This is a genomic window from Senegalia massiliensis (assembly GCF_900626135.1).
Classification (GTDB): domain Bacteria; phylum Bacillota; class Clostridia; order Tissierellales; family SIT17; genus Anaeromonas; species Anaeromonas massiliensis.
Genome location: NZ_LR130786.1, coordinates 576,713 through 634,383 on the forward strand (window position 1 = coordinate 576,713; position 57,671 = coordinate 634,383).

Below are 57,671 nucleotides of genomic sequence, written 5' to 3' on the forward strand. Positions count from 1 at the left end.
TTCTAGAACTCTTTCTTTTGTGTCCTCTTCTTTTTCTACCATAATCTCTACATCATCTACAGTATCAGTAAGAGTTATAAATAGATTAAGATGTTCATTGAATATTTTAGCTCCTAATGAAACTGCTTCATCAGGTTTAATTGTCCCGTCAGTCCATACTTCAAGTACTAATTTACCATAATCAGTTACTTGACCTACTCTAGTATTTTCAGTACTGAAATTAACTTTTTTAACAGGAGTATAAATAGAATCTATAGGTAATGTTCCTATTGAATCTTCTTCTTTTTTGTTTCTTTCAGCTGGTACATATCCTCTACCTTTTTCCATAACAAGTTCTATATATAACTTGGCATTCTTATCTAAGGTAGCTATGTGTAAATCTTCATTTAAAATCTCTACATCACCACTTACTTGTATGTCACCAGCAGTAACTTCGCCTTCACCTTCAACGTCAATTATTAAAGTTACAGGCTCATCTGTATGCATAATAGCTGCAATATTTTTTACATTGAGTATTATTTCTGTTACATCTTCTACAACTCCAGGTATTGTTGAAAATTCATGCAATACTCCTTGGATTTTTATAGATGAAACAGCTGCACCAGGTAGTGAAGAAAGTAATATTCTTCTTAGGGAATTACCTAAAGTTGTAGCATATCCTCTTTCTAAAGGCTCTACTACAAACTTTCCATAGGTATTATCTTCACTTAATTCAACTACTTCAATTTTTGGCTTTTCTATCTCTATCATTAACTTAACCCTCCCTATCAGTTTTTTATCTATTCTGAGGGCAACCAATTCTATATTTTATTACTTAGAATACCACTCTACGATTAAGTGTTCTTCAATTGGGAGCTCTATATCTTCTCTTGAAGGTTCAGCAACTACTTTACCTTTTAAGTTTTCTGTATCTATATTTAACCATTGTGGCACGCTTCCTTGATGCCCTTCAACTAATTCTTTGAATTTAGCAGATTGTGTACTTTTTGATTTAACTTCTATTTCATCTCCTGTACTAGTTAAATAAGAAGCTATATCAACTTTCTTTCCATTTACTAAGAAATGTCCATGATTTACAAGTTGTCTTGCTTCTGCTCTAGATGACGCAAGTCCTAATCTATAAATTACGTTATCTAATCTAGTTTCTAATATTTTTAAGAAGTTTTCACCTGCAATACCTTCCATTTTATCAGTCATATCAAAGTATTTAGCAAATTGTTTTTCAGATACCCCATAATATCTACGTACTTTTTGCTTTTCTCTTAATTGAACTCCATAGTTTGATAATTTCTTTCTACCCTGTCCGTGTTCACCAGGTGCATAGTTTCTCCTAGTAACTGGACATTTGTCTGTGAAACATTTGTCTCCTTTTAAATAAAGTTTTAACCCTTCTCTACGACATTGTCTACACACAGGTCCTGTATATCTTGCCATATCTTTTGCACCTCCTCTAATCTCTTTCTGTTATACTCTTCTTCTTTTAGGTGGTCTACAACCATTGTGTGGGATTGGAGTGACATCTTTTATTAAGTTCACTTCTAAACCAGTAGCTTGTAATGATCTGATTGCAGCTTCTCTACCTGAACCAGGTCCTTTAACATAAACTTCAACTGTTTTTAATCCATGTACCATAGCAGCTTTAGCTGCTTCTTCTGCTGCCATTTGTGCTGCAAATGGAGTTGACTTTCTTGACCCTCTAAAACCAAGTTGACCAGCACTTGCAAATGAAATTGTATTTCCTTTAGTATCAGTTATAGTAACAATAGTATTGTTAAAAGTAGACTGAATATGTGCTTGACCTCTTTCAATATTTTTACGTTGTCTTTTCTTTACACGACCTCTTTTTACTGCTTTTTTAGCCACTTATAAGTCCCTCCTTTATTTCTTTTTCTTTTTACTTGCTAATTTTTTAGGACCTTTTCTAGTTCTTGCATTATTTTTAGTATGCTGTCCTCTTACTGGTAAACCTCTTCTATGTCTTAAACCTCTATAACTACCAATTTCTTTAAGTCTTTTGATATTCATAGCTGTTTCTCTTCTAAGGTCACCTTCAACCATAATATTATCTATTTCATTTCTAAGTTTACTTACTTCATCTTCAGTTAAATCTTTCACTCTTGTATCTGGATTAATACCAGTTGTTGCTAATATTTCATTTGATTTTGATTTACCTATACCATATATATAAGTTAATCCAATTTCTACTCTTTTATCTCTTGGTAAGTCTATACCCGCGATTCTGGCCATTTAAGCTTACACCTCCTAAACTTATGTTTACGATTATCTATTCATAAAGCAGCCGCGCTCTAATTTTATTAATCAACTAAATATTATACTACAAAATCCTTTATAAAACTAGGGTAAATATTATCCTTGTTTTTGTTTGTGCTTAGGATTTTCGCATATAACCATTACTTTTCCTTTTCTTCTAATAAGTTTGCATTTTTCGCACATCTTTTTTACTGATGGTCTTACTTTCACTGTAATCCCTCCTTGTTACTTCTTTCGCCACGTAATCCTTCCTCTTGATAAGTCATATGGTGACAATTCAACAGTAACTTTATCTCCAGGGAGAATTCTTATGAAATTCATTCTTAATTTGCCTGAAATATGTGCTAATATCTCATGACCATTTTCTAACTCTACTTTAAACATTGCATTTGGTAAAGTTTCTGAAACTGTTCCTTCTACCTCTATAACATCTTTTTTGGACATAAGGTTATATAACCTCCATTTCCTGGCTTTAATTCTCTTTTACTAAAGAAGCCAATAATTTTCTAATATATGCATTGTTGAACTTTTCTTTAGCTTCGATCTTATTTTTTAATTCATCAAAAATTTTATTTGTTTTTTTGATATGTTTAACTTTCTTCTTTTTAGGATTATCTAGCTTTCTTAAACTTCCATCTACTAGTAAAACATAATTTTTATCTATTATATCAACTACGATGAAAAATTTATCACTATCTCTTCCAGCACTAGACTTTACAACTTGACCTAATTCAAGTTCTCCTGTAGTTTCCAAATGCTTCACCTCTAGATTGTTAAAATTTCTGGTTCTCCATCGGTAATAGCTATAGTATTTTCATAATGAGAAGATAATTTACCATCAAGTGTTACCACTGTCCATTCATCTTCCAATACTTTTACTCTAAAGGTACCCTCATTCACCATAGGTTCAATTGCAAGAACCATTCCTCTTTTAAGCCTCGGCCCTTTACCTGGTGGTCCATAATGAGGTATTTGTGGATCTTCGTGCATTGATCTTCCTATTCCATGACCTACATAGTCTCTTACAACTGAAAAGCCATTGCTTTCAACATACTTTTGTATTGCATGAGATATGTCAGATAGCCTGTAACCTTCTTTAGCAAATTTGATTCCTTCAAAAAAACTATCTTTAGTTACATCTATAAGTTTTTTAGCATTTTCACTAATTTTGCCTACACTATGTGTCCTAGCAGCATCTCCATAATAACCATCAACTATAGTACCGATATCTATACTTATAATATCGCCATCTTTTAATTTTTTTAATCCTGGTATACCATGAACTACTTCATTATTTATTGAAGCACAAATGCTACCTGGAAAGCCTTGATACCCTTTAAATGCTGGTACACTACCGTGCTTAGTAATAAATTCATAAGCTGCTTCATCAAGCTCTTTTGTTGTTATTCCAGGTTTGATTAAACCCTTCAAATATTCATGAGTCTTGGATACTAGATTTCCAGCTACTTTTAACTTTTCTATTTCTCTCTTGCTTTTTAAAATAATCATTATTTCTTGCTCCCAAGAGCATCTACTATATCATCAAAAACTTTATCTATATCTTGTGCACCATCTATATTCAATAAAACACCTTGTTTATTGTAATATTCTATAAGTGGTGAGGTCTGATTTTCATAAACTTCAATTCTTTTAGCTACAGTTTCCTCATTATCATCATCTCTTTGATAAAGTTCTCCTCCACACACATCACATTTGCCTGGTATAGTAGGTGGATTAAATTTAATGTGGTAAGTAGCACCACAATCTTTACAAATTCTTCTACCTACAGCTCTTTCTACTAATTCATCTTTTGATACTTTAATGTTAATAACATTATCTAAAGACCAACCTAAATTTTTAAGCTCAGTATCAAGGGCTTCAGCTTGAGCTACTGTTCTTGGAAAACCATCTAATAAAAATCCATTTTCTGTATCATTTTCTGTCAATCTATTTTTTACTAGACCTACAACTAATTCATCAGGAACAAGTAATCCCTTATCCATGTATTCCTTAGCTTGCTTTCCTAAATCAGTACCCTCTTTAATGTTTTTTCTAAATATATCTCCAGTAGATATATGTGGTATATTATATTTATTTATTATACCTGAAGCTTGGGTTCCTTTCCCAGCTCCAGGTGGTCCTAATAATATAAGTCTCAAAATCTCATCTCCTTAGAGAGTTTTCTATTTTAAGAATCCTTTATAATGTCTCATCATCATTTGTGACTCCATTTGCTTAACAGTTTCTAGTGCAACACCAACTACGATTAATAGAGCTGTTCCTCCAAATCCTATTTTTAAATTACCAAATGAAGATAAAATTGTTGGCATAGTAGCAATAAGTGCTAATACTATGGCACCAACCAAAGTAAGTCTTGATATAACCCTATTTAAATACTCCGTTGTAGGTCTTCCAGGTCTAATACCAGGAATAAAACCACCATTTTGCTTTAAGTTATTTGCATATTCAACTGGGTTAAATTGTATTGCAGTATAGAAATAAGTAAAGAATACAATCAATATTACATTTAATATTGAATATATCCATACTCCTGGGCTACCTTGTGGTGATAACCATTTTGATATAAAAGCTGCCCAACTTTCAAAGAAAAATCCTAAAGTTTGTGGGAATGCTAGTAATGATGAAGCAAATATAACCGGAATAACTCCAGCCATTAATACTTTTAATGGTATATGTGTGCTTTGTCCACCATACATTTTTCTTCCTACAACTCGCTTAGCATATTGAACCGGAATTCTTCTTTGTCCTTCTTGTATTGCTACAACACCAGCTATAACAATAACAGCTATTATAGCAAATAAGATTAATTCTATCAAGCTAACAGTTTTAGCATTTAACCAAAGGTTCACTGCATTATATATTCCTACAGGTATCCTTGAGATAATCCCTGCAAAGATTATAAGTGATATACCATTTCCTATACCATTTTCTGTTATCTGCTCACCTAACCACATCAAGAATGCTGTACCTGCCGTAATTGTTATAACTACAACTGCTATAGGAAGTATTCCATCGCCTATTATAGCATTTTGGAATAAGCCTACTGATATACCTATTGCTTGAATTAATGCAAAAACTACTGTTAAATATCTAGTATATTGTGCTATTTTTTTTCTTCCTACTTCGCCTTCTTTAGCTAAAGCTTCTAAAGAAGGTATAACTATAGTTAATAATTGAATTACTATAGATGCGGTAATGTATGGATAAATATTAAGAGCAAAAATAGTCATCTGACCAAATGCTCCACCACTCATTAAGTTAAATAGTTCTAATACTCCTCCACCACTACCTTGAAATAATTCTTCAATAACTTCTTTATTCATAAATGGTACTGGTATATTTGAACCTAATCTAAAAACTGCTAACATTAATAATGTAAATAGTATTTTTTTTCTTAAATCCGGAATTTTCCATGCATTTCTTAGAGTTGATAACACTTTAGATCACCTCTACCTTTCCCCCTGCAGCCTCTATTTTTTCAACAGCTGATTTGCTGAATTTGTGGGCTTTAATAGTTAGTTTTTTGTTTAACTCACCATTTCCGAGTACTTTAACGCCATCTTCTAATTTCTTTATTAGTTTTGATTCCTTTAATAATTCTGGAGTTATTTCTACTCCTTCTTCAAATCTATTTAAATCTTCTACATTTACTATAGCATAGTTTGTAGCGAATACATTAGTAAATCCTCTTTTAGGTAATCTTCTATATATTGGCATTTGTCCACCTTCAAATCCTGGTCTTACTCCTCCACCAGAACGTGATCTTTGGCCATTTTCACCTCTACCAGAAGTTTTACCTTGTCCTGTAGCTGTACCTCTACCAAGTCTTTTACGGCTTTTAGTGCCTCCATTTTCGTTAGGTCTTAACTCATGAAGTTTCATAGTCGCACCTCCTTACTTTAAATTACTCAACTATTTCTACCATATGGTTTACTCTGTTTACCATACCTCTTATTTGTGGATTATCTTCGTGCTCTACCACTTGACCTATTTTTCTAAGGCCTAAAGCTTCAACTGTTTTAATTTGCTTTTCAGTTTTGCCTATTTTACTTCTAATTAATTTCACTTTTATTTTAGCCAAGGTTCTCGCCCCCTAACCTATGATTTCTTCTACTGATTTTCCTCTTAGCTTTGCAACTTCTTCAGAAGTTTTAAGTCTATCCAATCCATCTATAACTGCATTTACCATATTTCTTGGATTACTTGTGCCTAAGGATTTTGTTCTAATATCTCTTACACCTGCAAGTTCTAATACGTCACGAACAGGACCACCTGCTATAACTCCTGTACCTTCTGGAGCTGGTTTCAATAATACATTACCTGCACCAAATCTACCTATTATTTCATGTGGTATAGTAGTACCAACCATTGGTACTTTAACTAAATGCTTTTTAGCATCTTCTATAGCTTTTCTTATAGCATCTGGAATTTCAATAGCCTTGCTCATTCCTACTCCTACATGACCATTTCCATCTCCAACTACAACAAGTGCACTAAATCTAAAGTTTCTACCACCTTTTACAACTTTAGTTATACGATTTATATTAACAACTTTTTCTTGTAAATCTAATTCACTAGCATCTATACGTCCACGCTTCATTTGTTCCCCTCCTTTGTCTAAAAATTAAGGCCAGCTTCTCTTGCTCCTTCAGCTAATTCTTTTACTCTACCATGATAAATATATCCGCCTCTATCAAAAACTACAGATTCAATATTTTCTTTTTTCGCTTTTTCTGCTACAAGCTTTCCTACTTCTCTAGCAGCTTCTTTGTTAGATGTGGATTCTAACTTATCTTTTAAGTCTTTATCAAGAGTGGATGCTTGAACTAAAGTAACGCCGTTAACGTCATCAATTATCTGAGCATATATATGATTCAAACTTCTATAGACATTTAATCTAGGTCTCTCAGGAGTTCCTTGTACTTTGTTTCTCATTCTAGCATGTCTTTTTGATCTTCTCTCATTTTTTCTTACTTTATTAAGCACTCTTGTTCACTCCTTTCTTTCTATTTAGCAGTTTTACCTTCTTTACGTCTTACTCTTTCACCTTCGTATCTTATACCTTTACCTTTATATGGCTCTGGTTTTCTTAATTCTCTTATAACTGCTGCGTAATTTCCTACTTTTTGCTTATCTATTCCCTTAACTATTATCTTAGTGTTTGATGGAACTTCAGTCTCGATTCCTTCTGGATCTTCCATTTCTACTGGATGTGAAAAACCTAAATTCAAGTTTAGTTTTTTACCTTGTTTTTGTGCACGGTAACCTACACCTTGTATTTCTAATCTTTTTTCATATCCCTTAGTAACACCAATAATCATATTATCTATCAGTGTTCTTGTAAGTCCGTGAAGGGATTTATGTCTTTTATTTTCAGTAGGACGACTTACTGTTATTTCATTATCTTTTATTTCTATATTCATATCTTTTTCTAATTGTTGTTCTAATGTTCCTTTTGGTCCCTTAACTACCATGTAGTTTTTATCATCTAATTTAACCTCAACACCTTCAGGTATCTGTATTGGTTTAAGACCTATTCTTGACATAATTGCACCTCCTCATAGATCTAATAATCTATTACCATACGTAGCAGATTACTTCTCCACCTACGTCGTTCTTTTTAGCTTCTTTATCAGTTAATATACCTTTTGAAGTAGAAAGTATTGCTATTCCTAGCCCTCCTAAAACTCTTGGTATTTCATCTTTTTTAGCGTATACTCTAAGTCCTGGTTTTGATATTTTCTTAAGTCCAGTTATTACCTTTTCATTATCTCTGCTGTATTTAAGTTGCACTCTTATTATTCCTTGTTTACCATCTTCGATCACATCATAGCCCTTTACGAAACCTTCATTTAATAATATCTCAGCTATTGCTTTCTTGATGTTAGAAGCAGGAATATCTACTGTATCGTGTTTTTGACGATTAGCATTTCTTATTCTTGTTAACATATCAGCGATTGGATCTGTCATTGCCATTAGAGTTACCTCCTTCCACTCTCGTTTATTCTTACCAACTTGCTTTCTTTACCCCTGGTATTTGTCCTTTATATGCTAGTTCTCTAAAACATATACGACATACACCAAATTTTCTTAAATAACCATGAGGTCTTCCGCAAATTCTGCATCTATTATATTCTTGTGTACTATATTTTGCTTTTTTTTGTTGCTTTAATTTCATAGCTTTCTTTGCCACATAAATCCCTCCTTATTATTTTTTAAAGGGCATTCCCATAAGAGCTAAAAATTCTCTTGCTTGCTCATCATTTTCAGCAGTAGTTACTATAATTATATCCATTCCATTAATTCTATCAACTTTATCATATTCAATTTCAGGGAATATTAACTGTTCTTTTATTCCTAAAGCATAATTTCCTCTTCCATCAAAAGATGTTTTAGAAACACCTCTAAAGTCTCTAACTCTTGGTAAAGCAATATTCATTAATTTATCTAAAAAGTCATACATCCTAGTTCCTCTTAGAGTAACTTTTGCTCCTACTGGCATACCTTCACGAATCTTAAAGTTAGAAACAGACTTTTTCGCTTTAGTTGTTACAGGTTTTTGACCTGTTATAATCTTAAGTTCTTCTATAGCTGTTTCTAAAGCTTTAGGATTATCTTTCGCTAATCCCATACCTATATTAATTACTATCTTTTCTAATTTTGGTACTTCCATTACATTTTTATAATTGAATTTTTCTACAAGTGATGGCACTACATCATTTGTATACTTTTCTTTTAAACGTGATGTCATAACCTATCCTCCTTCCATGAAACTTAGTCGATTACTTCGCCGCTTTTCTTGCTCACTCTTACTTTCTTTCCATTATCTAATGTCTTATATCCTACTCTTACACCTTGATTATCAGATTTACTCCAAAGCATAACATTTGATGCATGAATAGCGCCTTCTTGATGAACTATACCACCTTGTTGCATTTGTTGACTAGGCTTTTGATGTTTAGTTATCATGTTGACACCTTCAACTAATACTCTGTTTTTCTTCGGTATAACTTGTAATACTTTACCTTTTTTACCTTTATCTTTACCTGCTATAACTACAACAGTGTCTCCTTTTTTCACGTGCATTCATTACACCTCCCTTTATAATACTTCAGGTGCTAGTGAGATTATCTTCATGAAGTTTCCGTCTCTTAGTTCTCTTGTTACAGGACCAAAGATACGAGTTCCTGCTGGCTGTTTGTCATCTTTTACAATAACAGCAGCATTTTCATCAAATCTAATATAACTTCCGTCATCTCTTCTTAGACCTTTTGTAGTTCTTACTACTACTGCTTTTACTATGTCACCTTTTTTAACAACACCGCCGGGTGTTGCTGTTTTAACAGAAGCAACTATTATATCTCCAACATTTGCATATTTTCTTCTTGTACCACCTAAAACTTTTATACATAATAACTCTTTTGCACCAGAGTTATCTGCTACTTTTAAGCGAGATTCAACTTGAATCATATATTACCCTCCCTTCAGTTCTGTAAGGATTATTTAACTTTTTCTATAATTTCTACTAATCTCCATCTTTTTTGCTTACTTAATGGTCTAGTTTCCATGATTTTCACCTTATCACCTATGTTACACTCATTATTTTCATCATGGGCTTTAAATTTTGTTGTTTTCTTAACTTGCTTTCCATAAAGTGGGTGAGAAATAAATGTTTCTACTCCAACTACTATTGTTTTATCCATTTTATTGCTCATAACTTTACCTGTTCTTACTTTTCTATTTGCTCTTTCCATTAATTAGCCCTCCTTTCATGGAACTATTAAGCCTTTAATTCTTTTAGTTCGCGTTCTCTTGTTATAGTCTTTACTCTTGCTATATCTTTTCTTACAACTTTTATCCTCATAGGATTATCAAGTTGTCCAGTAGCTAACTGGAATCTTAAGTTGAATAACTCAGACTTTAACTCAGCTAGCTTGTTTTCTAATTCATTTTTTGTCATTTCACGTAGTTCACTAGCTTTCATTAGCTTCACCACCCTCATCACGAGTTACAAATTTACATTTAATAGGTAGTTTATGCATTGCTAATCTCATAGCTTCTCTTGCTAATTCTTCAGATACTCCAGCTATCTCAAACATTATCCTACCTGGTTTTACAACGGCTACCCAGTACTCTGGTGAACCCTTACCTTTACCCATACGAGTTTCAGCAGGTTTCTTAGTTACTGGTTTATCTGGGAAGACTTTTATCCAAATCTTTCCACCTCTTTTTACGTGCCTTGTCATAGCCCTTCTTGCTGCCTCTATTTGATTTGATGTAATCCAACCTGGCTCTAAAGCCTGAATTCCATACTCTCCATAAGTAATAGTATTTCCTCTGGTTGCTTTACCTTTCATTCTTCCTCTATGCTCTTTACGATGCTTTACTCTTTTAGGCATTAACATGACCTATTCCTCCTTCCTTAAGGGATTACTGTTCTTCTTTAACCGGAAGAACTTCTCCTTTATATATCCAAACTTTAACACCAATTTTTCCATAAGTTGTATCAGCTTCTGCAAATCCATAATCAATATCTGCTCTAAGTGTTTGTAGAGGTATAGTACCTTCACTATATCCTTCAGTTCTTGCCATATCTGCACCATTCAATCTACCAGCTACTGAAGTTTTAATACCTTCTACTCCAGTTCTCATTGTTCTTTGAATACTTTGCTTCATAGCACGTCTAAAAGATACTCTTCTTTCAATTTGTGATGCAATATTCTCTGCAACTAATTGAGCATCTTTTTCTGGAACTTTTACTTCCTCAACATTTACAACAACTTTTTTATCAGTCATTTTTTCTAAGTCTTTTCTTAGTGCTTCTACACCTGAACCACCTTTACCTATAACCATACCAGGCTTAGCAGTGTAAACATTAAGTTTTATTCTGTTTGCTGCTCTTTCAATTTCTATTTTAGAGATTCCAGCGATAAACATTTTTTTCTTAACATATTTACGTATCTTATTGTCTTCCACTAAATAATCCGCAAAGTTTTTCTTGTCTGCGTACCATCTTGAATCCCAATCTTTTATTACTCCAACTCTTAAACCATGTGGGTTAACTTTTTGACCCATTCGTATCCCTCCTTTTCTTATTCTCTTTCTTTAACTACTACACCTATATGACTAGTTCTTTTTCTAATTTGAAAAGCTCTACCTTGAGCTCTTGGTCTCCATCTTTTAAGTGTTGGACCTTGATTTGCATAAACTTCTGATATATATAAATTATCTCTATCTAAATCAAAATTATTCTCAGCATTTGCTACTGCTGATTTTAGAACCTTTTCTAATTTATCTGCGCCTTTTCTAGGAGTGAATTTTAATATAGCAAGTGCTTCATCTACATTTTTTCCTCTTACTAAATCAGCAACTATTTGAACTTTTCTAGGTGAAATTCTAACATGTTTAGCTATTGCTTTAGCTTCCATTTTCGTCCCTCCTCACATCAAAATCCTTCTTATATTATCTAAGTGATGTTTTCTTTTCTGTATCTCCATGTCCTCTGAATGTTCTAGTTGGAGCAAACTCACCTAGTTTATGACCAACCATATCTTCAGTAATATATACTGGAACATGCTTTCTTCCGTCATAAACCGCTATAGTGTGTCCTATCATTTGAGGAAATATAGTTGAACGACGTGACCATGTCTTAATTACTTTTTTATCATTCTTCTCATTTAATTCTTCAACCTTTTTCATTAAATGATCATCTACAAAAGGTCCTTTCTTTAATGATCTACCCATTAAAGTGCCTCCTTTCAACTGTTATTATCTATTTGATTAATTACTTTCTTTTTCTTGATCTTACAATATACTTATCAGACTTCTTATTTTTCTTACGAGTTTTATATCCAAGTGTAGGCTTACCCCATGGAGTTACTGGAGATGGTCTACCTATAGGAGTTCTACCTTCACCACCACCGTGTGGATGGTCGTTAGGGTTCATAACACTACCTCTTACAGTAGGTCTAATTCCCATATGTCTCTTTCTACCAGCTTTACCTATAGTAATATTTTCATGATCTATATTACCTACTTGACCTATAGTTGCTCTACATTCAATTCTTACCATTCTTACTTCTCCAGATGGTAATTTAACTTGAGCATAATTACCTTCTTTAGCAGTTAATTGAGCAGAGTTACCTGCTGAACGAACTAATTGTCCACCTTTACCTGCTTTAAGTTCTACATTATGAATTGTTGAACCTACTGGTATAAATTTAAGTGGTAATGCATTACCTATTTTGATATCTACATCTTCACCTGATTCTATAGTATCTCCTACCTTTAATTTATTAGGAGCTAATATATATCTTTTTTCACCATCTGCATAATGAATCAGCGCTATATTCGCTGTTCTATTTGGATCATATTCTATTGTAGCTACCTTACCAGGTACGCCATCTTTATTTCTTTTGAAATCAATTATTCTATATTTTCTTTTTGCTCCGCCACCTCTATGACGTATAGTTATCTTCCCTTGACTATTTCTTCCAGACTTTTTATTTAAAGAAGTTAAAAGTGACTTTTCTGGTTGGTCTGTTGTTATTTCATCAAAAGTAGAAACTGTCATTTGTCTCAAGGCTGGTGAAGTAGGTCTAAATTTTTTAATACCCATTATGTTTCCCTCCTTCTTACTAACTATTTATTACATACCTTCGAAGAATTCAATCGCTTTACTATCTTCAGTTAAAGTTACCACAGCTTTTTTCCAGCTTGGTCTTCTTCCTATATTTCTTCCCATTCTCTTAAGTTTTCCAGTCATATTCATTGTATTGACCTTACTTACTTTAACATCAAATATTTTTTCAACTGCTTTTTTTACTTCAGTTTTATTGGCTCTTTTATCCACTACAAAAGTGTACTTACCTTCAGCCATATCATTCATACTTTGTTCTGTTACTACAGGTCTTCTTATTATATCATGTGGATTACGCATTAAGCATACACCTCCTCCACTTTTTTAACAGCATCTTTAGTTATGATAAAAGCATCATATTTTAATATGTCATATACATTTATTGTATTAACTAATGCAGTTTGCACACCTTCAATATTTCTTGCTGATTTAATTATATTTTCATCTTTTCTATCCATAACTATAAGAGCTTTTTTGTTTGCATTTAAATTTTTCAAGATATTTGCCATTTCTTTTGTTTTAGGTTGATCCATTTTTATTTCATCAACAACAAACAGTTCATTATCTAAAACTTTAGAACTCAAAGCTGATTTCATAGCAAGTCTTCTAACCTTTTTTGGTACACTATATCTATAATCTCTTGGTTTTGGAGCGAATGTTACACCGCCACCTACCCAATGTGGTGCTCTTATACTTCCTTGACGAGCTCTACCTGTACCTTTTTGTCTCCAAGGTTTTCTTCCTCCACCTCTTACTTCAGCTCTAGTTTTAACAGATTGAGTTCCTTGTCTTTTATTAGCTAATTGATTTTTTACTACTTCATATAATACATGCTTATTTACTTCTACTCCGAACACATTATCATTTAATTCTATATCATCGATTTGCTCACCTGATACGTTATATAAAGCTACTTTAGGCATTTCATATCCTCCCTTCTATAGAACTTATTTAGAAGCCTTTACGCTTTCTTTTATTGTTAATAATCCACCCTTAGGTCCAGGTATTGCACCTTTTACAAGTAGTAAATTATTTTCAGTGTCAATTTTAACTATTTCTAAGTTTTGAATTGTTACTTTTCTATGACCCATATGTCCTGGTAATTTTTTACCTTTAAATACTCTTGATGGATCTGATGAAGCTCCCATTGAACCTGGTCTTCTATGATATTTTGAACCATGTGTTTCAGGTCCTCTTGATTGTCCGTGTCTTTTAATAACACCTTGGAACCCCTTACCTTTTGAAACACCACTTACATCAATCATGTCTCCTGCTTCAAATAAGTCAACTTTTAATTCGTCTCCTACATTGAAATTAGATGAATCTTCAACTCTAAATTCAACTAAATGCTTCTTAAGATCAACTTGAGCTTTACTAAAATGTCCCTTTATAGGTTTATTCACTTTCTTTTCTTTTATTTCTGAATATCCTACTTGAATAGCATTATAACCATCAACATCTGTAGTTTTAACTTGCACTACATTCATCGGGCCTGCTTCTACAACTGTTACAGGAACTACTTTTCCTTCTTCAGTAAAGATTTGAGTCATTCCTATTTTCTTTCCTAATATACCTTTCATTCAATACACCTCCTGTTTTCTTACAGCGGATTACCGTTACAGTAATCATTCTAAGTAAGGTGTTAACCATACTTATTCAATTTAACAATTATAATTTAATTTCAATATCAACACCTGCTGGTAAATTAAGTTTCATTAATGAATCAACAGTATTTGGTGTTGGGCTTAAAATGTCGATTAATCTCTTATGAGTCCTTTGTTCAAACTGCTCTCTAGAGTCTTTGTACTTATGCACAGCTCTTAATATTGTGATAACTTGCTTCTCTGTTGGTAACGGTACTGGACCTGAAACCTTAGCACCAGTTCTTTTAGCAGTTTCTACTATTTTTTCAGCAGATGCATCCAAAACATTATGATCATAAGCTTTTAATCTTATTCTTATCTTTTGTTTCCCTTTAGAACTATTAGCCATTTACGATTCCCTCCTTCTATCGCATGTTTATTTACATACGACAAGGTTTTACCGATACACTTATCCGGGTGTTTTCTAATGTAAAAAAGATAAATGTTCAGGCAAAGCCTGCCGCCCAATTAGTAATTGGACATTCTCAGCAAAAATTCCCTGCAAGATGCAGCTACCTCTTGCCTCATCGCATGTCAACCGCATACTTTAATATTTTAACTTAAAAATACACAAATTACAAGGGTTTTTTTCATTTTTTTCATTTTTTTTATTTTTTTTATTAAATTAAAAGAAGGGCTTCCCCTTCTTTTAATTTACTTATATTATTACTCTATTATTTCACTAACTACTCCAGCTCCAACTGTTCTTCCACCTTCACGTATAGCAAATTTAAGTCCTTTTTCCATTGCTATTGGTGTAATAAGTTCAATTGTAAATTGTGCGTTATCTCCTGGCATTACCATTTCTACGCCTTCATCTAATTGAATTGAACCTGTAACATCTGTTGTTCTAAAGTAAAATTGTGGTCTGTATCCGTTAAAGAATGGTGTATGTCTTCCACCCTCTTCTTTGTTTAATACATATACTTCTGATTTGAATTTTGTATGTGGTGTTATTGAACCAGGCTTAGCTAATACTTGACCTCTTTCAATATCATCTCTTTGTACACCTCTTAATAGTGCTCCAATGTTATCTCCTGCTTGTGCTTGGTCTAGTAACTTTCTAAACATTTCTACTCCTGTTACTACCACTTGTCTTGCACTATCTGCTAATCCTACTAATTCTACTGTGTCTTGTACTTTTAGTACTCCTCTTTCTACTCTTCCTGTTGCCACTGTTCCTCTACCTGTAATTGAGAATACATCTTCTACTGGCATTAAGAAGTCTTTGTCTACTTCCCTTTCTGGTGATGGAATTGTTTCATCTACTGCTTCCATTAATTCCATGATCTTATCTCCCCACTCACCACTTGGGTCTTCTAATCCTTTTAGAGCTGATCCTATTATTACTGGAATGTCATCTCCATCAAATTCATATTCTGATAATAATTCTCTTACTTCCATTTCTACTAATTCTATTAATTCTTCATCATCTACCATATCTGCTTTGTTTAAGAATACTACTATTTGTGGTACTCCAACTTGTCTTGATAATAAGATGTGCTCTCTTGTTTGTGGCATTGGTCCATCTGCTGCTGATACTACTAGTATCGCTCCGTCCATTTGTGCTGCTCCTGTTATCATGTTCTTTACATAGTCAGCATGGCCTGGGCAGTCAACGTGTGCATAATGTCTGTTTTCTGTTTCATACTCAACGTGAGCTGATGATATTGTTATTCCTCTTTCTCTTTCTTCTGGAGCTTTATCTATGTTGTCAAATGCTGTTGATTCTCCAAATCCAAGTCTTTCATGTAATACTGCTGTTATTGCTGCTGTTAATGTTGTTTTACCATGGTCAACGTGTCCTATTGTTCCAACGTTAACATGTGGTTTAGTTCTTTCATATTTTGCTTTTCCCATTATTAATCCTCCTCAATTTTTTAAATTATTTTCCCATAATTTCTTCTGCAATACTTTTAGGAACTGCTTCAAAATGATCTAATTCCATAGAATAGTTTCCACGACCTTGAGTATTAGATCTTAAATCTGTTGCATATCCAAACATTTCAGAAAGTGGTACAAAAGCATTTATAGCTTTAATTCCATTTCTATCTTCAAAATTCTCAATTCTACCTCTTCTAGAGTTGATATCTCCCATTACATCTCCCATATATTCATCAGGAATAAGAACTTCAACTTTCATATATGGTTCTAATATAACAGGTTTAGCTTTAGCCATAGCATCTTTAAATGCCATAGAACCAGCTATTTTAAATGCCATTTCTGATGAGTCAACCTCATGATATGATCCATCATATAATGTGATTCTAAAGTCAGATACTGGGTATCCTGCAAGTATACCTGTTTGAGCTGCTTCTTGAATACCTTGATCAACTGCTGGAATATATTCTTTTGGAATAGATCCACCTTTGATTTTGTTTTCAAATTCATAGCCTGAGCCTGGTTCTAATGGCTCCATGATAATCTTAACATGACCATATTGACCTTTACCACCAGACTGCTTAGCATATTTAGACTCAACATCTGCTTTAGTTGTAATTGACTCTTTATAAGCAACTTGAGGGTTACCTACATTCGCCTCTACCTTAAACTCTCTTAAAAGTCTATCTACTATTATTTCCAAATGAAGTTCACCCATACCAGAAATTATAGTTTGACCTGTATCTTCATCAGTATAAGTTCTAAAAGTAGGATCTTCTTCTGCAAGTTTTGCAAGTCCTATACCCATTTTTTCTTGACCAGCTTTAGTTTTTGGTTCTATAGCTACAGAAATAACCGGCTCAGGGAAGATCATTGACTCAAGTATAATTGGATTATCAGGATCACAAAGTGTGTCACCTGTTCCAGTTGATTTAAGTCCTACTGCTGCTCCAATATCTCCAGCATATGCAATATTTATCTCTTCTCTACTATTCGCATGCATCTGTAATATACGACCAATTCTTTCTCTTTTATTCTTAGTTGAATTCAAAACATATGAACCTGACTCCATAGTTCCTGAATAAATTCTAAAGAAAGCAAGCTTACCTACATATGGGTCTGTCATTATTTTAAACGCTAATGCACTAAAAGGCTCATCATCTGATGATGGTCTTTCTGAAGGTTCTTCCGTCTCAGGAAGTATACCTTGAATAGGTGGAACATCTAATGGTGAAGGCATATATTCAACAATTGCATCAATTAATAATTGAACACCTTTGTTTTTATAAGCTGAACCACAAAGAACAGGAACTATTTCATTAGCTATAGTAGCTTTTCTAATTCCTTCTTTCAATTCTTCTTTTGTTATTTCTTCACCTTCTAAATATTTCATCATTAATTCTTCATCAGCTTCAGAAACTTTTTCAACTAAATTTTCTCTAAGTTCTTCTGCTTTTTCTTTTAAGTCTTCAGGGATTTCAGTAACTTCAATTTCTTTCCCTAAATCATCTTTATAGATTTTTGCATCCATTTCTATTAAATCAATTATTCCGCTAAAGTCATCTTCAGCACCAATAGGCATTTGAACAGGTACTGCATTTGCCTTTAATTTTTCTATCATAGTGTCTACAGACATAAAGAAGTCTGCACCCATTTTATCCATTTTATTTACGAAGCACATTCTAGGAACCCCGTATTTATCTGCTTGACGCCAAACTGTTTCTGATTGTGGTTCAACACCACTCTTTGCGTCAAATATAGCAACTGATCCATCAAGTACACGAAGAGATCTTTCAACCTCTACAGTAAAGTCCACATGCCCTGGTGTATCTATGATATTTATTCTATGGTCTTTCCAAAATGCTGTTGTTGCAGCAGAAGTTATAGTAATTCCTCTTTCCTGCTCTTGCTCCATCCAGTCCATTTGAGCGCCACCTTCATGAGTTTCACCTAGTTTATGAACTTTTCCTGTGTAGAATAATATTCTCTCTGTTGCAGTTGTTTTACCTGCATCTATATGAGCCATTATCCCAATGTTTCGTGTTCTCTTTAAAGGATAATCTCTTGCCATAATTGTTTCCTCCTTCCTGCTTCTGTTATATTATTACCATCTATAATGTGCAAATGCTTTATTAGCTTCTGCCATTTTATGTGTATCTTCTTTCTTCTTAACACTTGCTCCAGTATTGTTGTTAGCATCCATTATTTCTTTAGCTAATCTCTCACTCATAGTTTTTTCTCCTCTTTTTCTAGAGTAAGTTGTTAACCATCTAAGTCCTAATGTCTGTCTTCTTCTAGGTCTAACTTCTATTGGTACTTGATAAGTAGCCCCACCAACACGTCTAGCTTTAACTTCTAATACAGGCATTATATTTTCTAACGCATTATGAAATACTTCTAATGGTTCTTCACCTGTTTTTTCAGCTATTATATCAAACGCTCCATAAATTATCTTTTGAGCAACTCCTCTTTTACCATCTAACATAATAGAGTTAATTAGTTTTGTTACTACTTTATCCTTATATATAGGATCTTCCATTATTTCTCTTTTTTGAATATGACCTTTTCTTGGCACGTCTCTTCCCTCCTTAATAATCAAGATTAATTCTTAGGTACTCGATTCCGAAGAATCGTGGTGCACATAATGTATATATTAAGCTATAGGCTCCTGAGGAATCATAGCATTACATTCCGCGCTTTTACCATAATACTATTTTAGTTTTTTGGCTTCTTAGTACCATACTTAGATCTTGCTTGTCTTCTTTCATCAACACCTGATGTATCTAATGTACCTCTTACAATATGATATCTAACTCCAGGTAAGTCTTTTACTCTTCCACCTCTTATAAGAACAACACTATGTTCTTGAAGATTATGGCCTATACCTGGGATATAAGCTGTAACTTCATGTCCATTTGTAAGTCTAACTCTTGCTATTTTTCTTAAAGCTGAGTTAGGTTTTTTAGGTGTAACAGTTTTAACAGCTGTACATACTCCTCTTTTTTGTGGTGAATTTATCTTTGTAGTCTTCTTCTTTAATGAGTTAAATCCATCATTTAAATGTGGAGAGTCAGATTTTTTAGTTACTTTCTTTCTACCTTTTCTTACTAATTGGTTAATAGTTGGCATATGGGCACCTCCTTCCAAATTTACTTAAGTATAGCTACTGTTGCAGCTCTAACATCAATTCCACAGGCTTCCCCTAGCTCTTTCATGCTTTTTATAAAAATGACTTCTACTGATTTTTTATTAGCTTCTTCTAATAAATCACTAGTAACCTTTTTATCTGCATCTTCTGCTACATATAAAAGATTAACACTATCTTTCATTAAAAATCTTTTAGCCTGCTTGGTTCCTACTACTTTGTTCTTATCTTTAATATTAGATAACAAAACAAGTCTCCTCCTTAAAATACCGATAGGATTATGGAATAAACTTATCCCATAATCACTATCAATACTAAAAAGACAATCAAATTTACATACTCAAATATTGTAACATCACATAGAATAACTGTCAAGAATTATAAGTTATATTTCCAAATCTTCTTCTATTATTTTTTTCTCTTCATTGTCTTCTATAATTTGTACATCTTTTGATTGATCTAAGTCCTCTTCTAAAGGTTCTGTTCCATTCACTGCAATAGATTTATATTTTCTCATACCAGTACCAGCAGGTATAAGTTTTCCAATTATAACATTTTCTTTTAATCCTAATAAATGATCTTCTTTTCCTTTTATTGCAGCTTCTGTTAAAACTCTTGTAGTCTCTTGGAAAGAGGCTGCTGAAAGGAATGAATCTGTAGCTAAAGATGCTTTAGTAATTCCTAAAAGAACTCTTTTACCAACTGCTGGATCGCCACCATCAGCTTCAATTCTATCATTTTCAGATTGGAATTCAAATATATTTACAAGACTTCCTGGAAGTAAATCTGTATCTCCAGAATCTTCGATTTTAACTCTATTTAACATTTGTCTAACTATTACCTCAACATGCTTATCGTTAATATCAACACCTTGCATCTTATAAACTCTTTGAACTTCCTTTACAATGTAATTTTGAACTCCAATTACACCTTTAATCTTTAGTATATCATGAGGGTTAACAGATCCTTCTGTTATTTCATCTCCAGGTTCTATTTCTTCGTCTTGTCTTACTTTTATTCTAGAACCATAAGGAATTGTATAAGTTTTAGATTCTTTATCCTCATTTGTAACAACTACTTCTTTTTTCTTTCTGGTTTCATTTATACTTACTTTACCGGCTATTTCAGATATTATAGCAAGTCCTTTAGGTTTTCTAGCTTCAAATAACTCTTCTACCCTTGGAAGACCTTGAGTTATATCTCCACCAGCTACCCCACCAGTATGGAAAGTACGCATTGTAAGCTGTGTACCAGGTTCACCTATAGATTGTGCTGCTATTATACCTACAGATTCACCAACATCTACTTTTCCACCTGTTGCAAGGTTTTTACCATAACATTTAGAACATACACCGTGCTTAGATTCACATGTTAAAGCAGAACGAACATCTAATGAAGTTATTCCAGCATCTATTATTTCTTTTGCTTTATCATCATTTATAAATTCTTGTTTTTCTACTATAACTTCTCCTGTATTAGGATTTTTCAAAGTATCTAAACTGTATCTTCCAACTATTCTATCATATAGTTCCTCTATTACTTCATTACCATCCATAAATGCCTTAACATTTATTCCTTTTTCTGCTCCACAGTCTTCTTCCCTTACAATTACATCCTGACTTACATCAACAAGACGTCTTGTAAGATATCCTGAGTCAGCAGTTCTAAGCGCTGTATCTGCAAGTCCTTTTCTAGCACCATGGGTAGATATAAAGAATTCGAGTACTGATAAACCTTCTCTAAAGTTTGATTTAACTGGTATCTCTACAGTCTTACCAGAAGCATTCGCCATAAGTCCTCTCATACCAGCAAGCTGTCTTATCTGGTTTTTACTACCTCTAGCCCCTGAGTGACTCATAATAAAGATATTATTTAATCTGTCTAGATTCTCCATAAGAGCGTCAGTAACATCTTCTGTTGTTTTAGTCCATACTTCTATAACTTTTTCATATCTTTCTTCATCTGATATAAGTCCTCTTCTAAAAGCTCTCTCATATTTCTCAACCTTTTCTTCTGCTTCTCCTACAAGTATTCGTTTAGCTTCTGGAACAATTATATCACTTACTCCAATTGTTACAGCTCCTATAGAAGAATAATGGAATCCTAGGTTTTTAATGTGATCCAGCATAATAGCAGTAGTAGTATTTCCATGCTTTTTAAAACATTTATCAATTATTACTCCAAGTCCTTTTTTAGTAACAAGTCCTTTATTTTGATCATTACCAGGGTCATCATTTAACCCATCAGTTTCAAGAAAATATTTATCTTTACTTCTATCTATAATTCCTAAATCTTGTGGTATATTTTCATTAAATATAAATCTTCCTACCGTACTTTCCACAAGTTTACCTTTATCATTCTCATCTAATTTAACTAAGACTTTAACTTTAGCATGAAGTCCAACACTTTCATTTTGATAAGCATGTAATAACTCATCATAATCTTTAAATATCATACCTTCACCTTTTTCACCAGGTATGTCGATAGTTAAATAATAAGTTCCAAGTACCATATCCTGAGTTGGAGTGGTTATTGGGCTACCTGCTTGTGGTGCTAATATATTATTTATAGAAAGCATTAAGAATCTTGCTTCAGCTTGTGCCTCAGTAGATAACGGAACGTGAACAGCCATTTGGTCCCCATCAAAGTCTGCATTATATGCAGTACATACTAATGGATGAAGTTTTATAGCTTTACCTTCTACTAATATAGGTTCAAATGCCTGTATTCCTAAACGGTGAAGTGTAGGCGCACGATTAAGTAATACTGTATGATCTTTAATTACTTCTTCTAATACTCCCCATACTTCAGGTTTAATTTTTTCTACCATTCTCTTAGCACTTTTAATATTATGTGCAAATCCATCATTAACAAGTTTCTTCATTACAAATGGTTTGAATAATTCAAGTGCCATTTTTTTAGGTAAACCACATTGATAAAATTTAAGATCAGGACCTACAACAATAACAGATCTACCTGAATAATCTACCCTTTTACCAAGTAAGTTTTGTCTAAATCTACCTTGCTTACCTTTCAACATGTCTGATAGTGATTTTAAAGGTCTATTACCAGGTCCAGTTACAGGTCTTCCTCTTCTACCATTATCAATAAGTGCATCTACTGCTTCTTGTAACATTCTTTTTTCGTTTCGAACAATGATATCTGGTGCACCTAAATCTAATAATCTTTTAAGTCTATTGTTTCTATTTATAACTCTTCTATAAAGGTCATTTAAGTCAGATGTTGCAAATCTACCACCATCTAATTGAACCATAGGACGTAAATCTGGTGGTATAACTGGAACTGCATCTAGTATCATCCACTCAGGTTTATTTCCAGATTGTTTAAAAGCCTCTATTACTTCGAGTCTTCTTATTATTCTAATTTTCTTTTGTCCAGAACTTTCCTTAAGTGCAGCTTTAAGTTCTTTTGACTCACCTATTAAATCTATCCTCTTTAGAAGTTCTTCTACTGCTTCTGCTCCCATTCCAGCAGTAAAACTATTTCCATGTTTATCAATTGCTTCCCTATATTCTTTTTCACTTAATAATTGTTTGCTTGATAGTGAAGTTTCACCTGGATCAATTACAACATAAGAAGCGAAATACAATATTTTTTCAAGTGATCTCGGGCTCATATCAAGTATAAGTCCCATTCTACTTGGTATTCCTTTAAAGTACCAAATGTGAGATACAGGGGCTGCGAGTTCAATATGCCCCATTCTTTCTCTTCTCACTTTAGATTTAGTTACTTCTACTCCACACCTATCACACACTACACCTTTATATCTTACTCTTTTATACTTCCCACAATGACATTCCCAGTCTTTTGTAGGCCCAAAAATCTTTTCACAGAATAAACCTTCTTTTTCAGGCTTTAATGTTCTGTAGTTTATTGTTTCTGGCTTTTTGACTTCTCCTCTAGACCACTGTCTAATTTTTTCTGGAGACGCCAACCCTATTTTTATTGAATCAAAATTGTTAAGTTCAAACAAGGGGCTTTCTCTCCCTTCCTTAAAGTTTTATAAAGAAAATTACTCATTATCATTATCATCTTCTGCTTTAAGTCCTAAATTTAAATCGTTAATCTCATCGTCTACTGATTCTTTAATCTCAATTTCATCATTATTTGTAAGAACCTTTATGTCTAACGATAAACTTTGGAGTTCTTTTATAAGTACTTTAAAAGATTCTGGAACTCCTGGTTCAGGGATATTTTCCCCTTTTACAATAGCTTCATAAGTTTTAACTCTACCAACAACATCATCAGATTTAACTGTTAATATTTCTTGAAGAGTATGAGCTGCACCATATGCTTCAAGTGCCCAAACTTCCATTTCTCCAAATCTTTGTCCTCCAAATTGTGCTTTACCACCAAGTGGTTGTTGAGTAACAAGTGAATAAGGACCTGTTGATCTAGCATGTATTTTATCATCTACTAAATGATGAAGTTTCAGCATATACATATATCCTACAGTAACTGGATTATCAAAATACTTACCAGTTCTTCCATCACGAAGAGAAATCTTTCCTGTTTCAGGAAGTCCCGCTTTTTTCAATGCCTCAAATATATCTTCTTCATTAGCACCATCAAATACAGGAGTAGCTATATGCCAACCTAATTCTTTAGCAGCCATACCCAAATGAACTTCCAATACCTGACCTATATTCATACGTGAAGGAACTCCAAGTGGATTTAATAGTATATCAAGTGGTCTACCATCAGGTAAAAATGGCATATCTTCTTCAGGTAATATTCTAGATATAACACCTTTATTACCATGACGTCCACACATTTTATCTCCAACATTAATCTTTCTTTTAGTACTTATATATACACGAACTAATTCATTAACTCCTGGTGATAATTCATCTCCATTTTCTCTCTTAAATACCTTAACATCAATAATTATACCCGTTTCACCATGAGGTACTCTTAGAGATGTGTCTCTAACTTCTCTTGCTTTTTCTCCAAAAATAGCACGTAAAAGTCTTTCTTCAGCAGTAAGCTCAGTTTCACCTTTCGGTGTAACTTTACCAACTAAAATATCTCCAGGTTTTACTTCAGCACCTATTCTTATTATTCCTCGTTCATCAAGATTTTTCAGAGAGTCTTCTCCAACATTTGGAATATCTCTTGTTATTTCTTCAGGACCTAGTTTAGTATCTCTAGCATCTGCTTCATATTCTTCTATATGAATAGATGTAAGAGCATCTCTTTTAACTAAGTTTTCATTTATTAAAATAGCATCCTCATAGTTATAACCTTCCCAAGTCATATATCCTATAAGCATATTTTTACCTAAAGCTATTTCACCTAAGTCTGTAGATGGACCATCAGCTATAACTTGGCCTTTTTCAATGCGTTCACCTTTTTCCACTATAGGCTTTTGATTTATACAAGTACCTTGGTTTGAACGTTTGAATTTGAGAAGTTTATACCTTTCTAATCCACCATCTTCATCTTTTCTGATTGATATTTCATCAGCAGATACATTTTCTACAACTCCAGAAACTTTAGATACTATAGCAACTCCTGAATCTTTTGCTGCTTTATATTCCATACCTGTACCAACTATAGGTGATTCAGACTTAAGTAATGGCACTGCTTGACGTTGCATGTTTGCTCCCATAAGAGCTCTATTAGCATCATCATTTTCAAGGAAAGGAATCATCGCTGTAGCTACAGAAACTATTTGCTTCGGAGAAACATCCATGTAATCAACCTCTTCACGGCTCACTGCATCATAAGTTCCATCTTCAGCTCTAACTACAACTCTTTTATTTAAAAATTTACCTTCTTCATCTAATGGCTCATTTGCCTGAGCAACAATAAATTTATCTTCTACATCTGCTGTAAGATAATCTATGTCCATTGTCATTCTTATTTTTTCTTTATCTGCTCTTCTATATGGAGCTTCAATAAATCCATATTCATTAATTCTTGCAAAACTTGCAAGTGAGTTTATAAGTCCTATATTTGGACCTTCTGGCGTTTCAATAGGACACATTCTTCCATAGTGAGATGGATGAACGTCACGAACCTCAAATCCAGCTCTATCTCTACTTAGTCCACCAGGACCTAATGCAGACATCCTTCTCTTATGAGTAAGTTCTGCTAATGGGTTGGTTTGATCCATAAATTGTGAAAGTTGAGAGCTGCCAAAAAACTCTTTGATAGAAGCCGCAACTGGACGTATATTAATAAGAGCTTGAGGAGTTGCAATATCAATATCTTGTATTGTCATTCTCTCTCTAACTACTCTTTCCATTCTAGATAAACCAATTCTAAATTGATTTTGTAATAATTCTCCTACTGAACGTACTCTTCTATTACCTAGATGATCTATATCATCAGTTTCTCCTATCCCTTGGAAAAGATTGAATTCATAACTAATAGAAGCTATTATATCAGGAATTATTATATGTTTAGGTAATAATTCTCTAAACCTCTGTTCTACAGCTTCTTTTATATCTTGAGTGTCTGAATATTCATCTAATATTTCTTTAAGTACAGGATAATATACTCTTTCTTTTATTCCTAATTCTTCTAAGGATATAGGCAAATCAAGTGCTTTTACATCTACAAAATGATTACCTATAACTTTTATTATCTTATTTTCCTCTGATAATATATCAACTTTATTTATGCCTGCTGCTTCTATTTCTAAAGCCTTATCTCTAGTGATTTTATCACCTTTAGAAACTATTATTTCTCCAGTTGATTCATTTACAATATTATCAGATGAAATTTTATTAACAATTCTTCCGCTTAAAGCAAGTTTCTTGTTAAATTTATATCTACCTACTTTTGCTAAATCATATCTCTTTGGATCAAAAAACAAAGTATTAATAAGTGATCTTGCACTTTCTACAGCTGGTGGTTCTCCCGGTCTAAGTCTTTTATATATTTCTAAAAGACCTTCTTCTTCATTTGTAGTATTGTCCTTTTCAATACTGTTTAGTAAATGTTCTGATTCACCTAAAAGCTGTAATATTTCTGCATCAGTACCATAACCAAGTGCTCTTAAAAGAACAGTTACAGGTAATTTTCTAGTTCTATCTACTCTTACATATACTATGTCATTTGAATCACTTTCATATTCCAACCATGCCCCTCTATTAGGAATGACCGTAGATGAAAAGAGCTTATCTCCAGTTTTGTCTACTTTTTCAGAATAGTAAACTCCTGGTGATCTAACTAATTGACTAACTATAACCCTTTCTGCACCATTAACTATAAAGGTACCTTTGTCTGTCATGAGATGGAAATCTCCCATAAATACTTCTTGTTCCTTTACTTCTCCAGTTTCTTTGTTAATAAGTCTAACTTTTACTTTTAATGGAGCTGAGTAAGTTGCATCTCTTTCTTTACATTCCTCAATACCATATTTGGGTTCATCCGACACATAATAGTCTACAAATTCTAGGATTAAATTCCCAGTATAATCCTGGATTGGAGAGATATCATCAAACACCTCTTTAAGTCCTTCCTTTACAAACCATTCATATGATGTTTTTTGAACCTCAATCAAATCGGGAAGTTCTAATACTTCATCAATTACTGAATAACTCATTCTAACCCGTTTACCATACGAAACAGGATGCACCATATTATTCACCCCTTATAAAAACTAATTCCAAAAGGTAATGGAACTCCTTTGGTGGAAAATTTTTCATTACATCTATAATACTATTGCCATAAAAATTATTTTTATACAATTTTCATGCCAAATATTCATTATTTTGCATCTTATAATGCTATCACACAACATGCAATATGTCAAGAAAAAGAAATAGCATTAAAAAAGGTACCTTTAAGGTACTTTTTATTAAAATAAATTACTTAAGCTCTACAGTAGCTCCTACTTCTTCTAACTTAGCTTTCATTTCTTCAGCTGCTTCTTTTTCAACGCCTTCTTTAACTGGCGCTGGTGCTCCATCAACTAATCCTTTAGCGTCTTTTAATCCAAGTCCAGTTATTTCTCTTACAACTTTAATAACTTTAATTTTTGAATTTCCAGCGTTTGCAAGGATAACATCAAATTCTGTTTGCTCTTCTTCTGCTGCTCCACCTGCTGCTGCTCCGCCACCTGCTACCATTACTGGTGCTTGTGCACTTACATCAAACTCTTCTTCAAGAGCTTTAACTAAATCTGATAATTCTAATACAGTTAACTCTTTAACTTGATCTATTATGTTTGTGATTTTTTCACTCATTTATAATTCCTCCATTTTTTTATTGTTCGTCTGCGGATTCTTCTCCACTATTTTCTTTATCAACAATTGCTTGTATACCTCTAGCAAACTTACTAATTGGTGCATTTAATGCAATAACAACTTGAGTAAGTAAGTGTTCTTTAGAAGGTAAGTTAGCTATTTCAGTTATTTTATCAAGGCCTAATACATCACCTTCAACTATACCTGCTTTAAGTTCTAATTTCTTATGATCTTTAGCAAAGTCATTAGTTATCTTAGCAGCTATAACTGGATCTTCATTAGATATTGCTATTGCATTTGGTCCAGTTAAGTGATTAGTAAATTCTTCATAACCTTCTTCTTTAAAAGCAAATCTCATCATAGTGTTTTTATAAACTTTATATTCTACACCTGCTTCAGAGTACTTTCTTCTAAGCTCAGTCACTTCATCTACATTTAATCCTCTATAATCAACTAATACTACTGATTTAGCACCTGATATTTTATCTCTTATTTCTTGAACTAGTTGTTGCTTTTGCTCAACTATTTTTTTGTTCATTTTACTTCCACCTCCTCGAATAAGGAATAAATACTCATAAAATTAAAAGGTCTTCCATAGACAAGGAAGACCTTTTATATAATTATATATAAATTAATCATAATCGGTACAACCTAGGTAGGAAATTTAAACCATTTGGTCCCTACTTTCTACGGTTCTTTATTAAATTTTAATCTTTTAATATATTACCACGGTCTACCTATTATGTCAATAAAAATTTTAATTTATCTATCCATTAATTTTTGACCATTAAGTTTGATTCCTGGTCCCATTGTGCTTGAGATAACTACACTCTTAAGATATCTACCTTTAGCTGCTGATGGTTTCGCTTTTATTATAGCTCCCATTAAAGCATCAAAGTTTTCTTTTATTTTTTCTTCTCCAAAAGAAGCTTTACCGATCGGAACGTGAACTATACTAGTTTTATCTACTCTATATTCCACTTTACCTGCTTTAATATCATTCACAGCTTTTGCAACATCAAAAGTAACTGTACCTGATTTAGGATTAGGCATTAATCCTTTTGGTCCAAGAACTCTACCTAGTCTTCCAACTACACCCATCATATCTGGAGTAGCTACTACTACGTCAAAACCAAACCAGTTTTCTTTTTGAATCTTATCTAAATATTCATCAGCTCCAACAAAATCTGCTCCAGCTTCTTCAGCTTCTTTTGCTTTTTCACCTTTTGCAAATACTAAAACTTTTTTAGTTTTACCAGTACCATGTGGAAGTACTATAGCACCTCTTACTTGTTGGTCTGCATGTCTTGGATCAACACCAAGTTTAATTGATAATTCAATTGTTTCATCAAAATTAGCTTTAGCAGTTTTCTCAACTAATTCAATAGCTTCGTCAACATCATAAAGTTTTTCTCTATCAACTAATTTGATACTATTATCATATTTCTTTCCTCTTTTAGCCATTTATATCCTCCTTTGTGGTATTATCGATTTACATCTCCCACTTTTTTCTTTATTCTTCTACTACTATACCCATACTTCTTGCAGTACCTGCCACCATACTCATAGCAGCATCTATATCACTTGCATTTAAATCAGGCATTTTAGTTTCAGCAATTTCTTTAACTTGATCCTTAGAAATTGTTGCTACTTTATTTTTATTAGGTTCTCCAGATGCTGTGTCTAATCCTAAAGCTTTCTTTAGTAAAACAGCAACAGGAGGAGTCTTAGTTATAAATGTAAATGATCTATCTTGATATACTGTAAGAACAACTGGAATTACCATACCAGGTTGATCAGCAGTTTTAGCATTAAATTCTTTACAGAATCCCATTATATTAACACCATGTGGTCCTAAAGCAGTACCTACTGGTGGCGCTGGAGTTGCTTTACCAGCTGGAATTTGTAACTTAACTACAGCTTGAACTTTTTTAGCCATCCCTGTCACACCTCCTTATCTATTTGTGGTTAGTCGGGTTTCCCCTCCCACTTTAGACTTATAAAAGTCTATAAAAAAGAGTAATATACTCTTTATAAGCTTTGTACTTGATCAAAATCAAGTTCTACAAGTGTTTCTCTCCCAAACATAGAAATAAAAACTTTAAGTTTTCTTTTCTCAGTATTTATTTCTTTTACTGTACCCATGAAATTTTCAAATGGCCCAGATATTACTTTTATAGAATCATCTACTTTGATATCAATTTCAGGAAGTGCTTCCTTAACACCCATATTTTTAATTTCTTCAGGGGTTAGAGGTATAGGTTTAGAACCAGGACCTACAAATCCTGTTACACCTCTTGTATTTCTAACAAGATACCATGATTCATCAGTCATTACCATTTTAACAATAACATAGCTCGGGAATTTCTTTCTTTCTTTGACTTTTTTCTTGCCATCTTTCACTTCTACATACTCTTCAGTAGGTACAAGTATTTCATGTACAATGTCTTGCATAGATCTGTTTTCAACTAGTTTTTCTATGTTTGCTTTAACTTTGTTTTCATGACCAGAATAAGTATGAACGACATACCATTTGGCCTTATCCGACATATCTGTCATAGATTTCGGGACTCCAATAGAGTCCTTCCCTCCCTTGCTTTTTATTAGCCAATTATAAATGACAATAAGCCTTTTACTAAAGTATCAAATAACCATATAATAAGTGCTACTATAGTACATAAAGCTATTACTACAGCTGTATGATTTATCAATTCTTTTTTATTAGGCCAATTTACCTTTTTAACCTCTGCCTTCACACCTCTAAAATATGTTTTCATCTTTTTAAAAGCGCCTTTGTTTGAATCAGCTTGAGCTGCCATATAATTTCACATCCTTACTTTTATTAATATCGACTAATTCATTAAAGATTAATCAATTTAGTAAAAGAAATTATTTTGTTTCCTTGTGATTTGTATGAGTTTTACAGAACTTACAATATTTCTTCATTTCCACTCTATCAGGATGTAGTCTTTTGTTTTTAGTTGTTGTATAATTTCTATGCTTACATTCAGTGCAGGCTAAAATTATTTTATCTCTCATTAAAACACACCTCCTACGCCTTAATATCTATAGTATTATATATCTAGGCATAATAATCCAATAATAACTATCAGTACTTATATAAATTATCACAAAATTTATTTTATGTCAATATAAAACGTAAACAAAAAACTAGGCCATTTAAGACCTAGTTTTTAGCCTTTAATATCTAAACTATTCTATTATCTCACTAACTACTCCAGCTCCAACTGTTCTTCCACCTTCACGTATAGCAAATTTAAGTCCTTTTTCCATTGCTATTGGTGTAATAAGTTCAATTGTAAATTGTGCGTTATCTCCCGGCATTACCATTTCTACGCCTTCATCTAATTGAATTGAACCTGTAACATCTGTTGTTCTAAAGTAAAATTGTGGTCTGTATCCGTTAAAGAATGGTGTATGTCTTCCACCCTCTTCTTTGTTTAATACATATACTTCTGATTTGAATTTTGTATGTGGTGTTATTGAACCAGGCTTAGCTAATACTTGACCTCTTTCAATATCATCTCTTTGTACACCTCTTAATAGTGCTCCAATGTTATCTCCTGCTTGTGCTTGGTCTAGTAACTTTCTAAACATTTCTACTCCTGTTACTACCACTTGTCTTGCACTATCTGCTAATCCTACTAATTCTACTGTGTCTTGTACTTTTAGTACTCCTCTTTCTACTCTTCCTGTTGCCACTGTTCCTCTACCTGTAATTGAGAATACATCTTCTACTGGCATTAAGAAGTCTTTGTCTACTTCTCTTTCTGGTGATGGAATTGTTTCATCTACTGCTTCCATTAATTCCATGATCTTATCTCCCCACTCACCACTTGGGTCTTCTAATCCTTTTAGAGCTGATCCTATTATTACTGGAATGTCATCTCCATCAAATTCATATTCTGATAATAATTCTCTTACTTCCATTTCTACTAATTCTATTAATTCTTCATCATCTACCATATCTGCTTTGTTTAAGAATACTACTATTTGTGGTACTCCAACTTGTCTTGATAATAAGATGTGCTCTCTTGTTTGTGGCATTGGTCCATCTGCTGCTGATACTACTAGTATCGCTCCGTCCATTTGTGCTGCTCCTGTTATCATGTTCTTTACATAGTCAGCATGGCCTGGGCAGTCAACGTGTGCATAATGTCTGTTTTCTGTTTCATACTCAACGTGAGCTGATGATATTGTTATTCCTCTTTCTCTTTCTTCTGGAGCTTTATCTATGTTGTCAAATGCTGTTGATTCTCCAAATCCAAGTCTTTCATGTAATACTGCTGTTATTGCTGCTGTTAATGTTGTTTTACCATGATCAACGTGTCCTATTGTTCCAACGTTAACATGTGGTTTAGTTCTTTCATATTTTGCTTTTCCCATTATTAATCCTCCTCAATTTTTTAAATAACGTATCAATAAAAATGGAGCCCACGACCGGGATTGAACCGGTGACCTCTTGCTTACCATGCAAGTACTCTACCTACTGAGCTACATGGGCATTTAAAACTACTGTAAATAATTGTACTATGTTAAATTTTGAATGTCAATAGATTAAATAGGTAAATCTTTTTCTAATTTCCTTTTTACTCTTTGGAGAGCATTATCAATAGACTTTACATGTCTTTCTAAGTTAATTGCTATCTCTTGATAACTTTTACCTTGCAAATAAGATAGTAATACTTCAAGTTCTAACCCACTAAGTGTTTGTCCTATTTTCTCTTCTATTCTAGATAGTTCTTCTTTAGATATCATAAGTTCCTCAGGATCTGTCACTTTTGCCCCTGAAATCATATCCATTAACGTTCTATCTGACTCCTCGTCATATAAAGGCTTATTCAAAGAGACATATGAATTTAAAGGCATATGCTTTTGTCTTGTGGCTGTTTTTATTGCTGTTATAATCTGTCTTGTAATGCAAAGTTCAGCAAATGCTCTAAAAGAAGCTAGTTTAGTTGCATCATAATCTCTAACAGCTTTATACAGTCCTATCATGCCTTCTTGTATTATATCCTCTTTGTCTGCTCCTATTAAAAAATAACTTCTAGCTTTAGCCCGTACAAAATATTTGTACTTTTTAATTAAATATTCTAAAGCTATATTATCCCCCTTTTTTGCTTTTTTAACTATTTCCTCATCACCCATTAATGGGTAAATATCAGTGTATAATTCGTTGATCTTCTTTTGTGCTATGGATTCCACTAATATCTCCTCCAGATATTCCCTGAAATATCAAACTTATATGGTTATTATATATTAGTTACAGTTTGCCAGTCAAGCATTTTAGCTTTTTCTTCGTATTTTTTCGAATTTTTCTAAAATTTCTTTATTTAACCTTTCCCCTAATGAATCCTTTTTATATTTAACTTCTTTTTCCTTTTGCTTTTTTATAGAGCGTTTTACCCTATTTACTTCAATTTCTAATTCTCTTGCAGATATCCTTGTCCCACCTCTACCTAACACCACTTGTTGTTCTGTCCAATCAGAAGTTGCAACTCTAACAATTTTATTTCTTCCCATTTGATCTAGTTTTCTTTCTATATATCTATCTGCTGTTTCATGTTCCTTTGTATAGACAACAGAAAGACCATATATATTTTCTTCTTTAGTATTACTTCCCTTTACTAAATGAGCATCAAATACTATTATTACATTAATACCTGTAAAAGATTGATATTCTGACATTATTTCTATAAGTTCATTCCTTGCAGTATCTAAACTTAAGCGGCTTAATTCTTTAAGTTTAGTCCAACTGTTTATTATGTTATATGCATCTATAAAAAGATACTCTTTTTTATTCTTAGCCATCTCATTTTTTCAATCCTCTTTGTCTGTTTACATCATACATTATAATAGAAGCTGCAACAGAGGCATTTAAAGATGATACTTTTCCTTTTATAGGTATTTTTACTAGATCATCACATTTTTCTTTTACTAATCTTCCAATCCCGCTACCTTCACTACCTATAACTATTCCAATAGGACCTGTCAAGTTCATGTTATAATAATCAGCACTTCCATCCATGTCTGCTCCATATATCCAAACACCTTCTTGTTTTAAAACATCTATTGTATTAGCTATATTAGGCACTTTAACTACTGGCATATACTCTATTGCTCCTGCTGATGTTTTTGCAACTGTAGAAGTAAGTCCTACAGACCTCCTCTTAGGAATTATTATTCCATGAGCCCCTACACATTCTGCTGTTCTCATTATGGAACCTAAGTTATGAGGATCTTTAATTTCATCTAATATAATTATAAAAGGATCTTCATTTCTTCTTTTAGCAAGTGCAAATACATCTTCTATATTTTTATAAGTATGACTTGAAGAAATTGCTATGACCCCTTGATGAGAATTTGTGCTGCTAATTTGATTAAGTTTATTTTTATGAACATATTGAATTATAATCCCACGAGATTTAGCTAATTTCTTAATCTCATTTATGGAACCTGTTTTATTTCCATCTTCTATAAATATTTTCTCTATTTCTCTGCCAGATTTTAATGCTTCTATAACTGGATTTCTTCCTTCTATATAATCATTTGTATTCATATTTCTCACTCCTCATATTAATTTTCTATTATCATATGAAATAACTCTTTAATTCTATCTTGTCTATCTAATAAATATAAATATCCTACTAATGCTTCAAAACCAGTTGCATATCTATAATCTGATACATTGGCATTTTTAGGCACAGTTTGTGATTTAGTATTTCTACCTCTTTTAACAACTCTAATTTCTTCTTCTGTTAAAACGTTCATTAATTCATGCACTATGTCAGATTGTGCTTTTGCTTTTACAAACTCTATAGCTCGTTTATGAAGCTCATTTACGGAAAGTAATTTATCTTCCAATAAAAATCTTCTGATAAACACTTCATAAACTGCATCACCTATATAAGCAAGTTGTAAAGGAGAGAGCATATTAACGTCTCTCTCACTCCATATTTTTTCATATATATTATCTATATTTCCCTTTTCCATTTAGTACCTCTCTTTGTATCTTCTAATATTATACCCTTTTCTTTTAAATCATCTCTTATTTTATCTGCTAAAGCATAATCTTTATTTTTTCTTGCTTCCAGTCTTTTTTCAATTAATAAAGTTATCTCTTCATCTAGAATTTCATTTTCCTTATATAATAACCCTAATATATCACTTAACTGAGTTAGAGCATCATAGCTATATTTTAAAGTACCATAAGAAACATCACTATTTAAATTTGTATTAGTATATTTAATAAGTTCAAATACCTTTGATAAAGCATCAGAAGTATTTAAATCATCTTCCATACTATTGTTAAATTCAACTTTAAATCCATCTATTTTTTCTTTTATTTTACTATCAACATTTGTATCTTGTCTATCAGAAGTATCTAGAAGATCTTTCAATTTGTTTTTTCCATTATAAAGTCTATCGAGACCATTTTTTGATTGCTCAAGTATTTCTCTACTAAAGTTTATTGGACTTCTATAATGACTAGATAAAATAAAATACCTTACTATTTCTAGATCATATTCTTCACTTATGCCTCTCACTGTAAAAAAGTTTAATTTAGACTTACTCATTTTTATATCTTCTACATTTATCATTGCATTGTGAAGCCAATAGTTAGCAAATGGTTTGCCAGTAAGGCTTTCTGATTGAGCTATTTCATTTTCATGATGTGGGAATTCTAAATCATGCCCTCCAGCATGTATATCAATAGTATCTCCTAAATACTTTCTTGCCATGACAGAACATTCAATATGCCATCCTGGTCTTCCTTCGCCCCATGGACTTTTCCAAAAAGGTTCTCCTTCTTTTTTGCTTTTCCAAAGAGCAAAATCTACCGGATTTCTTTTTTCTGTATTTACACCTATTCTAGCCCCTGACTGTAATTCCTCTATATTTTTATTTGATAACTTTCCATAATTATGCCATTTGCTAATATCAAAATATACATCTCCATTTACATTATAAGCAAATCCTTTCTTTTCTAATTCTTCTATAAATTCTATTATCTCATCGATATTTTCTGTAGCTCTAGGATGTATTGTTTCACCTTCTAATATTTGAAGATTATTAGCATCTACAGTATATTCTTGTATAAACTTATCTGCAATTTCTTTTACTGTTTTTCCTTCTTCATTTGCTTTCTCAATCATTTTATCATCTATATCTGTAAAATTAACAAGATAGTCCACTTTATATCCTTTTGTCTTAAGAAACCTCCTTAAGACATCAAAAACTATAAGTGGCCTCGCATTACCTACATGGATATAATTATATACTGTCGGTCCACATACATACATTGTCACCTTATCCTTATTTAAAGGTATAAATTCTTCCTTTTTTCTAGTTAAACTATTATATAATTTCATTTTTATTCCTCCCTTATTAATTTTCTTTCTAATTCTTTTATTCTATTATCCATATCCTTAAATTTATCTGCTATAGGATCAGGAAATTTTGTTTGATCAAGATCTAAATCTGATATAGGTGTAACTTTCTTTCTAAGAACTACTTCACCAGGTATTCCCACTATTGTTGCATACTCTGGTACTTCTTTTAACACAACTGCACCAGCTCCAATTTTAGCAAAATCATTTACCTTAAAAGGACCTAATACCTTTGCTCCACTACTTATTACTACATTATTACCAATAGTAGGATGTCTTTTACCTTCCTCTTTTCCTGTACCACCTAAAGTTACTCCTTGATATATAACTACATCATTACCTATTTCAGTAGTTTCACCTATTACTACTCCCATACCATGATCTATAAATACTCTCTTACCTATTTTAGCACCGGGATGAATTTCTATCCCTGTAAAAGATCTTGATATTTGAGATATAATCCTAGCTAATAAATATATATTTTTATTATATAAATAGTGAGATACTCTATGAAGTATGACCGCATGTAATCCTGGATAACATAATAATATTTCTATGAAATTTTTAGCTGCTGGATCTCTTTTATATATTGCATTTATATCTTCTCTTATACTAGAAAACATAATATATTCCTACTTTCTAACACTAATTTTAATATTAAAAAACCGTCTCTATACATTTGTATAGAGACGGTTTTTCCGTGGTTCCACTCTAATTTAAGCATTTAGCTTATCTCTAATAGTTATAACGTAACAAACGTTTTGTTTTACTTTTTTCAAACAAAAAGTTCAAAGGTGCATTTTCAATCTATACATCCCTTAATCCTTTCAGCCTAGGGACTATTCTCTGTTAGGTAGTATAAATTTACTTTTCCTTATCATTACTTTTTAATTATTTAAAACATTATTTTCTACATATTCTATGCGATTAAGTATATTTTGTTTACCTAAAACTAAAATTATATTTACCATTTCAGGTCCATGAAGTTTCCCTGTAAGCATAGCTCTTATTGGCATAAACAAATTCTTTCCTTTAACTTTAGTTTTCTTTTGAATTTTTTTGATTATTGTTTTTGAAAACTCTTCATCTATTTCATCTATTTGGTCTAACTCTTCTCTAAAAGCATTTAAAAGTAATGGAACTTGTTCTCCTTTTAATGTTTCTAATACTTTTTCATCTTCTAAGTCAATTTCATAATTAAAATATATATTTGCTTTTTCTTTTATTTCAGAAAGATAAGAGAGATCTTCTTTTACAGTAGAAACTAGAGTTTTTATCCAATCATATCTATTTTCCACATCATTATTATCAATATATCCTGCTTCTTTTAAGAAAGGGATTGATAAATCTGTTATTCTTTCTAAACTTTCTTCTCTTATATATTGACCATTTATCCAGTTTAATTTATCTATATCAAATACTCCACCAGTTTTTGATACTCTATCAAATGAAAACTCTTTTTCTAGTTCATTCATTGAAAATATTTCTTTATTTGATTCTGGACTCCAGCCAACTAAAGCCAAATAGTTAACTAATGCTTCAGGAAGATATCCTTTTTCTTTGAAATCTGATACAGATACATCACCTTGTCTTTTAGATAATTTTTTCTTATCTTTATTTAAAACTGTGGGTAAATGCACATATGTTGGAGCTTTCCATCCAAAAGCTTGGAACATAAATACATGCTTAGGTGTTGATGGTAACCATTCTTCACCTCTAACTACATGTGATATATTCATTAAGTGATCATCCACTACTACTGCAAAATGATATGTTGGAAATCCATCTGACTTCATAAGAACTTGATCATCCATATCATTTGTATTAATAGTAACTTTCCCTCTTACTAAATCATCAAATACTATATTTTCATTTTCAGGTAATTTAAGTCGTACCACATAATCTTCGCCATTTGCGATTCTAATTTCAGCTTCTCTTTTATCTAAACTTCTACAATATCCATCATATTTTGGTATTTTACCATCTCTTTTTTGTTCTTCACGTACTTTATCTAATCTTTCTTTTGAACAAAAACAATAATAAGCATACCCTTTTTCTATTAATATATCTATATATTTCTTATAAATATCTAATCTTTTAGATTGAGTATATGGGCCATATTCACCTTTTTCTACGATTTCACCATTTTCTACAAATACACCTTCATCATGTGTTATTCCTGCCCATTCCATAGAATCTATTAAGTTTTCTAAAGCTCCTTCTACAAATCTAGTTCTATCTGTATCTTCTATTCTTAAAATATATTTTCCACCGTTATTTTTAGAAAATAAATAATTATATAGAGCCGTTCTAAGACTCCCTATGTGAACAAATCCTGTAGGACTTGGAGCAAATCTCACTCTAATATTACTCATAAAATACCTCCATAAGTTTAAATTTAAACCTTACTTCATTAATTATTGTTATTTATTATATAATATATACCCCTTAATAGCAAGTTACAACTTAAGTCCTTGCTCATTAAAGGCTTCTTGAACTTTTTCAAATATTTCATTTGAATTTATTTTTATCTTATCTTCTTTTCCTCTTACAGAAAATTCTACAACTGATTCTTTAGCATCTCTACCTACGGTTATTCTTATTGGAATACCTATAAGTTCTGCATCTGTAAACTTAACTCCAGCTCTTTCTTTTCTATCATCAATTAATACTTCTATACCTTTATCCATTAATTGATTATATAATTTTTCACCAAGCTCCATTTGGTCATCTTTTTTAGCATTTACCACTGTTATTATTACATGGTAAGGAGCCACAGATAATGGCCATATTATTCCTTTATCATCATGATATTGTTCTATTATTGCAGCCATTGTTCTAGTTATCCCAATACCATAGGAACCCATCCAGAACTTGGTTGATTTACCGTTCTCATCAAGGAAAGTAGCATCTAAACCATCGCTATACTTTGTGCCAAGTTGGAATATATTACCAACTTCTATTCCTCTCTCTATTAACAACTCGCTACCACATTTAGGACATTCATCATTTTCTTTAACTAATAACAAGTCTTCAACTTCTTCTGCTGAAATATCATCTATGTTTACATTTTTAATATGATAATCTGTTTTGTTTGCACCTATTATAAAGTTTTTCATCTTTTTAACTCTAGAATCCATTAATATTTTAATATCTTGCTTTAAGTCTATAGGTCCTGCAAATCCCACTTCAGCTCCAGTAACATTTCTTACGCCTTCTTCATCTAACATTTCTAATTCATGTTCAGGAACTTTAAAATAATTTACAAGTTTAGTATGGTTTAATTCTCTATCTCCAGGAATAAGTACTGCTATAACCTCATCAGATATACGAACTAAAAGAGTTTTTACAAAATTAGAAGCATCTATACCAAAAAACTCCACTAAATTTTCTATTGTTTTGATACCTGGTGTATGAACTTCCTCAATTTCTAGATTTTCTCCTTTATTATCTATGCTATATATTACTTTTGCTTTTTCATCTGTAGCTGCATAGTCACAATCTTTACAATAAGCTATCTCACTTTCACCTACACTACTCATAGCAGTAAATTCATGAGAATCGCCATCTCCCATAGCTCCAGAGTCACCTTCTACAACCCTAAAGTTCAGATTACATCTAGTAAATGCCTTTTCATATGCTCTCCACATATCCATATAACTTTCATTCATTCCATTTACATCTTTATCAAAACTATATGCATCTTTCATAATGAATTCTCTGGAACGCATGACACCAAAACGTGGTCTTTTTTCATCTCTATATTTAGTTTGTATCTGATAAATATTTAAAGGTAATTGCTTATATGATTTTAATTCATTTCTTATTAGGTCAGTAAATATCTCTTCATGTGTTGGTCCTAAACAAAATTCTCTTTCATTTCTATCTTTAAGTCTAAACATTTCTGGACCAAAATCAGCCCACCTTCCTGATTCTTCCCATAATTCTCTAGGTTGAATAGCAGACATTAACACTTCTTGAGAACCTGCTCTGTCCATCTCTTCTCTCACAATTTTTTCTATTTTCTCTATTACTCTAAAACCTAAAGGTAAATAAGAATATACTCCTGATACTAATTTTCTAATCATACCTGCTCTTAATAATAGTTTATGACTTGGTATTTCAGCATCTGCTGGCACTTCTCTAAGTGTTGGCATATATAACCTTGACATTTTCATATTTAAACCCTCCTATTTTAAAACAAAATAAAAACCGCCCCTAAAAAGGGACGGATATTCCGCGGTACCACCCTAGTTGACCATAAAAAGTCCACTCTAGACTATAACGATATAAAACCGTAAGCAAATATTGCTTAAGCTCGGGAACAGGTTCAATATTTAGCGGAATGAAAACTTTACAGCCTAGAGCTTTCTCTCTTTGAATCATAAATACTTACTATTTTCCTTCAATGCTTTTAAATTATTTAATTTTATTATATATATTACTAAAAAACTAATTTATTGTCAATAAAATATTATTTTTTTATAAGTAAACATACAGATTGAGCTGATATTCCTTCTTTTCTACCTTCAAATCCAAGTTCTTCTGTAGTAGTAGCTTTTATATTTATATTATCTATTGAAGTTTTTAGTGTATCTGATATTACTTTCCTCATATCAATAATATATGGTGCCATTTTAGGCCTCTGAGCTACAATAACAGCATCAATATTACCTATTATATAACCTTTGTCATACATACTATCATATACTTTTTTTAATAAACTTATACTACTTGCATCCTTAAATTCTGAATTAGTATCTGGAAAATGCTTACCAATATCTCCTAAAGATAATGCTCCTAATATACTGTCCATTATAGCATGAGTTAATACATCTGCATCAGAATGTCCTAAGAGCCCTTTTTCATGTTCTATTTTCACTCCCCCCACAATTAAATCTCTATTTTTTACTAACTTATGTACATCATAACCAATTCCTATTTTCATCTATTCGTCTCCTTTTATATTCTATCTAAAAAATTTTCACCCATAACTAAATCTTCTGGAGTGGTAATTTTTATATTCTTATAATTCCCCATTATCATTTTTACAGAATATCCAAAATGCTCTACTAACATAGAATCATCTGTTACATTTAACTCACTCTCTATACCTTTATTATAACAATCCATTATAACTTTATAAGAAAAACTTTGTGGTGTTTGAACTTTCCACAAATGACTTCTATTAGGTGTACTTTCAATTATATTATCATTATTAACAATCTTTATTGTATCCTTTACAGGAACACCTACAACTGTGGCTTTATTTAATATAACTTCTTTTATAGATGAATTTATAATTTCATCATCAACAAATGGTCTAGCTCCATCATGAATAAGTACAATATCACTTTTAGGATTTACCATCTTTAAGCCATTATATACTGAATCCCTACGCTCTTTTCCTCCAGCAACTATATCTTTTATTTTTTTAAATTTATATTTATTTACTATATTTTTATTACAATAATTTATTTCATCTTCTTTTGCTACAATTACTATGTCATCTACAAATTTATTTTTTTCAAACTTATCTAATGTATAAAAAAGTATAGGTTTGTCATTTAATAAAATATATTGTTTATTTATATTACTATTCATCCTTTTACCCATGCCTGCAGCAGCAATAATAACTGAAACTTTCTTATTTTTATAGCTCATTTTTTCACCTCAAGTTAATTATAAGAAAAATCCATAAAAAAAGCTACCTTTTGAAGGTAGCTTTTTAAAATTATGATGCTAAAATAATTTCTTCGTTTATATTAAACTTCTTAAAATTCTCTTTAAAGTTCTGTGCTAATTCATTTGCTTTCTCATAATATCTTTCTTTATCATCCCAAGTATTTATAGGGTTTAATATTTCTTCAGGTACTCCATTACATTTTACTGGCATAGATAAATTAAATATACTATCTTTAATATAATCGACCTTTTCTAATTCACCATTTAATGCAGCTCTAACCATATTTCTTGTATATTTTAAATTTATTCTATTTCCTACTCCATATTCTCCACCAGTCCATCCAGTGTTAACTAAAAATACATTTAAATTATATTTTTCAATTTTTTCTCCTAAAAGTTTAGCATATACTTGTGGCTCTAAAAGCATAAAAGGTTCACCAAAACATGCTGAAAATGTTGCCATAGGCTCCTTTATTCCTCTTTCAGTTCCAGCAAGCTTACTTGTATAACCACTCATAAAGTGATACATTGCTTGTTCCTTAGTAAGTTTTGAAATAGGAGGCAATACTCCTGTAGCATCTGCTGTTAAAAATATAATATTTTTTGGTATTTCTCCTTTTCCATCAAGTATAGCATCTTCAATATGAGTTATAGGGAATGCAGCTCTAGTATTTTCTGTATATCTATTATCTGAGTAACTTGGATCTTTTGTATTTTCATCTAAAACAACATTTTCAATTATTGAACCTTTTCTGATTGCATTATATATTTGTGGTTCTTTTTCTTCTGATAAATCTATACATTTTGCATAACAACCACCTTCAAAATTAAATACTCCATTTTCAGTAAAACCATGTTCATCATCACCAATTAATTTCCTATCATTATCTGCAGATAATGTTGTTTTTCCTGTGCCAGATAATCCAAAAAACAATGCAACATCTCCATTTTGTCCCCTATTTGCTGAACAATGCATAGGAAGTACATTTTCAAAAGGCAACAAATAATTCATCACAGTAAACATAGATTTTTTTATTTCTCCACTATATTTTGTTCCACCAATTAAAACTACTCTTTTTTCAAAACTAATAACTATAAAAGCTTCAGAATTCAAATTATAATGTTCAGGATCTATTTTTAAGTTTGGAACAGCTATAACAGTAAAATTATTTTTGAAATCGTTATCCTTATCCATATTTTCTATAAACATTTGTTTAGCAAATAAATTTTGACTTGAAAGTTCATTTATAACTCTCAAAGGCATTCTATATTTTTGATCAGAACCTACAAAACCTTCAAATACATATAATTCTTTATTTTCTATATAGTCTATAACTGTTTTTGATAGTTTATCAAAATCTTCTTTTGAAATAGGCTTATTTTGAGAATTCCAATTTATATTATTTTTAACTAAGTCTTCTTTTACAATAAATCTATCGTGAGGAGACCTACCAGTATATTTTCCAGTATTTATACTTAAAGCTCCATTAGAAGCTAACATAGCATTTTCTTTTTCTATTGCTATATTTATTAATTCATCCTCATTTAAATTAAATTTTACATTTTTAGATTCTAAAATATTTTCTATATTGCTATTAATGTTATACAAAATATTTACCCCCTTGGATATTTGTTTTAAAAGTTGTTATTATGCTATATATTATAGCATAAATATAATAATAGTATAACATATATAATGTAAAAAAATATATTATTTTTGTCATATTTAATTTTAATCCCAAATAAAAAACTCTGAAATAACTTCAGAGTTTTATCCTGCTTGTTCAATCATATATTTAGGTTTTGCAAATATCATTCTACCGGCAGCAGTTTGAAGTACACTTGTAACCATAACATCCAATGTTTCTCCAATATGCTTTCTACCACCATCTACTACTATCATAGTACCATCATCAAGATATGCAATACCTTGTCCTGATTCCTTACCATCTTTTATTACTTGAACAATCATCTCTTCACCAGGTAATACTACAGGTTTCACAGCATTTGCAAGTTCATTGATATTCAATACTTCTACTCCATGAAATTCTGCTACTTTGTTTAAATTATAATCATTGGTAACTACCATACCATTTAAAAATTGTCCTAATTTTAATAACTTACTATCTACTTCAGATATATCTTCAAAATCTTTATCATGAATTATAACTTCTATATCTATTTCCTTTTGTATTCTGTTTAAAATATCAAGTCCTCTTCTACCTCTATTTCTCTTTAAAGAATCAGATGAATCTGCTATATGTTGTAATTCTTCTAATACAAATTCTGGTATAACAAGAGGTCCTTCCATAAATTTTGTTTCACATATATCAGCAATTCTACCATCTATTATCACTGATGTATCCAATACCTTTGGTTTTACTCTTGATTTAGGATACTCTTTTTTTACAATTTCCTCTTTTGGTGCAGATTTCTTAAATAAATTTGTAAGTACTGCAAAATCTTCTCTTTTCTTTGTAGTAACATTGATACCTAGATAGCCAAATAATAAATATAATACCACAGCTGCTGGCACTGTTATATAAGGTATCTCCAAATTAAATATAGGTTGCGATATTAAATAAGCAATTATCAAACCTACTATCAATCCAACAGCACCTAATATAATATCTGTTGCTGGAATTCTCTGCAATTCACTTTCCACACTAGAACCTATAGAGTTACCTAAATTTATAATTTTTGGTGATAATATAAATACTATAATTCCAACTAAAGCACTAATAACAATATAACTTATCAATAAAAAAACGTCTCTTTCAATAAAATCTAGAACGCCTAAATTTTCTACTGTCAATGCAAGCCCAAATCCCAAAAGAAATCCAGTTAAAGTCAAAATTATTCTCAAAACTTTATTTACCAAACATGTCACCTCCTATAAATTAATTATGTCCAAAAAAAATATATATATAACTTATTTACCACGTTTATATTAAATTAAGCAAAATTAAATCAAATTCTACAAATTTTTAACAATATCAAATTAAAAATAAAGCGTCTAAACAGACGCTATTTTACTATATCTTCTATTAATTCATCCGCTTGAATTTCATCTATTCCTTTTGCTAAAACTATTTCACTTACTAACATTTGCTTTGCATTATTTAACATTTTTCTTTCTCCAGTAGAGAGACCTTTTTCTCTATCTCTAATTAAAAGATTTCTAACTACACTTGCTATCTCAAAAATATCTCCACTTTTGATTTTATCCATATTAGCTCTAAATCTTCTATTCCAGTTTTGTGGCATTTTTGTTTTATCATCACCTAGTACAGCTAAAACTTGTTCTAGTTCTTCTAAGCTTATAACTTCTCTAATCCCTATATCTTCTATGTTATCCATAGGAACCATTACCTTCATTTCTCCCATGGGCATCTTCATAATAAAATATTTTTTCTTTTCGCCTAATATTTCTTTTTCTTCTATACCTTCTATGATTCCAGCACCATGCATAGGGTAAACAATCTTATCTCCAATATCAAACATACAAAACCCTCCCACATTATAAACATACTCATAAAAATAGTATACAATATTATAGCTTTCTTGTCAAATTTAACATTTTACCACATAACTCAAACGTTTGTCAACTCAATATAGCAATGTTCGATAAAATTCTACAATTTACTTATTTTTAAAGAATACATGATTTATAACTTCTCGTAAAGTCTTTAACCTTATAACCTTTATATTTTTAAACTTCATATTATCTTTTAAAGAATCTGCTGCAACATATACTTGTTTAAATCCCATTCTCTCTATTTCATTTATTCTAGACTCAATAGAAGGTACTTTTTTAAGCTCTCCTGTTAATCCTACATCACCAATAAACACAGTATTACTTGGTATCCCTTTATTTTTTATGGAAGAAACTATACTCATTATAATAGCAAGATTAACAGAGGTTTCAGTTAATTTTAGTCCTCCTGTAGTCTTTATAACTACATTTTTATCATATAGAGAACTTCCTCCTCTTTGTTCAAGTATTGATATAAGTGTATTTAGTTGGTCTTTTCTTAGGCATTCTCCTATTCTAGATGGATATGGAGTAAATGATGCGGACACTAAAGATTCTATTTCTACAATAATAGATCTTGTTCCCTCTTTTATAACAGATATAGCAGAACCTGCAATTACTTCATCATCTTCTCTACGTGTCATAAAATACTCTGATGGATTTTCTATAGGAACCATACCATCTTCCTCCATAGAAAATATCCCAAGTTCTCCTGTTCTACCAAATCTATTCTTTTTAGGAGTAAGTATTCTAAGTTCTTCTTCATTATCTCCTTCTAAGAAAAGAACTGTATCCACTAAATGTTCTAATGTTCTAAGTCCAGCCATTTCATTGTTTTTAGTCATATGTCCTATCATAATAATAGCCCTTGGTCTATTTTTATTTTTAGCTACATTGACAGCAGCATTTGCACATTCCATAGTTTGAACTGGAGAACCTGGCTTTGAATTATGTTCTTCAAGTGAAAATGTTTGTATACTATCCATTATAACTATATCAGGATCAACTTCTTCAATAGATGTAAGTACATTATCCATACTGGTATCAGACAAAAGCCAAATATTATCCATTTTATCCTTTAAGATTCTATTTGCTCTATTTTTTATTTGACTTTCACTCTCTTCACCTGAAGCATAAAGTACTTTGTATCCTTTATTTGATAAATCTCCAGATACCTCAAGTAACAGTGTAGATTTACCAGCACCTGGTTTTGCTGTTAATATAATTACAGAATCTTTTACTATTCCACCACCTAAAACTCTATTAAACTCATTCATGCTTGTAACTATTCTATCACTATCTTTTGAATCTACTTCCTTTAGTTTCTTTGCTTTCTTCAATTCTCTTTTATTATTTGAATTTGTAGTATTTGTTTTATCTATAATCATCTCTTTAAATGTATTCCACTCATTACATGTAGGACATCTACCCATCCACTTTGCAGTTTCATATCCACATTCATCACATACAAATTTAGTCTTTGTCTTTGCCAATACTATCACCTCGCATAACTATTATATCAAAAAAACAATAACAAAACATATGTTTTGTTATTGTTTTTATAAGGGAGTATATATTATATTTACTTTACCATTTTCTGATTCGACTATTTTGCAATCAACGTCATAAATATTTTTAATTGTTTCTTTTGTTAGAACTTCTTTAGGAGTTCCATATTCAACTATGATTCCATCTTTTAAAGCATATATTTTATCACAAAATAATGAAGCTATATTTAAATCATGAATAGCTGATATCACTGTTATATCTAATTTCTTCACTATATCCATTAATTGAAGTTGATACTTTATATCTAAATGATTCGTTGGCTCATCCAATACTAAGCATTCAGCTTTTTGGGCAAGGGCTCTTGCAAGTATTACCCTTTGCTTTTCACCACCAGATAGAGTTGAAAAATTTCTTTTTGAATAATTAGTCATACCTACTTGTTCTAAAGATTCATAGGCTATTTTAAAATCTTCACTATTATCCTTTTCAAAAATTTTTTTATGTGGTGATCTGCCGAATAAAACCATATCAAGTACAGTAAAATCAAATTGAGTATCATTATATTGTGAAACTACAGATATAAGCTTAGCAGTTTCTTTTACATGATAATTATTTAAACTTTTATTTTGTATAAATATAGTTCCACTATTAGGTTTTAATACTCTATAAATACATTTTAAAAATGTACTTTTGCCACTTCCATTAGGACCTATTATTCCCACAAATTCTTTCTTTTCAACATTTATATTTATAGATTTTAGTATCTGATTATTCCCTAACAAAACATCTATATTTTTAGCTTTTAAATTCATTAATTCTTACCTCCAAAACCATAAGTTCTACTAACTATAAGATATACAAAGCTTGGGGCTCCAATTAATGATATTATTATTCCTACTGGTACTTCACTACCTTGTATTATTAATCTTGATATGACATCTGACCATATCAAAAGAATAGAACCTATCAAAGCTGACATTAAAAGGATTTTTTTATGATCTGTTCCAAAAATCAACCTTGCTATATGAGGAACTATTAAGCCTACAAATCCTATTATACCTGAATTAAATACTAAAAAACCTATAATAATTGAAGTTATTAATAAATAAAATTGCCTATATCTTTGTAAATCAGTGCCTAAGGTAATAGATGCTTCATCTCCTAATAACATTAAATTCAAAGTCCTATATTGTGTTATAAAAAATATAGTAGAAATAACTACTACAGGAATTGCGATTTTTAAATTATCCCAGTTTGCTCCACTGAAACTACCCATAAGCCAAAAAGCTACAGTTCTCATACCCTCTCTATTTTCAGAAGTATATATTATAAAACTTGAAAATGAAGAGCATAATGTACTGATAGCCATACCTGCTAGTAACAGCTTGGTAGAAGTTGGTCTTCCTCCTACATTGGCTAAAGCAACTACCATAATTGAAACTATAAAAGCCATTATAAAAGCACTTATACCAACATAGTTAGAACCTAATGTAGCTCCAATGCCAAGCATTATAGCAAGAGTAGCACCAAGTGAAGCTCCTGATGAAATCCCTAATATATATGGATCTGCTAAAGGGTTTTTTACCACTGCTTGCATAATAACTCCAGAAACTGAAAGACCCATACCAACAATTATAGCTAAAATTATCCTTGGTAATCTTACTAACCAAACAATATCAATAATTGCCCTTGATAAGTTATCTATAGAACCTATATTGAATATTTTATGTAATATTATTCTATATATATCTTTCACTGAAATATCTATTGAACCAAATGTTATTGAGTAAAAAAAAGAAAATACTAAAAATAAAACTAGAATAATAGAAACACCTATATAAGTAGGTGTTTCTATTAAATATTTTTTATTCTTAAGGTTATTTGAATCTTGCATTATCTATTCACCTTTCATATCTGGATAAATCCCTTCAATTATAGTATTTATACCATCCATAGTTCTAATACCACTTGCATAAACTTCACTTAATACAATAGGATTTACTCTATCATTTTTAACTGCAGAAATACTTCCAAGAGCAGGATTACTCATTATGCTATTAACAGCTTTTTCACTATCTATAGAATCGCCATAATATACTGTGAAAATAACATCAGGATTTAAATTTATCAAATCTTCCATCCCTATATTTATACTTTTCTTAGCAACTAAATCTGCTCCCACTTGAGTTGCTATATCTCCACCTATACTATCTTCTCCATATATTCTATATTGTCCTTCTTTTCCAACTTCTAAAATAATTGCTTTTACCTTTTCTTTATTCTGTACACTTTCTTTAGCTTTTTCAATTTGTTGTTTCATTTCTTTTACAATATTATTAGCTTTATCTTCTACATTAAATATTTTGCCTATATTAATTATATCTTGATATTCATTTTCTAAAGTATTAGGTGATTTAACACCACTGTTTTGCTGAATATAAGTATTTATATCTCTTTCATGCCAAAATGAAATATCACCATAAACCTTTTCTGCAAATAAAGAATACCAACTAGTAATAAAATCAGGTTCCAATGCTAATATCTCTTCTTTTGTTGGCAGTTGCTTATAATATTTTATTTTATCAAATGATTCCTGAAACTCTTCTTTAACTGGATCATCTAAATATGAAGCTGCTACTATTTTATCTCCTTGATCTAATGCTAGAAGTGTTTCTATTGCACTTTGATATATTGCAACTACTCTTTCAGGAGCTTCATTAAATGTTATTTCTACTGGCTCCTTAGCCCAATTATAAGTAGTAACAGTTACAGGATAATGAGAACTTTCATTTTCTTTATTTGATTCATTATTTTCAGCAACTGTTGGCTCAGTATTTGATTCTTTTGAACCACTATTATCATTACTACACCCTACTAAATTCACTAAAAAAATTATCAATACAAAAATACTTAATCTTTTAATTATTTTTTTCATTTACTTCACCTTTCTATTAATGAGTTCCCTCAATTACTTTTATTCCTTTAGATTGAAATATATTAATTATTTCTTCCTTTTTATCTGCTTTGCATTTTACTATACATACACCTATATGTACTTTAAATATATTATTTTTTACAAATCTATCTGCTAATTCATTTAACCAATCCTTTGACTCACTAGAACATATTTGACAAGTAAAAAAAGATGATAAATTTATTTCTTCATTTTTATAGGTTTTAAAATGTTTTTCTTTATTATTAAAAGCTTTAAAACATCCCATTGTTGTACAAATTCCATTTATTTTTTCACATACTCCTATTGCTATATTCATTAAATTCACTCCTAACATATGAATAGATTACTCTATATAGGATAGTTCTACTAAATACTTATAATTGACAATTTAGATCTTCTATTAATCCTATAACCTATAATGAATTTATTCTAAATTACTAATATTATAAGGTATTATATAGTAGTAATTGTAATCTAAACATAAAAAAATCAGCATATATTTGCTGACTTATTACTAATAAAAAAACCTTTCTAGACATAGAAAGGATGTTATCAAATAACACCTCCTCATCCTCGTGAGTAATAAATAGCGCTTATACTATTGGCAGGTCTCCTGACTTAAGAATAACAAATCTTATACCTTCCCATGTTCATCACAGTGGCATCCATAAGATTCTATCTATTACAGTGGCGGGACCGTGTCGGTATTTCACCGAACTTCCCTTTTAAACAATTTAATTTAAATTGTACCAATAGAACTATATTAAGTTTGTTTACAATATATCATTATTATTTACAGTTGTCAATTATATCGTTAAAAATAAAGTTTGATAATTAAAATTAGTGGTAAAACATATATTAGATATCTATTATATTTGAAAGGATGAGATTTATTGAATAAAACTATTGAGAGTCAATTAAATCACCGTACAATTAGGAAATTCAAAAATAAAAAAATAGATGAAAATACTTTAAACACAATATTTAAAGTAGCAAATCGTACTGCTTCTAGTATAGCTATGCAATCTTATAGCATAATTCGTATAACTGATGATAAAACAAAAGAAAAGATAAGTAAGATATGTAACCAAGACTATATAAAAAATTTTCCAGAGCTAGTTATATTTATAGTTGATGTCTATAGAAATGCTAGAATATCAGAAGAACTAGGAGAAAATTTACCTCATAAAAAAGATATGGATAGATTTTTTCAAGGATTTACAGATGGTGCAATAGCTGCTCAAAACATGATTACAGCTATTGAATCATTAGATATGGGTACTGTTTACCTAGGAAGCATTTTAAATGACCCTCAAGCTATCATAGATCTATTAGAACTTCCAAGACTTACATTCCCTATAGTAGGAGTGGGTTTTGGTTATCCAGATCAAAATCCTATGTTAAAACCTAGAATGGATATATCTCTTAAAGTATTTGAAAATAGATATAAAAAACAGGAAAGTTATCTAGAATCTATAAAAGAATATGATAAAGAAATGAAGAAATACTATGATTTAAGAAATGAAACAAAATCTCTTGATGAATTTAGTAAACAAGTAGTTGAAATTCTTAAGATGGAAAACGAAAAAAGAAGTAAACTTTTAAACGTAGTTAAAAATCAAGGGTTTAATTTAAGGATTGAAGATAAATAAAAAATGTTGTTTAGGAAATTTCCTAAACAACATTTTTATTTATAATAGGACTTTTCCTATTTTTATTTGCTTGTTCAAGACCATATGCAATTTCAAATAATACAGATTCATTCCATTTTCTAGTTAAAAATTCTATACCTACTGGAATACCAATCGGTGCTGTTTCTGTTGGATTTGTAAATCCAGCAGGTAATACGCAAGAAGGAAATCCAGTTATAGCTCCTAATACTCCATTCCTATCTACTTGAGATTCACCTACTTTTACAACTGGTCTTTTTTGATGAGGATATACAATTGCATCTAATTTATATTTTGCCATAAGTTCCATCACTAAATTTTGTAGTTCAATCCTATTAACTATTCTTTTATTATATTCATGCATACTTCTATCAATAGTTTCTGCAAATTTAATATTTGTTTCTATTCCCTTATGATATTTCTTAGATTCTATTATATCATTAAGTGAATTAACTTTGGATCTTGATCCCAACTCTTTCAAATATTCATTTAAGTCTTCTTTTAATTCATAAAGATGTACACTTGTTTGTTCTATTAACTTATCAGCATCTATGTTCTCATAAATATTTACTACCTCAGCACCATTGTCTTCCATAACTTTTAAATTACTATATATTATATCATTTACTTGTTTATGTATTTTTTCATTACCAAAAAGACTTTTTAATACTCCAATTCTTTTCCTATTCAACCCATCTTTGTTTAAGTGCTTTGTATAAGTTTTAGGAATATTTCCTATAGACCATGCTGTCATTGGATCCTTAACATCATATCCAACAATTGCATCTAATACCTTTGCCGTATCTTCTACATTACGCATAATTGGTCCAGCTGTATCTTGAGTCAATGAATAAGGTATAATTCCACTCCTACTTACTAAACCAACAGTTGGTCTAAATCCTACTAAATTACATGCTGAAGCAGGAGATCGTACAGAGTTTACTGTATCTGTTCCTATTCCTATTAAACCAAAATTCATAGCTACTGCTGCACCAGTTCCACCACTAGATCCACCAGGAGTTCTAGTTAAATCATAAGGGTTTAAAGTTTGACCTAATATGGAACTTACTGTTTCACCCCAGACTGCAAATTCATGCAAATTAACTTTTGCTATTATTATAGCACCTGCATCTTTTAACTTTTTAATAATAAAAGCATCCTTTTCAGATTTTACTTCCTTTAAGCTAATAGAACCTGCTGTAGTTTTAGTACCTTCTAAATTAATATTATCTTTTAACAATACAGGTATTCCATGCAAAGGTCCTGTTAATCCTGATTTCTTAAATTTTTCATCTAATTCATCCGCTATTTTAAATGCATTTTTATTTATCATAATTATAGAATTAATCATAGGACCTATTTTGTCATACTTTTCAATTCTATCTATGTATTTTTTTATAAGTTCTTTACAAGTTAAGCTACCATTTTTAAATGCAGTATGAATTGAGTCTATAGTTGCTTCTTCTAAACAAAATTTTTCTTTTTTCATCCTTATCTCCTTTATATGAAAAATATGTATAAAGTAATATTAAATATTATTTAAAATATTTTTTACTTTTAACTCTAATTCCTTTAAGTTATTTTCTAATTTATTAATATTTTGATTTAAATCTGAAATTATAACCTCTATTTCTCTCATAGCTTCATTAACATTGTTTAATGAATCCTTTATTTTTGACTGCACAAACCAATCAGACAATATACCATCAAAGAAAAAATCTGCAAAAGATGCAAAAGAAGATAAATTAACCTGAATACTTGTAAATTCATTTACATCTGACAATTCTTTTTTAAACTTTTTAAGGTCAACTTGAGCAGTTTTTGCTATATTATTTGCTTCATTTATTGCTGAATGTTTAGCCATATTAGAAATTAGGCCACCACCAAGTATATCCCAAGTCCCCCAGTTCCTTGCACTATTAAGTTTTTCTTCTACAAGATTTAAAGACCTTAATGCATCTTTACCTGCATTTATAGCTTCTCTTAACTCTTTCATATCTACTTTAAGTTGATCTATATTTAAAATTTTATTTTTTAATTTATTCCCTAAATTCCCACCTTCTCTAATTAATAATTCTTCCTTTTCTTTTATTAAATCTTCATATCTTTTATCCACTTCTTCATAGTTTATCAATAATTGGTTAGTATCATCTAGTTGGGTTTCCAACTCATTAATCTGTTTAATACAATCTTCATATCTAAGTTTTGCTATAATATATTCTTCTTTTTCTTTATCAAGTTTTTCTTCTTTCTTTCCTGTTAATGATAGAAGTATTGAACTTAAACTTAAATCTTCAAGTTTTTCAAAGTCTTTTCTTTCTTTTTCTAATATTTTCTTTAATTCTTTTTGTTGAATTTTCTTTGTTCCAAGTTCTTCTTGTATTGTTTTTTTCAATGATTTAAGCTTTTTATTTTCTCTTAATTTTTCTTTAATTACCAGTATTTCTTCATTTATTTCTGTAATCATATAATATCTCCCCTAAAGTTTAAAATTCTAATAACAATAACCTTTTATTCAACTTAAGTTTTTTATATTTATATTATATCAGAAAAGGGTTATAGAATAATTATCTTATATCCTTTAACTTAGATTTCATTTATTTATTTTTTCTTTCTTTTCTTTATAACTATTACACCTAGTAATACTAAAACACCTAAAATTAATATATAAGGTAAGGCATATACTAGCCATATTATAAAGTTTTCTAATGCTATTTTAAAAGCAAATATTGAATCAGTGAATGCATTTTTCAATCTAGTAATAAGTGAATTATCTATATTATCAGTATTGGAAAAATTTCTTACTTCTATTAGCTGTAAGTTTAAAGTAGTATATTCAATTTTTTCATCTATAGATTTTAAACTTTTTTCTAATCTTTCTTTTTCGTAAATAGTATTAGTAAGTTCAGATTCAATAGCTATGATATCTTCTATTTTTTCTGCTTTTTCCAAAAGCTCCAATAATCTTTTTTCTTTTGCAGTTGCTAGCTTTAATCTAGATTCTGTATCTCTATAAAATTTTGTTACATCTTGATTATTTTTGCTTTCTTCAATTATATTCCCTATTTGATTTAAGTCAATTTTAAATTTTTCTAAACTTTCTTTGGGAATTCTTATTGAATAGTCTCCATATCTATAGTTTTTAGAATAACTAGAGCCTCTAAAATTCACATTAGAATTTTCTATAAAAGATTTATACTTTTCAATTAAATTTTCTAACTCTGATCTTGTCTTTTCAAAATCAAGTGTTTCTAGACTCATAAAATAATTTGAAATTATTTTTTCGCCATCTGCTATTTCAAATCCCTCTACTTCTGGTGTATTAAAATCAGCCTCTTCATCTGAAACTTCCTTTTCTAAAGTATTCATAGAAGACTCATCACTTAAATCATCCTGTCCACTACAAGCTGAAAATAAAGATATAGCCATTATTAAAGAAAATACTATTAAAAAATATTTTGTAATCTTTTTCATAATCATTCAGCTCCAATCATTTATTAATACTTTCGACCTTTATATCATCAAGAATTTTTCTCTCACTTCTTTTGGAACTAAGCTTCCTCCTGTACCCCAGCATAAATGTGTAATATTTTCTTCTTTATATTTAGAAGATGTGAATATTGGGCCTAAAAATCCAGCTAATGCTGAAGGCTCTAAAAATATATATTCTGATTTATATAATGCTTTTAAAAAGATATACAACTTTTTATCTTCTATAGTAAATGATCCCGTAAGAAGTTTATCCATAATCTCACTTGCAATAAGGGACGGTCTACCAACTGCCAATCCATCAGCTTCAGTTTTATTATCTAATCCAATATCTTTCACAGAAATTTTATCATGTTTTCCTGTTGCAAGTCCCAGTAACATTGCAGGAGAATGAGTTGGTTCTGCAAAAAAACATTTTACATTATCTCCATACACAAGTTTGAGTCCATAAGCAACTCCTCCAGGACCACCTCCTACTCCACAAGGTAAATATACAAATAAAGGATTTTCTTTATCTACTATAATTCCCATATCATCTAATTGTTTTTTAACTCTCATACCACCAACTGCATATCCCAAAAATAGATTTTTTGAATTTTCATCATCTATAAAATAACTTTTAGGATTTTTATTAGATAAATATCTTCCTTCTTCAACAGCTATAGAATAATCATCCTCATATTCTACTACTTTAACACCTTTAGATCTAAGCAAATCTTTTTTCCACTTCTTAGCATCAGATGACATATGTACTATCACCTTAAATCCAATCTTAGCACTCATAATTCCTATACTAAGTCCAAGATTACCTGTGCTTCCTACTTGTATGGTATACTTTGAAAAGAAATTCTTAAACTTTTCTTCTGTTAATATTCTATAATCATCATTTATGTTAAGTAATTCTTGTTTTAGCAAAAGTTCTTCTACATATTTTAAAACTTCATAAATTCCTCCTCGAGCCTTTATTGAACCAGCTATAGGAAGTAAATCATCTCTTTTTAAAAGAAGATTCCCATATATTTTAGTATCAAAAATATTCTCCATTTTATTTTTCATTTTATCTATTCTATTTATAGGGGATTCTATAATTCCATCTTTAGTCTCTGGAAAGACTTTTTCAATATAGGGTGCAAATCTCAAAAGTCTTGCTTCTGCTTTCTTTACTTCTTCTATATTAATCGAAAAATCATTCATATTAGGAGAAGCCATATAATTAGGATTATACCAAATTGTTTCATTTAATGATTTTAATCTATCAATAATGTCCATTTATAATCACATCCTTTTTTGTTATGAATTTTTACTTAAATATCTTTTTAAGAACTTTAAAAATATCAAATGAGGTTTTATTATATACCTTATTATATGCATATTTTTTAGGATTTCTTAACCAGCCGTATCCTTTAGGCATTTTAAGTCCTGAACGATGTACTATTTGTCTTTTTATACTAGTTTTTGCAGCTATTCTTTTCTTTAAACTAGGTTTTCTCATTCCAAATTTCATTATATTTCACCTTCCTATATTAAAACTCTATATACTAAATATTATTCTATAAAAATTATATAAATCCTTTTAAAAATAAAAAAAGGCTAGCAATATTAATATTACTAGCCCTTATTTTTTCTAATTACTCTTTACTAAATGTTAACTCTTCATTTTCATCTAAATCCACTAGGATATTATCACTTTTTTCTAAATCACCTTTTAGTATTTCTTCTGAAAGTTTATCTTCTATTTTCTTTCTTATGGTTCTTTCAAGTGGTCTTGCACCAAATTGAGGATCAAATCCTTCTTTGCCTATATATTCTTTTGCCTTATCTGTTAGTTTAATGTCTATATCCAACTTTTTAAGTCGTTTTTCTAAGTCTCTTACCATAAGCTCTACTATCTCATTTATATGAGTTTGATTTAATGAGTGGAATACTATTACTTCATCTATTCTATTTAAGAACTCTGGTCTAAAACTTCTTCTTAATTCATCCATAACATTATCACGCATTTTTTCATATTCTGCTTTTTCTTCATCTTGTGGTGCTGCAAATCCAAGTGTCTTTTGTTTTTTAATAGTAGATGCACCTACATTTGATGTCATAATAACAACTGTATTTTTAAAGTCTACTGTTCTTCCTTTTGAATCAGTAAGTCTACCATCATCTAATAATTGAAGAAGTATATTAAATACATCTGGATGTGCTTTTTCAATTTCATCAAATAATATTACTGAATATGGTTTTCTTCTTACTTTTTCAGTTAATTGACCACCTTCATCATAACCTACATATCCTGGTGGTGAACCTACAAGACGTGATACAGAATGTTTTTCCATGTATTCTGACATATCTATTCTAATCATTGCATCTTCTTCACCAAATAGTGCCTCTGCAAGTGCTCTAGATAACTCAGTTTTACCTACTCCTGTTGGTCCTAAAAATATAAATGAACCTATTGGCTTATCTGGATCTTTAAGTCCTACTCTTGCTCTTCTTACAGCACTTGCAACTGCTTTTACAGCTTGATCTTGACCTATTACCCTTTCATGAAGTAATCCTTCCAAGTTTAATAGCCTTTCTGATTCTTCAACTGTCATTTTCTTTAC

70 protein-coding genes, 1 tRNA gene, 1 pseudogene, 1 riboswitch and 3 other annotated features (2 of these 76 running past the window's edge) are annotated in these 57,671 nt (G+C 31.0%); of the genes and pseudogenes, 1 reads left to right on the forward strand and 71 read right to left on the reverse strand.

The window, feature by feature from the left end; all coding sequences use genetic code 11:
- The 65 genes and pseudogenes from E0D94_RS12770 to E0D94_RS13090 form a co-directional block, all read right to left on the reverse strand.
- Window positions 1-750 carry the 5' portion of a DNA-directed RNA polymerase subunit alpha gene (locus E0D94_RS12770; RefSeq protein WP_130807946.1) on the reverse strand. 198 nt of this gene lie to the left of the window's left edge, so the window shows 750 of its 948 coding nt (coding positions 1-750); the start codon lies at window positions 748-750; its stop codon lies beyond the left edge, outside the window.
- 60 nt (window positions 751-810) lie between these two features.
- Window positions 811-1,434 (reverse strand): 30S ribosomal protein S4, encoded by a 624-nt coding sequence (gene rpsD / locus E0D94_RS12775; RefSeq protein WP_130807947.1) that lies wholly within the window; start codon window positions 1,432-1,434, stop codon window positions 811-813.
- Window positions 1,435-1,464: 30 nt separating this feature from the next.
- Window positions 1,465-1,863 carry a 30S ribosomal protein S11 gene (gene rpsK / locus E0D94_RS12780; RefSeq protein WP_130807948.1) on the reverse strand — a complete coding sequence of 133 codons (399 nt, stop codon included), beginning with the start codon at window positions 1,861-1,863 and terminating at the stop codon, window positions 1,465-1,467.
- A gap of 15 nt (window positions 1,864-1,878) precedes the next feature.
- Entirely contained in the window at window positions 1,879-2,247 is a 369-nt protein-coding gene (gene rpsM / locus E0D94_RS12785; protein WP_130807949.1) for a 30S ribosomal protein S13, read from the reverse strand.
- Window positions 2,248-2,367: 120 nt separating this feature from the next.
- A complete protein-coding gene (gene rpmJ / locus E0D94_RS12790; RefSeq protein ID WP_130807950.1) occupies window positions 2,368-2,481 on the reverse strand; it encodes a 50S ribosomal protein L36 in 114 nt (37 codons plus the stop codon).
- A 15-nt stretch (window positions 2,482-2,496) separates the two neighbouring features.
- Entirely contained in the window at window positions 2,497-2,715 is a 219-nt protein-coding gene (gene infA, locus E0D94_RS12795) for a translation initiation factor IF-1 (protein ID WP_130807951.1), read from the reverse strand.
- Between the two features lie 28 nt (window positions 2,716-2,743).
- Window positions 2,744-3,025 carry a KOW domain-containing RNA-binding protein gene (locus tag E0D94_RS12800; protein WP_130807952.1) on the reverse strand — a complete coding sequence of 94 codons (282 nt, stop codon included), beginning with the start codon at window positions 3,023-3,025 and terminating at the stop codon, window positions 2,744-2,746.
- Between the two features lie 11 nt (window positions 3,026-3,036).
- Window positions 3,037-3,780, reverse strand: coding sequence for a type I methionyl aminopeptidase (map, locus tag E0D94_RS12805; RefSeq protein WP_130807953.1), 744 nt, complete (start codon window positions 3,778-3,780; stop codon window positions 3,037-3,039).
- Window positions 3,780-4,430, reverse strand: coding sequence for an adenylate kinase (locus E0D94_RS12810; RefSeq protein WP_130807954.1), 651 nt, complete (start codon window positions 4,428-4,430; stop codon window positions 3,780-3,782). The genes map and E0D94_RS12810 overlap by 1 nt, the downstream gene beginning before the upstream one ends.
- A gap of 24 nt (window positions 4,431-4,454) precedes the next feature.
- Window positions 4,455-5,729, reverse strand: a complete 1,275-nt coding sequence (secY, locus tag E0D94_RS12815) for a preprotein translocase subunit SecY (RefSeq protein WP_130807955.1) — start codon at window positions 5,727-5,729, stop codon at window positions 4,455-4,457.
- Between the two features lies 1 nt (window position 5,730).
- Window positions 5,731-6,174 (reverse strand): 50S ribosomal protein L15, encoded by a 444-nt coding sequence (gene rplO, locus E0D94_RS12820; protein ID WP_130807956.1) that lies wholly within the window; start codon window positions 6,172-6,174, stop codon window positions 5,731-5,733.
- A gap of 22 nt (window positions 6,175-6,196) precedes the next feature.
- On the reverse strand, window positions 6,197-6,373 hold the full coding sequence (gene rpmD, locus E0D94_RS12825) for a 50S ribosomal protein L30 (RefSeq protein ID WP_130807957.1): 177 nt from the start codon (window positions 6,371-6,373) through the stop codon (window positions 6,197-6,199).
- A 12-nt stretch (window positions 6,374-6,385) separates the two neighbouring features.
- Window positions 6,386-6,892, reverse strand: a complete 507-nt coding sequence (gene rpsE, locus E0D94_RS12830; protein WP_130807958.1) for a 30S ribosomal protein S5 — start codon at window positions 6,890-6,892, stop codon at window positions 6,386-6,388.
- A 17-nt stretch (window positions 6,893-6,909) separates the two neighbouring features.
- Complete coding sequence (rplR, locus tag E0D94_RS12835; protein WP_130807959.1) at window positions 6,910-7,278, reverse strand: 50S ribosomal protein L18; 369 nt, start codon at window positions 7,276-7,278, stop codon at window positions 6,910-6,912.
- A gap of 20 nt (window positions 7,279-7,298) precedes the next feature.
- On the reverse strand, window positions 7,299-7,838 hold the full coding sequence (gene rplF / locus E0D94_RS12840; RefSeq protein WP_130807960.1) for a 50S ribosomal protein L6: 540 nt from the start codon (window positions 7,836-7,838) through the stop codon (window positions 7,299-7,301).
- A 31-nt stretch (window positions 7,839-7,869) separates the two neighbouring features.
- Window positions 7,870-8,268, reverse strand: coding sequence for a 30S ribosomal protein S8 (rpsH, locus tag E0D94_RS12845; RefSeq protein WP_130807961.1), 399 nt, complete (start codon window positions 8,266-8,268; stop codon window positions 7,870-7,872).
- Window positions 8,269-8,299: 31 nt separating this feature from the next.
- Window positions 8,300-8,485, reverse strand: a complete 186-nt coding sequence (locus tag E0D94_RS12850) for a type Z 30S ribosomal protein S14 (RefSeq protein WP_130807962.1) — start codon at window positions 8,483-8,485, stop codon at window positions 8,300-8,302.
- Window positions 8,486-8,500: 15 nt separating this feature from the next.
- Window positions 8,501-9,043 carry a 50S ribosomal protein L5 gene (gene rplE / locus E0D94_RS12855; protein ID WP_130807963.1) on the reverse strand — a complete coding sequence of 181 codons (543 nt, stop codon included), beginning with the start codon at window positions 9,041-9,043 and terminating at the stop codon, window positions 8,501-8,503.
- 23 nt (window positions 9,044-9,066) lie between these two features.
- Window positions 9,067-9,378 (reverse strand): 50S ribosomal protein L24, encoded by a 312-nt coding sequence (rplX, locus tag E0D94_RS12860; RefSeq protein ID WP_130807964.1) that lies wholly within the window; start codon window positions 9,376-9,378, stop codon window positions 9,067-9,069.
- Between the two features lie 15 nt (window positions 9,379-9,393).
- Window positions 9,394-9,762, reverse strand: coding sequence for a 50S ribosomal protein L14 (gene rplN, locus E0D94_RS12865; protein ID WP_130807965.1), 369 nt, complete (start codon window positions 9,760-9,762; stop codon window positions 9,394-9,396).
- Between the two features lie 29 nt (window positions 9,763-9,791).
- Window positions 9,792-10,046: a 30S ribosomal protein S17 gene (gene rpsQ, locus E0D94_RS12870; protein WP_130807966.1), complete on the reverse strand. Its 255-nt coding sequence runs from the start codon at window positions 10,044-10,046 to the stop codon at window positions 9,792-9,794.
- A gap of 26 nt (window positions 10,047-10,072) precedes the next feature.
- Entirely contained in the window at window positions 10,073-10,276 is a 204-nt protein-coding gene (gene rpmC, locus E0D94_RS12875) for a 50S ribosomal protein L29 (RefSeq protein WP_130807967.1), read from the reverse strand.
- Window positions 10,266-10,697: a 50S ribosomal protein L16 gene (gene rplP, locus E0D94_RS12880; protein ID WP_130807968.1), complete on the reverse strand. Its 432-nt coding sequence runs from the start codon at window positions 10,695-10,697 to the stop codon at window positions 10,266-10,268. Before rplP ends, rpmC begins: the two co-directional genes overlap by 11 nt.
- 25 nt (window positions 10,698-10,722) lie before the next feature.
- The gene (gene rpsC / locus E0D94_RS12885; RefSeq protein ID WP_130807969.1) at window positions 10,723-11,367 is read right to left on the reverse strand and encodes a 30S ribosomal protein S3; all 645 of its coding nucleotides are present in this window, start codon (window positions 11,365-11,367) and stop codon (window positions 10,723-10,725) included.
- Window positions 11,368-11,384: 17 nt separating this feature from the next.
- Window positions 11,385-11,720 carry a 50S ribosomal protein L22 gene (gene rplV, locus E0D94_RS12890; protein ID WP_130807970.1) on the reverse strand — a complete coding sequence of 112 codons (336 nt, stop codon included), beginning with the start codon at window positions 11,718-11,720 and terminating at the stop codon, window positions 11,385-11,387.
- A 34-nt stretch (window positions 11,721-11,754) separates the two neighbouring features.
- Window positions 11,755-12,036: a 30S ribosomal protein S19 gene (gene rpsS / locus E0D94_RS12895; protein WP_130807971.1), complete on the reverse strand. Its 282-nt coding sequence runs from the start codon at window positions 12,034-12,036 to the stop codon at window positions 11,755-11,757.
- Between the two features lie 40 nt (window positions 12,037-12,076).
- Window positions 12,077-12,910, reverse strand: coding sequence for a 50S ribosomal protein L2 (gene rplB / locus E0D94_RS12900; RefSeq protein WP_130807972.1), 834 nt, complete (start codon window positions 12,908-12,910; stop codon window positions 12,077-12,079).
- A gap of 30 nt (window positions 12,911-12,940) precedes the next feature.
- Window positions 12,941-13,231 (reverse strand): 50S ribosomal protein L23, encoded by a 291-nt coding sequence (rplW, locus tag E0D94_RS12905; protein WP_130807973.1) that lies wholly within the window; start codon window positions 13,229-13,231, stop codon window positions 12,941-12,943.
- Window positions 13,231-13,854, reverse strand: coding sequence for a 50S ribosomal protein L4 (gene rplD, locus E0D94_RS12910; protein ID WP_130807974.1), 624 nt, complete (start codon window positions 13,852-13,854; stop codon window positions 13,231-13,233). Before rplD ends, rplW begins: the two co-directional genes overlap by 1 nt.
- Window positions 13,855-13,878: 24 nt before the next feature.
- Window positions 13,879-14,511, reverse strand: a complete 633-nt coding sequence (rplC, locus tag E0D94_RS12915; RefSeq protein WP_130807975.1) for a 50S ribosomal protein L3 — start codon at window positions 14,509-14,511, stop codon at window positions 13,879-13,881.
- Window positions 14,512-14,599: 88 nt separating this feature from the next.
- Window positions 14,600-14,923, reverse strand: coding sequence for a 30S ribosomal protein S10 (gene rpsJ, locus E0D94_RS12920; protein ID WP_130807976.1), 324 nt, complete (start codon window positions 14,921-14,923; stop codon window positions 14,600-14,602).
- Window positions 14,924-15,240: 317 nt separating this feature from the next.
- Window positions 15,241-16,434 carry an elongation factor Tu gene (gene tuf, locus E0D94_RS12925; RefSeq protein WP_130807977.1) on the reverse strand — a complete coding sequence of 398 codons (1,194 nt, stop codon included), beginning with the start codon at window positions 16,432-16,434 and terminating at the stop codon, window positions 15,241-15,243.
- Between the two features lie 25 nt (window positions 16,435-16,459).
- Window positions 16,460-18,526, reverse strand: a complete 2,067-nt coding sequence (gene fusA, locus E0D94_RS12930) for an elongation factor G (RefSeq protein ID WP_130807978.1) — start codon at window positions 18,524-18,526, stop codon at window positions 16,460-16,462.
- A 33-nt stretch (window positions 18,527-18,559) separates the two neighbouring features.
- Entirely contained in the window at window positions 18,560-19,030 is a 471-nt protein-coding gene (gene rpsG, locus E0D94_RS12935) for a 30S ribosomal protein S7 (RefSeq protein ID WP_130807979.1), read from the reverse strand.
- Between the two features lie 140 nt (window positions 19,031-19,170).
- Window positions 19,171-19,584, reverse strand: coding sequence for a 30S ribosomal protein S12 (gene rpsL, locus E0D94_RS12940; RefSeq protein ID WP_130807980.1), 414 nt, complete (start codon window positions 19,582-19,584; stop codon window positions 19,171-19,173).
- Between the two features lie 20 nt (window positions 19,585-19,604).
- Window positions 19,605-19,847, reverse strand: coding sequence for a ribosomal L7Ae/L30e/S12e/Gadd45 family protein (locus tag E0D94_RS12945; protein WP_130807981.1), 243 nt, complete (start codon window positions 19,845-19,847; stop codon window positions 19,605-19,607).
- A 138-nt stretch (window positions 19,848-19,985) separates the two neighbouring features.
- The gene (gene rpoC, locus E0D94_RS12950) at window positions 19,986-23,594 is read right to left on the reverse strand and encodes a DNA-directed RNA polymerase subunit beta' (protein ID WP_130807982.1); all 3,609 of its coding nucleotides are present in this window, start codon (window positions 23,592-23,594) and stop codon (window positions 19,986-19,988) included.
- Window positions 23,595-23,636: 42 nt separating this feature from the next.
- Window positions 23,637-27,212, reverse strand: a pseudogene (gene rpoB / locus E0D94_RS12955) (DNA-directed RNA polymerase subunit beta); the annotation flags it as partial.
- Between the two features lie 229 nt (window positions 27,213-27,441).
- Window positions 27,442-27,819 carry a 50S ribosomal protein L7/L12 gene (gene rplL / locus E0D94_RS12960; RefSeq protein WP_130807984.1) on the reverse strand — a complete coding sequence of 126 codons (378 nt, stop codon included), beginning with the start codon at window positions 27,817-27,819 and terminating at the stop codon, window positions 27,442-27,444.
- Window positions 27,820-27,838: 19 nt separating this feature from the next.
- Window positions 27,839-28,357 carry a 50S ribosomal protein L10 gene (gene rplJ, locus E0D94_RS12965; protein WP_130807985.1) on the reverse strand — a complete coding sequence of 173 codons (519 nt, stop codon included), beginning with the start codon at window positions 28,355-28,357 and terminating at the stop codon, window positions 27,839-27,841.
- 33 nt (window positions 28,358-28,390) lie between these two features.
- Window positions 28,391-28,530, reverse strand: a sequence feature (ribosomal protein L10 leader region).
- 51 nt (window positions 28,531-28,581) lie between these two features.
- Window positions 28,582-29,283 (reverse strand): 50S ribosomal protein L1, encoded by a 702-nt coding sequence (gene rplA, locus E0D94_RS12970; RefSeq protein ID WP_130807986.1) that lies wholly within the window; start codon window positions 29,281-29,283, stop codon window positions 28,582-28,584.
- A 49-nt stretch (window positions 29,284-29,332) separates the two neighbouring features.
- On the reverse strand, window positions 29,333-29,758 hold the full coding sequence (rplK, locus tag E0D94_RS12975) for a 50S ribosomal protein L11 (protein WP_130807987.1): 426 nt from the start codon (window positions 29,756-29,758) through the stop codon (window positions 29,333-29,335).
- 92 nt (window positions 29,759-29,850) lie between these two features.
- Entirely contained in the window at window positions 29,851-30,369 is a 519-nt protein-coding gene (gene nusG, locus E0D94_RS12980) for a transcription termination/antitermination protein NusG (RefSeq protein WP_165442989.1), read from the reverse strand.
- 53 nt (window positions 30,370-30,422) lie between these two features.
- Window positions 30,423-30,638 (reverse strand): preprotein translocase subunit SecE, encoded by a 216-nt coding sequence (gene secE, locus E0D94_RS12985; protein WP_130807989.1) that lies wholly within the window; start codon window positions 30,636-30,638, stop codon window positions 30,423-30,425.
- A 70-nt stretch (window positions 30,639-30,708) separates the two neighbouring features.
- On the reverse strand, window positions 30,709-30,858 hold the full coding sequence (gene rpmG / locus E0D94_RS12990; RefSeq protein WP_130807990.1) for a 50S ribosomal protein L33: 150 nt from the start codon (window positions 30,856-30,858) through the stop codon (window positions 30,709-30,711).
- Window positions 30,859-31,032: 174 nt separating this feature from the next.
- The gene (tuf, locus tag E0D94_RS12995; protein WP_130807977.1) at window positions 31,033-32,226 is read right to left on the reverse strand and encodes an elongation factor Tu; all 1,194 of its coding nucleotides are present in this window, start codon (window positions 32,224-32,226) and stop codon (window positions 31,033-31,035) included.
- Between the two features lie 42 nt (window positions 32,227-32,268).
- Window positions 32,269-32,344: transfer RNA gene (locus E0D94_RS13000), tRNA-Thr, on the reverse strand.
- 53 nt (window positions 32,345-32,397) lie between these two features.
- On the reverse strand, window positions 32,398-33,036 hold the full coding sequence (sigH, locus tag E0D94_RS13005; RefSeq protein WP_423213407.1) for an RNA polymerase sporulation sigma factor SigH: 639 nt from the start codon (window positions 33,034-33,036) through the stop codon (window positions 32,398-32,400).
- Window positions 33,037-33,126: 90 nt separating this feature from the next.
- Entirely contained in the window at window positions 33,127-33,651 is a 525-nt protein-coding gene (locus tag E0D94_RS13010) for an NYN domain-containing protein (RefSeq protein ID WP_130807992.1), read from the reverse strand.
- Between the two features lies 1 nt (window position 33,652).
- Window positions 33,653-34,399 (reverse strand): 23S rRNA (guanosine(2251)-2'-O)-methyltransferase RlmB, encoded by a 747-nt coding sequence (rlmB, locus tag E0D94_RS13015; RefSeq protein WP_130807993.1) that lies wholly within the window; start codon window positions 34,397-34,399, stop codon window positions 33,653-33,655.
- Window positions 34,400-34,416: 17 nt separating this feature from the next.
- Window positions 34,417-34,833 carry a Mini-ribonuclease 3 gene (locus E0D94_RS13020; protein ID WP_130807994.1) on the reverse strand — a complete coding sequence of 139 codons (417 nt, stop codon included), beginning with the start codon at window positions 34,831-34,833 and terminating at the stop codon, window positions 34,417-34,419.
- Window positions 34,815-36,212: a cysteine--tRNA ligase gene (gene cysS, locus E0D94_RS13025; protein ID WP_130807995.1), complete on the reverse strand. Its 1,398-nt coding sequence runs from the start codon at window positions 36,210-36,212 to the stop codon at window positions 34,815-34,817. Before cysS ends, E0D94_RS13020 begins: the two co-directional genes overlap by 19 nt.
- A gap of 2 nt (window positions 36,213-36,214) precedes the next feature.
- A complete protein-coding gene (gene cysE / locus E0D94_RS13030; RefSeq protein WP_130807996.1) occupies window positions 36,215-36,853 on the reverse strand; it encodes a serine O-acetyltransferase in 639 nt (212 codons plus the stop codon).
- A 59-nt stretch (window positions 36,854-36,912) separates the two neighbouring features.
- Window positions 36,913-37,120 (reverse strand) — a binding site (T-box leader).
- Complete coding sequence (gene gltX / locus E0D94_RS13035) at window positions 37,118-38,605, reverse strand: glutamate--tRNA ligase (protein ID WP_130807997.1); 1,488 nt, start codon at window positions 38,603-38,605, stop codon at window positions 37,118-37,120. (Overlaps the previous feature by 3 nt.)
- Before the next feature lie 84 nt (window positions 38,606-38,689).
- Window positions 38,690-40,408, reverse strand: a complete 1,719-nt coding sequence (locus E0D94_RS13040) for a proline--tRNA ligase (RefSeq protein WP_130807998.1) — start codon at window positions 40,406-40,408, stop codon at window positions 38,690-38,692.
- Between the two features lie 43 nt (window positions 40,409-40,451).
- Window positions 40,452-40,648, reverse strand: a binding site (T-box leader).
- A 56-nt stretch (window positions 40,649-40,704) separates the two neighbouring features.
- Window positions 40,705-41,178, reverse strand: a complete 474-nt coding sequence (gene ispF, locus E0D94_RS13045; protein WP_130807999.1) for a 2-C-methyl-D-erythritol 2,4-cyclodiphosphate synthase — start codon at window positions 41,176-41,178, stop codon at window positions 40,705-40,707.
- Window positions 41,179-41,192: 14 nt separating this feature from the next.
- Window positions 41,193-41,894 (reverse strand): 2-C-methyl-D-erythritol 4-phosphate cytidylyltransferase, encoded by a 702-nt coding sequence (ispD, locus tag E0D94_RS13050; protein ID WP_130808000.1) that lies wholly within the window; start codon window positions 41,892-41,894, stop codon window positions 41,193-41,195.
- Between the two features lie 70 nt (window positions 41,895-41,964).
- Window positions 41,965-43,515: a phosphoenolpyruvate carboxykinase (ATP) gene (gene pckA, locus E0D94_RS13055; RefSeq protein ID WP_130808247.1), complete on the reverse strand. Its 1,551-nt coding sequence runs from the start codon at window positions 43,513-43,515 to the stop codon at window positions 41,965-41,967.
- Between the two features lie 171 nt (window positions 43,516-43,686).
- Complete coding sequence (locus tag E0D94_RS13060; RefSeq protein WP_130808001.1) at window positions 43,687-44,796, reverse strand: PIN/TRAM domain-containing protein; 1,110 nt, start codon at window positions 44,794-44,796, stop codon at window positions 43,687-43,689.
- Between the two features lie 146 nt (window positions 44,797-44,942).
- On the reverse strand, window positions 44,943-45,419 hold the full coding sequence (locus E0D94_RS13065) for a CarD family transcriptional regulator (protein ID WP_130808002.1): 477 nt from the start codon (window positions 45,417-45,419) through the stop codon (window positions 44,943-44,945).
- Window positions 45,420-45,557: 138 nt separating this feature from the next.
- On the reverse strand, window positions 45,558-46,943 hold the full coding sequence (gene radA / locus E0D94_RS13070; protein ID WP_130808003.1) for a DNA repair protein RadA: 1,386 nt from the start codon (window positions 46,941-46,943) through the stop codon (window positions 45,558-45,560).
- Window positions 46,944-47,009: 66 nt separating this feature from the next.
- Window positions 47,010-47,771 (reverse strand): ABC transporter ATP-binding protein, encoded by a 762-nt coding sequence (locus tag E0D94_RS13075; protein WP_130808004.1) that lies wholly within the window; start codon window positions 47,769-47,771, stop codon window positions 47,010-47,012.
- Window positions 47,771-48,853, reverse strand: a complete 1,083-nt coding sequence (locus E0D94_RS13080) for a FecCD family ABC transporter permease (protein WP_130808005.1) — start codon at window positions 48,851-48,853, stop codon at window positions 47,771-47,773. The genes E0D94_RS13075 and E0D94_RS13080 overlap by 1 nt, the downstream gene beginning before the upstream one ends.
- Window positions 48,854-48,856: 3 nt before the next feature.
- Window positions 48,857-49,894 (reverse strand): ABC transporter substrate-binding protein, encoded by a 1,038-nt coding sequence (locus E0D94_RS13085; RefSeq protein WP_130808006.1) that lies wholly within the window; start codon window positions 49,892-49,894, stop codon window positions 48,857-48,859.
- Between the two features lie 16 nt (window positions 49,895-49,910).
- Window positions 49,911-50,231: a CGGC domain-containing protein gene (locus E0D94_RS13090; RefSeq protein WP_165442970.1), complete on the reverse strand. Its 321-nt coding sequence runs from the start codon at window positions 50,229-50,231 to the stop codon at window positions 49,911-49,913.
- Window positions 50,232-50,501: 270 nt separating this feature from the next.
- A riboswitch (cobalamin riboswitch) is annotated at window positions 50,502-50,684 on the reverse strand.
- Between the two features lie 124 nt (window positions 50,685-50,808).
- On the opposite strand from E0D94_RS13090, the gene E0D94_RS13095 reads away from it, so the two are divergent.
- Complete coding sequence (locus tag E0D94_RS13095) at window positions 50,809-51,567, forward strand: NADPH-dependent oxidoreductase (protein WP_130808008.1); 759 nt, start codon at window positions 50,809-50,811, stop codon at window positions 51,565-51,567.
- Window positions 51,568-51,589: 22 nt separating this feature from the next.
- Here E0D94_RS13095 and E0D94_RS13100 read toward each other — a convergent pair whose 3' ends face one another.
- The 6 genes from E0D94_RS13100 to E0D94_RS13125 form a co-directional block, all read right to left on the reverse strand.
- On the reverse strand, window positions 51,590-53,074 hold the full coding sequence (locus tag E0D94_RS13100; protein WP_130808009.1) for an amidase family protein: 1,485 nt from the start codon (window positions 53,072-53,074) through the stop codon (window positions 51,590-51,592).
- A 39-nt stretch (window positions 53,075-53,113) separates the two neighbouring features.
- On the reverse strand, window positions 53,114-54,052 hold the full coding sequence (locus tag E0D94_RS13105) for a hypothetical protein (RefSeq protein WP_130808010.1): 939 nt from the start codon (window positions 54,050-54,052) through the stop codon (window positions 53,114-53,116).
- A gap of 134 nt (window positions 54,053-54,186) precedes the next feature.
- On the reverse strand, window positions 54,187-55,059 hold the full coding sequence (locus E0D94_RS13110; RefSeq protein WP_165442971.1) for a DUF4349 domain-containing protein: 873 nt from the start codon (window positions 55,057-55,059) through the stop codon (window positions 54,187-54,189).
- A 39-nt stretch (window positions 55,060-55,098) separates the two neighbouring features.
- Window positions 55,099-56,343 carry a D-serine ammonia-lyase gene (locus E0D94_RS13115; protein WP_130808012.1) on the reverse strand — a complete coding sequence of 415 codons (1,245 nt, stop codon included), beginning with the start codon at window positions 56,341-56,343 and terminating at the stop codon, window positions 55,099-55,101.
- A gap of 31 nt (window positions 56,344-56,374) precedes the next feature.
- Window positions 56,375-56,578, reverse strand: a complete 204-nt coding sequence (locus E0D94_RS13120; protein ID WP_130808013.1) for a hypothetical protein — start codon at window positions 56,576-56,578, stop codon at window positions 56,375-56,377.
- Window positions 56,579-56,702: 124 nt separating this feature from the next.
- Window positions 56,703-57,671: the 3' portion of an ATP-dependent Clp protease ATP-binding subunit gene (locus E0D94_RS13125; protein ID WP_207289826.1), read on the reverse strand. 1,476 nt of this gene lie beyond the right edge of the window; 969 of the gene's 2,445 nt are visible here — the last part of the coding sequence; its start codon lies off the right edge, out of view; its stop codon occupies window positions 56,703-56,705.

Coding starts and splice junctions, on each gene's coding strand:
- rpsD (WP_130807947.1), bottom strand. CDS start 1,434: ATGGCAAGATATACAGGACCTGTGTGTAGACAATGTCGTAGAGAAGGG.
- rpsM (WP_130807949.1), bottom strand. CDS start 2,247: ATGGCCAGAATCGCGGGTATAGACTTACCAAGAGATAAAAGAGTAGAA.
- infA (WP_130807951.1), bottom strand. CDS start 2,715: ATGTCCAAAAAAGATGTTATAGAGGTAGAAGGAACAGTTTCAGAAACT.
- map (WP_130807953.1), bottom strand. CDS start 3,780: ATGATTATTTTAAAAAGCAAGAGAGAAATAGAAAAGTTAAAAGTAGCT.
- rplO (WP_130807956.1), bottom strand. CDS start 6,174: ATGAAACTTCATGAGTTAAGACCTAACGAAAATGGAGGCACTAAAAGC.
- rpsE (WP_130807958.1), bottom strand. CDS start 6,892: ATGAAGCGTGGACGTATAGATGCTAGTGAATTAGATTTACAAGAAAAA.
- rplF (WP_130807960.1), bottom strand. CDS start 7,838: ATGTCAAGAATAGGTCTTAAACCAATACAGATACCTGAAGGTGTTGAG.
- rpsH (WP_130807961.1), bottom strand. CDS start 8,268: ATGGCAATGACAGATCCAATCGCTGATATGTTAACAAGAATAAGAAAT.
- rplE (WP_130807963.1), bottom strand. CDS start 9,043: ATGACATCACGTTTAAAAGAAAAGTATACAAATGATGTAGTGCCATCA.
- rplX (WP_130807964.1), bottom strand. CDS start 9,378: ATGCACGTGAAAAAAGGAGACACTGTTGTAGTTATAGCAGGTAAAGAT.
- rplN (WP_130807965.1), bottom strand. CDS start 9,762: ATGATTCAAGTTGAATCTCGCTTAAAAGTAGCAGATAACTCTGGTGCA.
- rpsQ (WP_130807966.1), bottom strand. CDS start 10,046: ATGGAAAGAGCAAATAGAAAAGTAAGAACAGGTAAAGTTATGAGCAAT.
- rpmC (WP_130807967.1), bottom strand. CDS start 10,276: ATGAAAGCTAGTGAACTACGTGAAATGACAAAAAATGAATTAGAAAAC.
- rplP (WP_130807968.1), bottom strand. CDS start 10,697: ATGTTAATGCCTAAAAGAGTAAAGCATCGTAAAGAGCATAGAGGAAGA.
- rpsC (WP_130807969.1), bottom strand. CDS start 11,367: ATGGGTCAAAAAGTTAACCCACATGGTTTAAGAGTTGGAGTAATAAAA.
- rplV (WP_130807970.1), bottom strand. CDS start 11,720: ATGGAAGCTAAAGCAATAGCTAAACATGTTAGAATTTCACCTAGAAAA.
- rpsS (WP_130807971.1), bottom strand. CDS start 12,036: ATGGGTAGATCATTAAAGAAAGGACCTTTTGTAGATGATCATTTAATG.
- rplB (WP_130807972.1), bottom strand. CDS start 12,910: ATGGGTATTAAAAAATTTAGACCTACTTCACCAGCCTTGAGACAAATG.
- rplW (WP_130807973.1), bottom strand. CDS start 13,231: ATGCGTAATCCACATGATATAATAAGAAGACCTGTAGTAACAGAACAA.
- rplD (WP_130807974.1), bottom strand. CDS start 13,854: ATGCCTAAAGTAGCTTTATATAACGTATCAGGTGAGCAAATCGATGAT.
- rplC (WP_130807975.1), bottom strand. CDS start 14,511: ATGAAAGGTATATTAGGAAAGAAAATAGGAATGACTCAAATCTTTACT.
- rpsJ (WP_130807976.1), bottom strand. CDS start 14,923: ATGGCTAATAGTTCTAAAGGGAAACAAAAGATAAGAATAAGATTAAAA.
- tuf (WP_130807977.1), bottom strand. CDS start 16,434: ATGGGAAAAGCAAAATATGAAAGAACTAAACCACATGTTAACGTTGGA.
- fusA (WP_130807978.1), bottom strand. CDS start 18,526: ATGGCAAGAGATTATCCTTTAAAGAGAACACGAAACATTGGGATAATG.
- rpsL (WP_130807980.1), bottom strand. CDS start 19,584: ATGCCAACTATTAACCAATTAGTAAGAAAAGGTAGAAAGAAAGTAACT.
- rplL (WP_130807984.1), bottom strand. CDS start 27,819: ATGAGTGAAAAAATCACAAACATAATAGATCAAGTTAAAGAGTTAACT.
- rplJ (WP_130807985.1), bottom strand. CDS start 28,357: ATGAACAAAAAAATAGTTGAGCAAAAGCAACAACTAGTTCAAGAAATA.
- rplA (WP_130807986.1), bottom strand. CDS start 29,283: ATGGCTAAAAGAGGAAAGAAATATGATAATAGTATCAAATTAGTTGAT.
- rplK (WP_130807987.1), bottom strand. CDS start 29,758: ATGGCTAAAAAAGTTCAAGCTGTAGTTAAGTTACAAATTCCAGCTGGT.
- nusG (WP_165442989.1), bottom strand. CDS start 30,369: ATGTCGGATAAGGCCAAATGGTATGTCGTTCATACTTATTCTGGTCAT.
- secE (WP_130807989.1), bottom strand. CDS start 30,638: ATGGCAGCTCAAGCTGATTCAAACAAAGGCGCTTTTAAAAAGATGAAA.
- rpmG (WP_130807990.1), bottom strand. CDS start 30,858: ATGAGAGATAAAATAATTTTAGCCTGCACTGAATGTAAGCATAGAAAT.
- tuf (WP_130807977.1), bottom strand. CDS start 32,226: ATGGGAAAAGCAAAATATGAAAGAACTAAACCACATGTTAACGTTGGA.
- E0D94_RS13010 (WP_130807992.1), bottom strand. CDS start 33,651: ATGGCTAAGAATAAAAAAGAGTATCTTTTTATAGATGCATATAACATA.
- rlmB (WP_130807993.1), bottom strand. CDS start 34,399: ATGAATACAAATGATTATATAGAAGGAAGAAATCCAGTTATAGAAGCA.
- E0D94_RS13020 (WP_130807994.1), bottom strand. CDS start 34,833: ATGGAAAAGGGAAATATAGATAATATATATGAAAAAATATGGAGTGAG.
- cysS (WP_130807995.1), bottom strand. CDS start 36,212: ATGAAATTATATAATAGTTTAACTAGAAAAAAGGAAGAATTTATACCT.
- cysE (WP_130807996.1), bottom strand. CDS start 36,853: ATGTTTTCTAGTATAAGAGAAGATATAAATGCAATATATAAAAGAGAT.
- gltX (WP_130807997.1), bottom strand. CDS start 38,605: ATGAGTAATATTAGAGTGAGATTTGCTCCAAGTCCTACAGGATTTGTT.
- E0D94_RS13040 (WP_130807998.1), bottom strand. CDS start 40,408: ATGAAAATGTCAAGGTTATATATGCCAACACTTAGAGAAGTGCCAGCA.
- ispF (WP_130807999.1), bottom strand. CDS start 41,178: ATGAAAATAGGAATTGGTTATGATGTACATAAGTTAGTAAAAAATAGA.
- ispD (WP_130808000.1), bottom strand. CDS start 41,894: ATGAGCTATAAAAATAAGAAAGTTTCAGTTATTATTGCTGCTGCAGGC.
- E0D94_RS13065 (WP_130808002.1), bottom strand. CDS start 45,419: ATGTTTGATATTGGAGATAAGATTGTTTACCCTATGCATGGTGCTGGA.
- E0D94_RS13075 (WP_130808004.1), bottom strand. CDS start 47,771: ATGAATTTAAAAGCTAAAAATATAGATGTTTTGTTAGGGAATAATCAG.
- E0D94_RS13080 (WP_130808005.1), bottom strand. CDS start 48,853: ATGCAAGATTCAAATAACCTTAAGAATAAAAAATATTTAATAGAAACA.
- E0D94_RS13085 (WP_130808006.1), bottom strand. CDS start 49,894: ATGAAAAAAATAATTAAAAGATTAAGTATTTTTGTATTGATAATTTTT.
- E0D94_RS13090 (WP_165442970.1), bottom strand. CDS start 50,231: ATGAATATAGCAATAGGAGTATGTGAAAAAATAAATGGAATTTGTACA.
- E0D94_RS13100 (WP_130808009.1), bottom strand. CDS start 53,074: ATGAAAAAAGAAAAATTTTGTTTAGAAGAAGCAACTATAGACTCAATT.
- E0D94_RS13105 (WP_130808010.1), bottom strand. CDS start 54,052: ATGATTACAGAAATAAATGAAGAAATACTGGTAATTAAAGAAAAATTA.
- E0D94_RS13110 (WP_165442971.1), bottom strand. CDS start 55,059: ATGAAAAAGATTACAAAATATTTTTTAATAGTATTTTCTTTAATAATG.
- E0D94_RS13115 (WP_130808012.1), bottom strand. CDS start 56,343: ATGGACATTATTGATAGATTAAAATCATTAAATGAAACAATTTGGTAT.
- E0D94_RS13120 (WP_130808013.1), bottom strand. CDS start 56,578: ATGAAATTTGGAATGAGAAAACCTAGTTTAAAGAAAAGAATAGCTGCA.